Below are 56,473 nucleotides of genomic sequence, written 5' to 3'. Positions count from 1 at the left end.
TCGGCGGCTTGGCCTTGCGCAGCGCCGCCGAGCGGATGCTGCGCAGCCCTGAGACGCCGTGCATGACCGCGGCGTCGTAGTAGGCGAACTGCCCCAGCGCGCGCAGGCCGTCCGTGCCGGCCATGGTCACCGCGGGGTTGAAGTACATCCGGTCGCGCTCGTCCTCCTGGGTCTTCTGGAAGACCGGGTCGAGGGCGGCCTTGCGCCACGCGGCCGGGAAGCCCGGGTCCAGGCCCGCGTGCGAGTCCGACCCATCCACCGTACGCAGCGCCGGCAGGTACCGCGCCAGCACGTTCTTCGGCTTCCGGCGCGTGTACTCGGTGACCACCGCGAGCATGTCGGACGTCCCGGAACAGAAGCCGACGATCCCGGCCGTGTAGCCGCGCCCGTCCCCGATGTCCTCGATGTAGCCGAACTGGCGGCGCCAGGCGACGGTCGAGTTCTCGGCGCTGGAGACGAGCTTGAACGCCAGCTCCTTCTTCGCCGCCTGGGCGAGCCCCGCCGCGGCGGCCGGCACCGCGAGCGACGTCCCGATCGCGGACTCGGTGGCCGGGGCGACCGGCCCGGGCCCGTACGCCCGCAGGTCCCGCACCGCATAGCCGGTCTCGCCGGCGGACCGCTCCGTCGCCAGCACCCGCAGGTAGCGCCCGGTGCCGGAGAGCTTCTTCAAGTCGTCCGTGCCCCCGTCGCCGCCGCCGGTGCTGTAGAGACCGGTCCAGTTCGCCCCGTCGCCGGAGACCTGCACCGCGTACGAGCGGGCGAACTCCGGCCCCCAGCCGACGCGCACGCGGGTGATCCGCTGGTCGCGGCCGAGGTCGACGCGCAGCCACTGGCTGCCGGCCGGTGAGCCGCTGAGCCACGTCGTGGCCATGTCACCGTCCACGGCGAACCGTCCCGCCACGCCGGCGCCCTGCGTGCTGCTGGCCAGGACGGGCCGGTCGCGCGTGAGCAACAGATCAGGCGCGGCGTCCGCGGTCACCGAGATGACCAGCGGAACCATGCAGACTGCAGCGACGCCGACGACCAGCGCGACCGATTTTGCTCGGATTCCCACCTTATGAAAGGTAGGCGGCGGACCTCAGCGACGCTTGCGATTCCGGGAAATCAACACGAAGGCCAGGACGATCGCGGCCACCACCAGCAGGCAGCAGATGCCGCCGAAGATCGGGAAGAAGCCGAAGCCGCCACGCCGGCGACGGGACTTGGCCGCCTCGACGGCGACGGTGTCCAGGCCGGTGCTCGCGGCCCAGGCGTGCACCGGGATCACCAGCGTCAGCACCGCGCCCGTCACGGCCGCGGACAGTCGGGCCCACCATTTCGTCACGTCAGACATGTGTCCAGTCTGGCCGAGGACCGCAAGGTACGCCCGGCAGGGGCCCGCCGAGGCCGCCAGGTTCGTTCCGGTACAGGACGGGTAGTGCAGACTTTCGGGCAAACGGATCGTGGGGGATGGGAGTGCAGTGGACGCTCAGCTGACGGCGCTGGCCGAGGCGCACGGGGTGGCGACCTGGTACGAGGACTGGCACCGCGAGCGCAAGGACGTGTCGGCCGAGTCGGTGATCGGCGTGCTGGGCCTGCTCGGGGTCGACGCGAGCGACCCGGCGGCGATCGAGCGGGAGCTGGCCGCCATCGAGGAGGCCCGCAAGCACCACCAGCTGCCGGGCACGGTCGTCGTGCGCCAGGGCGACACGCGGGAGCTCGCCGAGCCGGGCGAGATCCTGCTCGAGGACGGCGCCACCCGCGAGGTCACCGGCGTCCCGGGCGACCTCCCGCTGGGCTGGCACCGGCTGCGCACCGGCGGCCAGGAGGTCACGCTGGTCGTGGTGCCCGTCGAGCTGCCCGAGCCGCCCGAGACGTGGGGCTGGATGCTACAGCTCTACAGCCTGCGCTCGGCCGCGTCGTGGGGCCTGGGCGACCTCGGCGACCTGCGCACCTTCGTGGAGCACAGCCACGGCGCCGGGCTGGTGCTGCTGAACCCGCTGCACGCGGTCACGCCCACGCTGCCCGTACCGGCCTCGCCCTACTCCCCGTCGAGCCGGCGCTTCGCCAACCCGCTCTACCTGCGGGTGGCCGACACCGAGGCGTACGCGCGGGCCGGCGACGAGCTGCGGGCGCGCGTCGACGCCCTCAAGCCGGCGCCCACCGCCGACGGGCTGATCGACTACAGCGCGGTCTGGGCGGCCAAGCGGGCGGCGCTGGAGCTGCTCTGGCCGCTGGCCGGCGAGGTCGACCTGGACGCCGACCCGGGCCTGACCGACTTCGCGACGTTCTGCGTCCTCGCCGAGCGGCACGGCGCCAACTGGCAGGAGTGGCCGGCCGAGCTGCGCCGCCCCGACACCCCCGAGGTCGCCGCCGCCCGCAAGGACGAGCGGGTGGGCTTCCACGTGTGGCTCCAGCAGTTGCTGAACCAGCAGCTCGACGCCGCCAACGACGCCGCCCGCGAGCAGGGCATGCCGGTCGGCATCGTGCACGACCTCGCCGTGGGCATCGACCCGTCCGGCGCCGACGGCTGGCTGCTGCAGGACGTGCTCGCCGCCGGGGTGCACGCGGGCGCGCCGCCGGACGCCTTCAACCAGCTCGGGCAGGACTGGGGGCTCGCCGCGTGGCGTCCCGACCAGCTGATCGAGACCGGCTACGCCGCCTACCGCGACATGCTGCGCCGCATCTTCCGGCACGCCGGCGGCCTGCGCGTCGACCACGTGGCGGGGCTCTGGCGACTGTGGTGGGTGCCGCCGGGCATGGGTCCGGCCGAGGGCACGTACGTCCACTACGACCCCGAGGCCATGCTCGGCATCCTGGCCCTGGAGGCCACCCGCGCCGGCGCCGTCGTGATCGGCGAGGACCTGGGCACCGTGCAGCCGGTGGTCACCAAGACGCTCGAGCGCATGAACATGCTGGGCTCGGCCGTGCTGTGGTTCACCCGCGACTACGAGAACGACCCCGACGAGAACTATCTGCCCGCGGCGGACTATCCCCGCAACGCCCTCGCGTCCATCTCCACTCACGACCTGCCGACCGCCGCCGGCTTCCTCGCCGGCGAGCAGGTGCGGGTGCGCGCCGAACTGGGCCAGCTGGCCGGGCCGGTGGAGGAGGAGCGGGCGTACGCGGAGAAGGACCGTGCCAAGCTCCTCGCCCGCCTCACCGAGGAAGGCCTGATCACCGCGGACAGCACCCCCGACGAGATCATCGTCGCGATGCACGCCTTCCTGGCCCGCACGCCCTCCCGGCTCGTCACCGCCGCGCTCTACGACGTCCTGGGCGAACTCGACCAGCCCAACCTGCCGGGGACGACCGACGAGTACCCGAACTGGCGGATGCCGCTGAAGACCCCGCTGGAACAGATCGTCGACGATCCGCGGATGCGTCGCGTGGCGCAGGTGCTCGGGGCACGCTCCTGAGGTTTTGCCTGCTCCCAGCCGGGAAGCTGAGAGGTGTCTGCTGAGAAGGTCACGAGAGAGGACGACGCCATGGGCTTCATGGACAAGGCCAAGGACTTCGCCGACAAGCACGACGAGCAGGTCGACCAGGGCATCGACAAGGCCGGCGACCAGGTCGACGACCGCACCGGCAACAAGTACTCGGACCAGATCGACAAGGGCGTCGACCAGGCGCAGGCCCGGACGGGCGCGGGCGACACCCAGGAGTGACCCGCCGCGGCTTCCGGCCCGGCTGCGACCCGTTCGCAGCCGGGCCGTTCCGTGTCCCCTACCGCTGGCCCCCGGAGGCGAGGAGGACGTCGCCGGTGATCCAGCGGGCGTCGTCCGAGGCGAGGAAGGCGGCCACCGGGCCGTAGTCGTCCGGGGTGCCCGTGCGGCCCAGCGGGGTGTTCGCGATCGAGGCCCGCTCCAGGTCCGTGCCGATCCAGCCCATCGCCCGTACGCCCTCCGTGTCGGTCGGGCTCGGCGCGATCGCGTTGACCCGGATCCCCCGCGGCCCCAGCTCCTTCGCCGCGACGACGGTGAGCGCCTCGAGCGCGCTCTTCGTGGCGGCGTAGACACCCGCGTAGGCAGGCAGCGAGAAGGTGCCCGCGGTCGACACGTTGATGATCGAGGCGCCGTCGATGTCCTCCTGGGCGGCGAGCGCCTGCATGGTCAGCAGCGGGCCGAGGACATTGGTGTCCACCTGGGCCCGGAGGGTCTCCGCGGTGGCCGCCGTGAGCGGCTCAAAGGTCGCGATGCCGGCGTTGTTCACCAGCACGGTCACGGGGCCGAAGGCGTCGCGGGCGCCGGCGAAGACCCGCTCGACGTCGGCGCTCTGCGACACGTCGCCCTGGACCGCGACCGCGCGGCCCCCCTTCTCGGTGATCTCCCGGACCACCCGGCCGGCGCCGGACGCGTCCTGGCGGTAGTTGACGACGACGGCGGCACCCTCGGACCCCAGCGCCTTGGCGATGGCGGCGCCGATGCCCTTCGCGGCTCCGGTGACGATGGCGGTGCGGGTGGAAAGCCTGCTCATGACGTCTCTCCCGATCGATGGTGACCTGTGCGATCACCGTAGGAGAGTCACTACCCTTCAGGTAGTACGCACTTTTTTGTAAGCTCGCGTCCATGGCGGAACCCGAGCAGCTCGCATCGGCCCTCCGGCTGCTGCAGGGCGACGGCTGTCCCCTCCGGGGCATCTTCGACGAGGCCACCAGCCGCTGGGCGACCCTCATCATGGCGGCCCTGATCACCGGCCCGCACCGCTTCGCCGAGCTGCGCGACAGGCTCGGCGGCATCAGCGAGAAGATGCTGGCCCAGAAGCTGAAGGCCATGGTCCGCGCCGGCCTGGTCGCCCGCGACGCCAAGCCGACGGTGCCGCCCCAGGTCACGTACAGCCTGACCGAGCTGGGGGCGAGCATGGCGGGGCCGCTGACCGGCCTCTTCCGCTGGTTCGGCAGCCACGGCGACGAGCTGACCCGCGCCCAGCGCGCCTACGACGCCGGCTGAGCCCCTTCGGCGGCGCGGGCAGCCCGCCCGGGATCAGGCGGCGCTGCGATCGGCCGGCGGGCGGCGGCGCAGGGCCGGGGTCGTCACGGACGGCGGCACGTAGGCCTGGTCGAGCCGGGTGACGTCGGTGCCGGGCGGGACGATCTCGTCGATCCGGTCGAGGACGTCGTCGGTCAGGCCGACGCCGACGCCCGCCAGCAGGTCGGCGAGCTGGTCCAGGGTGCGGGCGCCGAGCAGGGTGCTGGTCACGCCCGGATGCGCGACGGTGAAGGCCATGGCGAGGTGGGTCAGCGGCAGGCCCGCCTCGGCCGCCAGAGGCACCAGCTGCTCGACGACGTCGATGCGGCGCTCATCGGTCAGGTGCCGGAAGAACCGGGCGCGCCGCAGGTCGTTCGGCTCGCCCCGGCGGACGCGACCGGTGAGCATGCCCTGGCCGAGCGGCCCCCACACCAGCGTGCCGAGGCCGTAGCGCTGGGCGGCCGGCAGCACGTCGTTCTCCGCGCCGCGGTTGAGGATCGAGTAGGGCAGCTGCTCGGTGTGGAAGCGCTCCAGCCCGCGGCGCTCGGCGACCCACCGGGTGTCGGCGATGTCGACGGCCGGGGAGTTGGCGGAGCCGATCGCGCGCACCTTCCCGGCCCGGATCAGGTCGGTGAGCGCCGAGAGCGTCTCCTCGATGTCGGTGTCGGGGTCGAGCTGGTGCACCTGGTAGAGGTCGATGTGATCGGTACCGAGGCGGCGCAGCGAGCCCTCGACCGCGGTCATGATCCAGCGGCGGGACGTGCCGCGCCGGTTGGGGTCGGCGCCGGCCGGGCGGCCGAACTTGGTGGCGAGCACGACGGTGTCCCGGCGCCCCTGGAGGGCCCGGCCGACGACCTCCTCCGAGTCGCCGTAGGCGTCCGAGGTGTCGATGAGGTTGATGCCCGCGTCGAGCGCCTTATGGATCACCCGGATCGAGTCCGCGGGGTCCGGGTTGCCCACCTGGGTCGCGAACATGAGCGCGCCGAGCGCGTACGGACTGACCTTGATGCCGGTCCGGCCCAGGGTGCGGTACTGCATGGCGGTCTCCCCGCGATATCGTGGCTGAAGTGGAATGTCTTTCCGGAACTATACGGAAAGGCTTTCCGGAACAGCAAGGGGAGGCGATGTGCCGGACACCACGGCGGACCCGCGGCCACGGCGGATGCGCACCGACGCGCGACGCAACGTCGAGTCGCTGCTGGAGGCCGCGAAGACGGTCTTCGGCACCTCGGGCGTCGACGCGCCCGCGAAGGAGATCACGGACCTGGCCGGGGTGGGCGTCGGCACGCTCTACCGGCACTTCCCGCAGCGGGCCGACCTGATCAAGGCGGTGATCGAGCGGGAGATCGACGCCGTCGCCGACGCCGCCCCGGCGCTGGCCGCCGAGCACCCGCCGGGCATCGCGCTCGCCCACTGGGCGGACCGGCTCGCCGCGCTGATCGCGACGAAACGGGGGTTCGCCGCGGCGCTGCACTCCGGCGACCCGGCGTTCGCGGGGCTGCCCGGCTATCTGCTGGCCAAGCTGTCCCCGGCCGCGGAGTCCCTGCTCGACCGAGCGGCGGCGAGCGGGGAGATCCGCGCCACGATCACCCCGCGCGATCTGCTCTACGCGGTCGCGAAGCTGTGCGCGCCGCTGCCGGACGAGGAGCCCGGTTACGGCCGGCGGATGGTCGCCCTGCTGGTCGACGGCCTGCGCCGGGGCTGAGGGGCGGGCAGGCCCCGGGGTACGGACTCAGATGCCGTGCGGGCGCGGGTCCGGCTCGCGGTCGGGGCGGCGGACCGTCGCCTTGCCGCGGGCCGAGTTGGCGGCGAAGCGGGCGGTCGCCCGGCGCACGCGCTCGGCGCGGGCGGTGAGCTCCGGCCCCTGGTCCCCGGGCTCGTCGAGATCGTCGTCGTGCGCGTCGACGAGGTCGGCCAGGCGGGCGGCCACGTTGGCGGCGCGCGCCGCGAGGTCGGGGTGGGAGTCGTAGGTGGCGACCTCGCCGGCCGCGTCGCGCAGGGCGCGGGCCTGCTGGGCGGCGGAGGAGTAGGGGGCGCGGACGGCCGCCGTGCCCACGGCCGCGTCGGGCAGCGGGTCGAGGATCTCGCCCTCCAGCACCGGCGGCGCGGAGACCGGGCCGGGCTCAGGCTCCTCGGACTCGGCGGCCTGCGCCTGGCGGGGCACGGCGAGCGCTCCCAGCAGGGAGACGGTCTGGCCCTCGCCGCCGTCCGTGCCGGCGAACTCGGGGCCGATGAGGTTTTTGACCAGCTCGCGGGCGTCCTCGACCGAGATGCCGAGTTTGCTCGCGTTGTCGACGCGGTAGCGGGCGATGGCGTGGCGGACGACGTTGGCCAGTTTGTCGGCGTCGCTGGTCTCGGTCAGGTCGCCGCCCGCGAAGACCAGGGCCGGGAACGAGCCGTCCGACCCGCCGCAGACGAGCTGGAGCTGGGCCACGGCGGCGGTGCGGCCGTCCTCGGTGCGGGCCGGCTGGACCCGGATGTGCTGCGGGAAGACCCAGGACATCTCGCTGGAGCGCACCTCGAGGTCGTCGGAGGTGTGCGCATAGACGATGCGGTGGTTGGTGACGAGCACCTCGGTGGTCTCCGGCAGCGTCCACCGGGGCAGCGAGGCGGCCTGGTCGAACGCGTACTCCGCGACGGCCGACCGGCCGCGCCACAGCGACCGCTCACCCTCCGGCAGCGGACCGAAGACGTCGGGTGCGTGGGCACCGGCGGGTTCGTCCGCGGCAGTGGGGTAGGCCATCCTCTGATTGAATCCTGCACAGCGGGATCGGACAACCCACTGGGCGATCATTTCATGTGATTCGTGCTGGTCAGGCGCGTCCGCTGAAGAGGCCCTCGGGCGGTGCGGGCGACGGGACGGCGTCCGCGTCGTGGGCCGGCGGGCGCCCTCCGGCGAACCTGTCGAGGTCCGTCTCGACCCGTCCGGGGAACCAGTCGCCCGCGGCGCGCCGGCTCAGCTGGTCGACCGGCGGCGGCGTGCGGCCGGCGACCACGACGAGGTTGCCGAAGCGGCGCCCGCGCAGGACCGCGGCGTCGGCGACGAGGCAGGCCTGCGGGAGCGCGGTGCGGATGGTGGCGACCTGCGTGCGCGCGTACGTCAGCGGGGGCCCGTCGGCGACGTTGGCCACGAGCAGTCCCGCCGGGGCGAGCACCCGGGCCACCTGCGCCATGAACTCGGCCGACGCCAGGTGCGCCGGGGTCCGCGCGCCGGCGAAGACGTCGAGCACCACGAGGTCGTATCCGGCCTCGCGCATGCCCGAGACGGCCTCGCGCGCGTCGCCGACCCGGACCTTCAGCTTGGCCCGCGGGTCCCAGGGCAGGGCCGAGCGCACCAGCTCGACCAGCGGCCCGTCGATCTCGACGACGCGCTGCGGGGAGCCGGGCCGCGTCGCCGCGACATAGCGGGGCAGCGTCAGCGCGCCCCCGCCCAGGTGCAGGACCCGCAGCGGGGCTCCCGGCGGCGCGGCCAGGTCGATCACGGCGCTCATCCGCCGGACGTACTCGAACTCCAGGTACGTCGGATCGTCCAGGTCGACGTGCGACTGCGGGGCGCCGTCGAGCAGCAGCGTCCAGGCGCCGGGCCGGTCGCCGTCGGGCACGAGGTCGGCCACGCCGGAGGCGACGACCTGCGAGCGCCGTCCGGGGGAAGCACGCCGCGAGGAAGCCATGACGGACAAGTATGTCGGGTTGCGGTCGGGTAGCAGCGCCCGGGGAACCCGATGATCTTGGAGCGGCCCGCCGACAGGACAGGGCGTGACGGCCACCACCGACTTCCTGCCCGCCGACCCGCTGCTGCATCTGCTGCGCCGGGCCACGTACGGTCCGACCCCCGCAGCCGTCGCCGACATCCGCCGCCTCGGCGCCACCGCGTGGCTCGACCGGCAGCTCAAGCCCGCCACGATCCCCGATCCGGTCGCGGACGGCCTGGCGGCCCGGCTGCCCATGAGCGGGATGACCGTCGACGCGATCCGCACCCGGGTCCGCAAGGGCGCCCTGCAGGAGTACGCCTGGGACGCCATGTTCGAGACCGGCTACGCCACGGTGGCCCGCGCGGTGTGGAGCGAACGGCAGCTGTTCGAGGTCATGACCGAGTTCTGGTCGAACCACCTCAACGTCACGTGCCCCTCCGGCGACGTGTGGGACAGCCGCCCCGACTACGACAGGACGGTCGTCCGGGCGTACGCGCTGGGCCGCTTCGCCGACATGCTGAAGGCGAGCGCCCGGCATCCGGCCATGCTGACCTACCTCGACAACAGGTTCTCCACCCGCGCGGCGCCGAACGAGAACTACGGCCGCGAACTGCTGGAGCTGCACACCGTCGGCCTGGGCTACTCGGAGTCCGACGTGAAGAACGCCGCCCGGCTGCTCACCGGGCTGACCGTGCGCTGGGACACCGGCAAGTACCGCTACGACGCGGCGCAGCACGCCACGGGCGCCGTGCAGGTGCTCGGCTTCAAGCACGCGAACGCCACGGCGGCCGGGGGCGAGGCCGCCGCCCTGGCGCTGCTCGACTACCTGGCCGTGCACCCGGCCACGGCGAAGCGGATCGTCACCAAGCTGTGCGTCCGGTTCGTGGCCGACGAGCCGCCCGCGAGCCTGGTGACGAAGCTGACCAAGGTCTACCTGGACAACAAGTCGGCGATCGCCCCGGTGCTGCGGGCGCTGTTCACGTCGGCGGAGTTCGGGGCGTCCGCGGGGGCGAAGACGCGGACGCCGTACGAAGATGTCGTCGCGACCGTCCGTACGCTCGGCTTCGGCCCGGACAAGGCCGGGGTCAAGGGCCTGCAGGCGCTCTACTGGATCTGCGAGTCCGCGGGGCAGGCGCCGCTCGCGTGGGCGCCGCCGAACGGCTACCCCGACGTGGCGGCCGCCTGGGCCAGCCCGTCCGGCCAGGTCATCCGCTGGAACGCCCATCTCAACGTGGCCGCCGGCTGGTGGCCCACGACGCTCGTGCGGCCCGACGCGCCGATCAAGGAGTACGCCGGCAGCACGCTCCCAGCCACGTACGGCGCCCTCATCGACGCCGTCGCCACCCGGCTCGTCGGGCGGTCCCCCGCGCCCGCCCACCGGGAGGCCCTGGCCGCCTTCTACGGCAAGTCCCCGGCGAGCCCGCTCAAGGCGAGCGACGCGGCGGCCGGCTGGGCCTTCCCGTACCTGCCCGCCCTGCTCCTCAACAGCCCCTACTTCAGCCTGAGGTGACCGTGACCAAGTTGACGGACGTGTGCGGCTGCCCGGTCAGCCGGCGCAAGGTGCTCGCGGCGGGCGCGGCCGGGGCGTTCGCCGGGCTCGTGGGCGACCAGCTCGCCACGCAGCTCGCCTACGCGTCGCCCGGCTACACCGGCGACGTGTTCGTGCTGCTGTCGCTGCGCGGCGGCTTCGACGGGCTGTCCGCGATCGTGCCGGCCGGCGACCCCGCGTACTACTCGGCGCGCCCGGACATCGCCGTGCCGAAGGCGAAGCTGCTCGGCGGGGACGGGTTCTTCGGGCTCCACCCGGGGCTCGCGCCGCTGCTGCCGTACTGGCGATCGGGGGTGCTGGGCGCCGTGCAGGCCGCCGGGCAGCCCGCGCCGAACCGGTCGCACTTCTCCGCCATGGAGGAGCTCGAGCGGGCCGCGCCCGGGACCAGCGTGCGCACCGGCTGGCTGGACCGGATGATGGGCTCGCTCGGCGCGACGGACCCCTTCGGCGCGGTCTCGGTGGGCAGCGCCATGCCCGCCCGCGTCCTCGCCGGCCCCGCCCCCGATCTGGGCCTGACCGCCGTCGACGACTTCACGCTCTCCGGCGAGGATCCCGCCCGCCCGATGGCGAAGACCATGGCTTCCCTGTACGCCGACGCGCCGGCCGCCCTCGCGACGACGACCCGCATGACCACCGCCGCCCTCGCCACCACGGCCACGCTGAAGGCGGCCGGATACCGGCCCGCCAACGGCGCCGCCTACCCCGACACCGAGCTGGGCCGGGCCCTGCGCGACGTGGCGCGGCTGGTCAAGGCCGACGTGGGCCTGATGAGCGCCTGCGTCGACTCCGGCGACTGGGACATGCACGAGAACCTCGGCGCCGCCGCCCCCGGCCAGAAGATGTTCGACCACCTGACCGATCTCGCCACGGCCCTCGCCGCGTTCGCCACCGACCTCGGCCCGGCCGGGCTGGGCCGGGTCACGCTGGTCACGATCAGCGAGTTCGGGCGGCGCGTGGGGCAGAACGGCTCGGGCGGCCTGGACCACGGCTACGGCAACGCGATGCTCGTGCTGGGCGGTGGCGTGCGCGGCGGCAAGGTCCACGGCCGCTGGCCCGGCCTCGCCCCGGCGAACCTCGTCGACGGCGACCTCGCGGTGACCACCGACTATCGCGCGGTGATCGGCGAGATCCTGCGGGCCCGATGCGGCGTGGGCGACCTGGGCGGCGTCTTCCCGGGCGTCAGCCCGAGCACGCTGGGTGTCGTTCGCGCCCGGTGACCCGTGCGGGGCTCGCGGCCGCCCGCAGCATGCCGAAGCGGGCACTCGTCACCTCGCCCTCCCGCCGCAGGGTCAGGCCGTCGCAGAGCTGGTGCACGAGCCAGAGGCCCATGCCGCCCGAGACGCCCGGCACCGGCGGCAGATAGCCGGCGAACGGGTCGGGTGCCGTGCCGCCGGTGTCGGTGACCTCGCACACCACCGCGTCGGGCAGCACCCAGATCGTGAGCTCCCGCTCGGCGCCGCCGTGCCGGACACTGTTCGTGGCGAGCTCGCAGACGGCCAGCACCAGGTAGTCGACCCGGCCGGGTGGCAGCCAGCCGCCGAGCGCCGCCCGCTCGCGCACGGTGGCGCGCAGCCCGGCCACGCTGTCCGGCACGGGAGCGACCAGCGCCGGCTCGCCCGACACCGGCCACGGCTGGTCCGGCACCTCGGTCAGCACCCGTGCGGGCTCGTAGCGGGTGCTCTCGTGCCAGCCGCCGTGGTGCACGCGCGGGTGGGTGCGGTCCGCGACGTCGAGCAGGTGCGGGGGCAGGGCGCGCCGGTCGTACGGGCACAGCAGGGTGCCGTCGTAGCGGGACAGCGCGCGGTTGAGCGCCGCCTCGTAACGCGTCCACGCCGCGGTGGCGCCCGTCCACGGTGTCTCGCCGATCAGCCGCGTGGTGCGGCCGCGAACCTGCCCCGAGCGCAGCAGCTTGACCCAGCCGGCGATCGTGCGGACGGGTTGCGCGTACCAGTCGTCGGCGGGCAGGAACCGCACCGACCGCGCGTCGCCGCCGAGCGCCTCCCGCACCAGCCCGAGCTGCCCTGGCGCGGCCGCCATCGCGACGAACTGCTCCCGGGCGAGCCCCTCGCGCGCGAACAGGGCCAGCGCCGAGGCGTAGGCCGCGTCGCTGTCGTAGAGGAACGCCGAGTGGGCGAAGACCACCGAGCCACCTCCCAGTGCCGCCGATCGACCACGGTAACACCGCGTTCCACCAGCACCGCAGCCCGTACGCGAGGGTTGCACCACTGCGGGTGAATACGTGCCCCGGAATCCGCGAACGACCGGTCCTCGCCGGGCCGTCCGGTTCAGACTTGATCTCGGATTTTCCACGGCGTGAACGGGAGGGGCGCAGATGCCGGGCACCGGAACCAGCATGCTGGCCGAGATCATCGGCCAGATCCCGAGACGGCCGGCCGGCCCGCCGTCCGCCGGGGAGATGCCCGCCATCCTGGCGGCCGCCCGCGACAAGGCGGGACCGCCCCTGCGCATCCGCCGCCACGAGTCCGACGAGGGCCCCGCCTACTGGCGCTGGGACTGCACGACCTGCGGCGAGTACGGCGGCGGCCGCCACCACGAGGACGCGGTGAACCGCGCGATGCGGCACTGCGGCGAGCACCCGGAGCACGGCTCGTCGCTGCTCCCCCCGGCGCGCTGCCGGGAACGCGACCACCGCCTCGCCGTCCACCCCATGCTCTTCGCCATCGACGACGACCCGCCCCCGGAGCCCCTCGCCGGCTGAGGGGACGTTCGCGCCGATCTCGCGGACATCGGTGCACAGGCCGGCCGATTCCGGACGAACGTCATTAACGTCGCCGGATGTGAGACTTCTTCTCCATGCGGCGGCCGCCGCCGTGGTGACGCTGGCGGTCGGCCTGCCCGCGGCGCCCGCGTCCGCGGCGGTCACCCCCGAGTGCCCCGCCCGGCTCGCCTGCGACTTCGTCCCCGCCGCCTACGCGTCGAACAATCCCGCCGACGCCAACGCGTACGGCAACTACGACCCGGCGGACCGGCCGTCGAAGCAACTGCCGATCAAGTACATCGTCCTGCACGACACCGAGGGCAGCTACGACGGCACGCTGGCCTGGTTCCAGGACCCGGCCGCCTACACCTCCGCGCACTACGTGATCCGCTCCGCCGACGGCCACGTCACCCAGATGGTGCGCACCAGCGACGTCGCCTGGCACGCCGGCAACTCGCTGATCAACGCGCAGTCCATCGGCATCGAGCAGGAGGGCTACGCCGCCGAGGGCACCGCCTGGTTCACCGACGCGCTGTACGAGAACACGGCCGCCCTGGTCCGCTACCTGGCCGCGCGCTACCGCATCCCGCTCGACCGCGAGCACATCCTGGGCCACGACGACGTCGCCAACCAGAAGCGCTTCGAGGAATCCCACACGGACCCGGGCCCGTACTGGGACTGGGACCGCTTCATGCGGCTGCTGCACGCGCCGGCCGCCGAGCCCGGCCGCGCCCTGGTCACCATCGCTCCCGGCTTCGCCACCAACCAGCCCGCCCTCACCTCCTGCACCGCCTCGGGCTGCCAGGACCTGCCTCGCCGCCCGTCGAGCACCGTGCTGCTGCGCACCGAGCCGCGCGACGACGCGCCCCTGCTGACCGACCCGGTCCTCGGCGGCGGGACGACCGACATCGCGGACTGGTCCGACAAGGCCGCGGCCGGGCGCACGTACGCGGTGGCCGAGCGCCGGGGAGGGTGGACGGCGATCTGGTTCGGCGGTCAGAAGGGCTGGCTGCCCACCAAGGTGCTCCGCCCGGCGGCCGGTGTGACCGTCAGACCCCGCTCCGGCACGATCCCCGTCTTCCCCGCCAACCTCCCCGAGCCGGGCGAGTGGCCCGCGGGCGCGCCGGCGGGCAACCCCGCGACCCCGCCCGCTCCGACCGCGTTGTACGCGATCCCCGCCGGCCAGCGGTACCAGCTCGCCGATCGGGACCGCGCCAAGATCTACTACGCCCGCTTCGACGGCGCCGGCGTCCCCTACAACCACACCGTCATTGCGGGCGCCGAGACCTACTACCGCATCTCCTTCCACCACCGCTTCATGTACGTCCGGGCCCGCGACGTCACCCTCGACCCCTGACAGCCGGGCTGCGCCGCCGGTCGCCCTTCCCGGCCGAGGCGTTCCGGCGGCTCAGCCGTGAATCCTCGTGACCCGCTCCCCTGTTGCGGCGGCGCGGGCGACGGCGGCCGTCAGCTCGCTGTTGTGCACCGCGAGGGCGAAGTCCGGGCCCGCGAGGCCGGGCCGGAGCAGGGTCGCGTACGCCTCGGCGACGTTCAGGGCGGGCCCCGCCGCCATGCCCTTCGCCGCCGGCGCGTCCGGCGCCTCGAAGGCGGCGCTCGACGTGAGGGTGAGGTCGCCGGCCTGCACGCCGTAGAGCGAGCCCCCGGTGAGCGAGAGCCACCCCTCGGTGCCGCGCAGCTCGAACCGGAAGGTCGCCTCCTCGGGCGCCACGCCGCCGAGAACGCTCGCGGCCAGGACGGTCCCGTCCGCGGTCGTGCCCAGCACGTCCAGGTGATCGGGCACCTCGCGGACGGCCGTCCCGCCGGTGTCGGCCAGGACCGGCCGGGGCCACATGGTCGCGGCCCGCGCGTCGACCTCGGCGAGGTCCCCGAGCACGGCCTCCGCGATGTCCAGCGTGTGCCCGGCCGTGATGGTGACCAGGTTGGCGCCGGCGTCCGCCCGCTCGAAATAGTCGTAGGCCGAGGCTGTCACGGGCCCGAACCCGGAGGACGTCGACACGATGCGGGCGTGCAACGGCCGGCCGATGCCGCCGTCGGCGATCACCTGCGCGGCCCGGCGTACGGCGGGGTTGAGACGCCCCTGCAGGCCGATGAGGTGGCGCCCCGGGCCGGCTGCCGCCGCGAGGGCCCGGGTCTGCTCGGGCGACACTCCGAGGGGCGCCTCGCAGTAGACGGTCTTCCCGGCCTCGAGGGCGGCGAGGACCAGGTCGTGGTGGGCGGGGACCCGGACGGCGATCGTGACGATGTCGATCGAGTCGTCGCGGATGAGGGCGGCCGGGTCGGCGTACCAGGTGCGGGCGCCGAAGGCCGCGGCGGCCTCGCGGGCGCTCTCCTCCCGTCGGGTGGCGACCGCTGCCAGCGCGAAGCCGTCGAGGGCTCGGACGGCCGGCACGTGCGACACCTGGGACCAGCTTGCCCGGGTGTCCGCGCCGATGATGCCGACCTGAAGTGGTTCGTTGCTCATGACCTGCATCCAAGGTCCGTCCCGGCGCCGCAGCCAGAGCGACCGGAGCCTGGTCACGCCATGACCAGGCTCCCGTGCCGGGGAATGCCTAGGCTGGCCGGGTGCCGAATCCACCCAATGCGGCGCTGGGGTCGTTCCTGCGTTCCCGGCGCGACCGGCTGACCCCGGCGGAGGCGGGGATCACCGCGTTTCCGGGGGTTCGCCGGGTGCCGGGGCTGCGCAAGGACGAGCTGGCCGTGCTCGCCGGGATCAGCCCGGACCATTACAGCCGGCTCGAACAGGGGCGGCAGAGCACCCTGAGCGACGACATCTGCGATGCGCTCGCCCGCGCCCTGCGCCTCGACGAGCACGAGCGCCGGCACCTCCGCGCCCTGGCCGGCCCCGCCCCCCGCCGCGCCGCCACGGACCGCCCGCAGCGGCCGGAGCCTGGGTTGCTGCGGGTCATGACCGCTCTTGACCACGTCCCGGGTTTGCTGCTGGGGCGCCGGTCGGAGGTGCTGGCCCGGAACGCTCTGCTCGACGCGGTTCTCGGGGTGTCGTTCTTGCCGGGGCGCATCTTCGTCCGGTGGCTGCTGCTGGAGCCCGTCGCCCGGGAGCGCATTGTCAATTGGGAGGACTTCGCCCGGGCCGCGGTCGGTGGCCTGCGCTACGAGACCGGCCGCCACCCGCACGACCGGAAGCTCGCCACCCTCATCGAGGATCTGCGTGCCGGGTCCGCCCAGGTCTCGCAATGGTGGACCGATCAGACCGTCACCGACCGGAGTTCGGTCGTCAAGCACCTGGTTCATCCGGCAGCCGGCCTCCTCGAGTTCGCCATTGAGGCTGTCGCCCTTCCCCATGCCCCCGATCAACGGCTGATCGTCTATACCTGCGAGCCGGACTCCTCCACCGCGCGCGTGCTGCCGTTTGTGCGGAGTTGGGGTTCGGAGCGGGTGCCTCGTTGACGCGCGGCAGGGAGGGGGTCAAGAGCAGCCTCCGGCGGGGCCTTCAAACCTCGGGGATGGGGAAACCCGGTATCCCCTCGGTCGTCGGCCACTCTCAGCCGAGCAGACTGCCGGGGGTGCCGCCAGCCTTGGTCGGCTCGCCGCCGGCTTGCTGCTCAGTGGCGGCACCCCCGGCAGCCCGCTATTCGCCTTCGCGGCCGACGACCGAGGGGATACCGGGTTCAGCGCCCTGACCACCGACCGCGGAGCGAAGCGAACGCGCCCCCTCACCAGTGGCCACCGCACCGTGGGGGTCTGCCTCCGAGCCCACAGACGAGGGCACCGGTACGGTCAACGATCCGACAACCCGGTGCCACGCGACATATCGGAACCAGCACCGAATGCCTTCAACGGCCGGATCCGTCGGTAGCCGGGGACTCAGTACAGGCTGGTGTCGGCCAGTCGGCCGCCGGGCAGGGCGGCCAGTGCGCGTAGCGCGACAGGACGGTCTTGCTCACGAGCCTGGGCGAGGAGTCGTTCGTCGTCGTCGAGGTCGGCGAGGAACCTGAAATGGGTGTAAAGGGCCTCCGACAACTCGGCCGCGGTGGGGGTGGGGACGGCGAGCGCTCCGATGTCCTGTTCGTCGAACTCGCCCACGCCACGGTCGCGGAGCCACTTCGTCGGGTTGAAGGCGGGGCCTTCGTGGCCTGGCTTCCAGTAGGTGTCGCCGGCGTGGAGACCGTTGGCGTCGACCCAGATTTTGAGGATGGCGAGACGGCGAATGAGGGCGTGGTCCAGTTTGCCGGTGATGGGGGTGTTGATCATGACCCAGCGCAGGTCATACATGTCGCGGGCGGGGGTGGCGCGATTCAGACGGGCGATCTTCTCGGCGATGTTCTCCTCTAGGCGGATCACCTGAAGCTGAGGTAGAGCAGGTAGCCCGTACCGGGTGTGAATGGGCAGGGGTTGCCATCCGCGCAGTACCGGCGGCAGCCAGGGCGGCGGATTCAGGTCCAGTTTGCTTTGCAGGGCACCAGTGTCGCCGCCGAAGCTGTGATCGTAGGTGAGCGTCCACTTGCCGCGCCGTTCGATGACGCCATAGCTGAAGGGGAGCAGTGTCAAATCTGTACGCCAAGTAACTACCCTTGTTACTTGCCCCGCCAAGCTGACACCACAGGCGTCAGTAGCTTCCGGAGGCCGTTTCCAAGCTCGCCACCAAGCCACGCACGTGGACCTTCTCCGCGGCCCAGATCACCTAGCTCCGCCACCGCCGACCTCCTGCGCGAGGTCTTCTCGCACCGCCGGCAACCGGACGGAACGACACACGCCGCCCAGGCTGCTCAGTGGCGGCACCCCCGGCAGCCCGCTATTCGCCTTCGCGGCCGACGACCGAGGGGATACCGGGTTTCAGCGCCTGACTACCGACCGCGGAGCGCAGCGAACGCGCCCCCCACCAACCCAGCGCAACCATCCCCCTCACAGTGGCCACCGCACCGTGGGGGTCTGGGGGGCTCGGCCCCCCAGGGCAAATGCGAAGTAGGCCCTGTCCGCAGCGAAGTGTGCTGCGGACAGGGCCTACCACCTACGTAGCGGGGACAGGATTTGAACCTGCGACCTCTGGGTTATGAGCCCAGCGAGCTACCGAGCTGCTCCACCCCGCGTCGGCTCAGTAAAGCTAGCACGGGGTGGGTGTTGGGTCCCAATCCGGGGGTCAGCAGTACGTGGTGCCGGAGCCCTTGCCCCACTTGCATGTGTCGATCGTTTTGCCGGTCGCGGCGAGCAGGGTCGCCGTGTCGCCGGCGTTGTTCCAGACTGCGGCGGGGCGGTTCCAGTAGCGGTGCTTGACGTCGGGCTTGCCGTTGGTGCCCTTGCCGGTGTGGACGTACATGTATTTGCCGGCGCCGAGCTTGTAGCTGGTGGTGAACGTGTAGGTGGTCCGGGCGGCGTCGCGGATCTTCCAGCCCTTGAGGTCGATCGTTGCCTTGGTCTTGTTGGTGATGCGGACCCACTCGTCCTTCGCGGCGTACTGGATCTTTGTGAACTGCACCGAGCCGGCGGCCGGCGCGGCGGGGGCCGGGGGCGCCGCGGATCCGACGGTCACCGTCGGGGAGGTGCCGCGGAGGAGGTTGTTGTCGGTGTCCGCGTCGATGACCGCGCGGTAGGAACCCGATGCGGCGACCGGGGCCGAGAAGGTGGCGGCCGGGTCGGAGGTTTCGCCCGTGGCCACGTCGGTCCAGGTGGTGCCGGACAGCCGCTGGACGTGGACGCGGAGGCCGGGCTGGGCGGGGTCGGCGGCCACGGTGGCGACGGAGTTGCGGACGGTCAGGGTGGGGACGATGCCCATGGCCAGCGGCTTCTGTACGGAGTCGACGCCGTCGACCTTGACGTAGAAGTAGAAGCCCGAGTCGACGATCCGGGTGAGCGTGTAGCGGCCGGCGCTCGTGGCGGTGGTGGTGATGTAGCCGCCGTTGTCGTAGTCCGGCGCCGGGTAGAAGTCGCGGAATTTGTAGGCCGATTCGTAGAGGTGCACGGTTGCTCCCGGGGTGGCCGTTCCCGTGATGGTGATCGGTCCGTATCCCTGACGGCTGGCCGGCACGGTGATGGTGGGCACGTCGGCTGCCGCGGCGGGGGCCGTCGGCGCGAGGGCGGAGAGACTACCAAGGGTTATGGCGAGCGCGGTGGCGCGAGCAGCCGGCAACGAGATCATTGCTGCAGCGTATGAGGCATATCGGCGGAGATGCCTCAGCCGGACGGTCGACCTCGTTACGCACTTAGAGTCACCGACGGTACGGTTGGCGGATGATGGAGCTACGCGCCGACTGCGGCAGGTGCGCCGGGCTGTGCTGCGTGGCGCCGGCGTTCGCTCGGTCGTCGGACTTCGCGATCGACAAGCCCGCCGGGCGGGCCTGCCCCCACCTGGGCGACGACTTCCGGTGCGGCATTCATGAGCGGCTGGACGAGCGGGGCTTTCACGGGTGCGTGGTCTTCGACTGCTTCGGGGCCGGGCAGCAGGTCACGCAGGTCACGTTCGGCGGGCGCAGCTGGCGGGAGGAGCCGGGGCTGGCCGGCTCGATGTTCGCGACCCTGCCAATCATGCGGCAACTGCACGAGCTGCTCTGGTACGTCTCCGAGGCGCTCGGCCTGCCCGCCGCGCACCGGGTCCACGACCGGCTGCGGGCCGCGCGCGCCGAGACGGAGGCCCTGACCGGGGGCACGCCCGAAGCCCTCGGCGCGCTCGACCTGGACGCCCATCGCCGGAAGGTCAACCCGCTGCTCGTGCGCGCGAGTGAGCTGGCCCGGGCCGGCACCCGGAAGCCGGACCACCGCGGCGCGAACCTCATCGGGCGCCGGATGCGCGGGGCCGACCTGCGTGGCGCGAGTTTCCGGGGCGCCGTCCTCATCGGAGCCGATCTGCGCGACGCCGATCTGCGGCTGGCCGACTTCACGGGTGCCGACCTGCGCGGGGCGGATCTGCGCGGGGCCGACCTGGAGGACGCGCTCTTCCTGACGGAGAGTCAGCTCAGGTCGGCCGTCAGGACAGTTGCTCCCACGTCCGGTCCCCGACCGCGGCGCACCGCTGGATGACCGCGCCGACCCCGGCGGCCACCCGGCCTGAGCGGGCGTCGACGCAGTTGCCGTTGAGGCCGCTGATCAGCTTGCCGTTCTCGAAGCGGAAGAGCTGCGCCGCGTTGCCGTTGCACTCCGCCAGCTGAATGATCGTGCCGAGCTTGGTCTCGGCGCCGGCGACGTCCATGCAGCGGGTGCCGAGGCGGATCGTGCCGTCGCCGGCCGGCTCCCACTGCTGGACCGCGGTCGCCTGGCAGGTGCGCAGGGTCACCGGCGCGCCGTCGCCCGAGTACTCCGCCGCGAGGCAGAGGCCGGACCGGCCGGCCGTGATGCGGGAGCCGGGCGGGGGCGGCGACGCGGACGGCGTACTCGCCGCAGTTGCCGTGGGTTTGTCGTCCGCCGTGCGCAGCATCAGCGTCGCGCCGGCCGCGAGGGCGATGACCGCGACCACCGCCATCGCGCCGAGCACGAGCAGGGGACGCCGGTCCTCCTCCGGGGTGAGGCCGCGTTCGGGCAGGTCCTCGGCGTAGTAGTAGCGGTCCGTCTCGGTCCACAGCTGGGCCGGCGATTTGGTCGGCTCCGGCGCCCGCCGCTTGAACCAGACGGCCACCACGGCACAGGCGATGACGAGCAGCACACCGAGCGAGAGAAGGATCCAGGCGAGCACGCCGCGAGCCTACGGTCGGCCCTGCCCGGCTGCAGTGTTTCTTCCCTCGCGCACCAGGGAAACTGGCCCGGACACACCACCTACACTGATGCCGATCACGCCGATCGATCGAGACCGGGGAGCGTCCTTTCATGCAGGTGTCCGGGCTCGTCTGGGTCTTGACCGTGGTGGCCATCCTCGGCCTGGTCGCCTTCGACTTCTATTTCCACGTCCGCAAGGCGCACATCCCGACGCTGCGCGAGGCGGCGATCTGGTCCTCGGTCTACGTCGGCATCGCGCTGCTCTTCGGCCTCGGCACGCTGATCTTCGGCGGCACCGACATGGGCGCCGAGTACTTCGCGGGCTACGTGACGGAGAAGGCGCTGTCGGTCGACAACCTCTTCGTCTTCCTGGTGGTGCTGGGCAGCTTCAAGGTGCCGCGCGCCGACCAGCAGAAGGTGCTGCTCTTCGGCATCGTCTTCTCGCTGATCGCCCGCACCGGCTTCATCTTCCTGGGCGCCGCGCTGATCAACTCGTTCGCCTGGGTCTTCTACCTCTTCGGCCTGATCCTGCTGATCACCGCCGGCAACCTGCTCAAGGGCGAGGACGACGACGAGCGGTCCGCCGACAACATCGTGATCCGCATCGCCCGGCGGTTCCTGCGCACCTCCGACGAGTACGACGGCGACAAGCTCTTCACCCACCAGGACGGCAAGCGGGTCATGACGCCGATGCTGCTGGTCATGGTGGCCATCGGCGGCACGGACATCCTCTTCGCCCTCGACTCGATCCCGGCCATCTTCGGGCTCACCCAGAACGTCTACGTCGTCTTCACCGCGACCGCGTTCTCGCTGCTCGGCCTGCGCCAGCTCTACTTCCTGCTGGACGGCCTGCTGGACCGGCTGGTCTTCCTGTCCTACGGGCTCGCCGCGATCCTGGCCTTCATCGGCGTGAAGCTGATCCTGCACGCCCTCCACGAGAACAACGTGCCGTTCATCAACGGCGGCGAGCACATCGACGTGATCGAGATCAGCACCGGCATGTCGCTCGGCTTCATCATCGGTGTGCTGGTCATCACGGTCATCGCGTCGCTGCTCAGCCCGAAGGGGCGGGCCAGGACCTACGTCTCCGAGGCGCGCCGCCACGCCCGCGAGTTCCTCGACATCGACCAGGACCCGCACTACTGCGACGACGTCTACCACAAGCTGGTCAACGAGGAGGCGAACATCCGCCAGCTCCCGGAGAAGTACCGGGCCCGGATCCGCCAGGAGGACGAGCTGATGAACCTGCTCGAGCGCGCCCACCGGGTGCACGACGAGCGCGTCGCCGCGGGCACCTGCTTCAGGCCCTGACCGGACCCGCCCGGCGGGCCACGTGCCGGCCGCCGCGACGCCGGTCGACGCTGTCCAGCACCGCGTGCGGCATGAGCCGGTCGAGCCACCGCGGCAGCTCCCAGACGCGCGCCCCGAGCATCGTCATGGCGGCGGGCACGAGGATCAACCGCACGGCAAACACATCGACGAGTACGCCCACCGCGAGCCCGAAGCCGATCGCGCGGACCGTCGGATCCTCGATCAGCACGAAGCCGGAGAACACGCCCGCCATCACCAGCCCCGCCACGGCCACCGTCCCGGCACCGCGCCCGACGCCGGCAACCGTGGCCGTCACCGGGTCCTCGCCGCGCAGCACCAGCTCCCGCACCCGGGACTGCAGGGACACCTCGTAGGTCATCGCCAGCCCGAAGAGCACGCCCACCAGCACGGTCGGCAGGAAACTGGTCAGCGGCCCGGGCCCGTGCAACCAAGTGGTCAGCCCGAGCGTCGCCCCCATCGTCAGCAGGAACCCCAGCGCGGCGGCGACCGGCACCAGCAGCGACCGGAAGGCCAGGAGCAGCAGCAGGACCGACACCCCCAGCACCAGCAGCAGATACTCGGGCAGGGCCGCCGTCATCCGCCGCGACACGTCCACGCCGACGGCCGTCGTCCCGGTGACGGCCACGCTCCCGGTGCCCTCGGCCAGCGGCTCGGCAACCGCCCGCACGCGTCCGACCAGCTGAACCGTCTCCGCGGTCCCGGGCCCGGTCACCGGCGTGACAGTCACCACGCGGGTGGTTCCGCCCGCGGCAGCCGGCCCCGCCTCGACCGCGCTCACGTTGTGCACCTTGCGCACGGCGGCCACCACCCTGCCGGTCAGCGCCGAGACGACGTCGCCCCGCGGCCCGCGCACCACGACCAGCAGCGGACCGTTGGCGCCGGGCCCGAAGGCGGCCGCGATCTGGTCGTACGCCATCCGCTGGTGCGACCCGGCCGGCGCGCTGCCGTTGTCCGGGAGCGCCAGCCGCAGACCCCTTGCCGGTACGGTCAGCGCGCTCATGCCCAGCACCAGCCCGACCAGCAGCGGCACCCGGAAGCGCAGCACCGCCCGGACCCACCGCGCCCCCGCCTCGCCGTCGTCACCCGGCCGCGCGTGTCCTCCCCGCCGCGGCAGTACGCGCGGCCCGGCCATGCTCAGCAGGGCCGGCAACAGCGTCAGCGCGGCCGCGGCACCGAGCCCCACAGCCCCGGCGGCGACGAGCCCGAGGACCGTGAGGAACGGCACGCCTACGACCGCCAGCCCGCCGAGCGACACCACCACGATGGCCCCGCCCACGAGCACCGGCGGCCCCGCCGTCCCGGTGGCGCGCGCCACCGACTCCCCCACCGCCGGCGCCGTCTCCCCGGGCCGCGCCCGCAGCCCGGTGGTCAGCAGCCTTCGCTGCCGGGCGGCGACGAACACGGCGAACGCCAGCCCGGTGCCCAGCCCGAGCATCACCACCAGCGCCGGGCCCACCGACGACACGTCCACGACCTTGGCCGCCAGCAAGACGCCGCCGGCCCCGAGCGCCACCCCGGCGCACGCGGCCACCAGCGTCGCCCCGGCCGCCACCAGCGACCCGAGAACGACGAGGAGCACCACGGCGACCCCGAGACCCGCCAGCTCCCGTACGCCCACCCGCGGCGCGCCCACGGGCAGCCCGCCGGGTACGACCTCGACCCCGTCGTCCGCCAGCCCGTCGAAGGCCTGCCTCTCGGCGCGGGTGAGCTCGTAGAGGGCGTGCGCGTACCGGACCTCGATCACGCCGACGGCACGCGTGCGATCGATGCGCCCGCTCTCGTACGGATCAGCGACCGTCACCACCCCGGGCAGAGCCGCCGCCTCCGCCGTCACCCGCGCGACGGCCGCCTTGACGCCGTCGCTGTCGAGCGACTGGCCGGCGGGGGCGCGTACCACGAGGGTGAGCGCGGCCCCGGCCGCCTCCGGCAGGTCCCGGCGCAGCTCCCCGAGCGCCCGCTGCGACTCCGTCCCCGGGATCGAGAAGCTGTCCACCCCGTGCCCGCCGCCGGCCACCGCCGCCCCGGTGACCAGCAGCACCAGCCCGGCCCAGACGCCCACCACCCGGCCCCGCCGCCGGTGACACCACCACCCGAGCCGGTACAGCAGCGCAGCCATCCCACGGTGTCCGATCTGGTCGGGTTTGACCAGGCCAGCGTAGCCGAATCGCCGGGCGCTACTGTGGCGCTTCGCCGCCTCGACCACAGACAGGACGAACGATGACCGTCAACGAGTCCGACCGGCGCGCCCGCCTGCTGGCCGCCGCCGGCGACCGGGCCCTGGCGGTGCTCGCATCGGACACCATCGACGTCGCCGCCGTCGCGATCGGCCGGCTGGGCAAGACCGAGATCCCGGAGGAGCACCTCGACGCCCTGCGAGCCGCGGCCGGCGCCGGAGACCCGATGGCGGAGCTTCCGGCGGCCCGCGAGCTGCTCGCCATGATCGCGCCCCACCTGCCGGAGGACGAGCCGGACCTGGACCCCGACGACCGCACGATCGTGCTCGAGTTCGCCGCCGCGACGATCGAGGACGCCCTCCACGCCCCGGCCGGGGAAGCCGCCTGGGTCCTCGCCGACCTGCACGCCCATCTGGACGACGAGCTCGGCGACTTCTGCATGCGCCGTCAGAACGAGCTGCTGGAGCTGCTGGCCGCTGGCACCGGCCCGGCCGATCCGGCGATCCGCGCCTCCACCGCCCTGGGCAGGAGCCGCTTGCAGGCAGCCCTCTCAGCCCTCGGCTGACACCGTGCAGACGCCGCCGATGACCCGGGCGTTGCGCAGCAGCTCCTCCAGCACCGCCGAGCGCCTGCGGCTCTCGACCACCAGGCACACCTGCGCCTCCCCGGCGCCGGCGGCGAGCGACGCCAGGACGACCTGTCGCGGCTCGGCATAGAGGTCGACGACCGTCAGCCCCGCGTCGTCGAAGGGGCGCACCGCGATGCTGGCGTCGAAGCGGCCCTCCCGCAGCCCGGAGATCTGATCGGCCGGCGACGTCGGCACGGTGTCCACCCGGATGCCCGGAAACACCTTCTCCAGGTGCCGCACCAGCGGGGCGAGCAGGGTGCCGGGCAGGAAGCCGATCGTGACGCCGAGCCCCGCCCGGTCCGCCATCAGCAGCCGCCGGTGCAGCGTCTCCGAGCTGTCCAGCAGCGCACGGGCCTCGTCGCGCAGCAGCTCACCGGCCGGGGTCAGCGTCGTGCCCGCCCGCGACCGGTCGAAGAGCCGCACGCCGAGCTCGCGCTCGAAGGCGGCGATCGAGCGGCTCAGGGCCGGCTGGGCGAGGTGCAGGCTCTCGGCGGCGCGGCCGTAGTTGAGCGTCTCCGCGAGCGCCACGAACTGCCGCAGCCGGCGCAGGTCGACGTCAGCCATGTCCCGATCCTGCCACCACTGATGTCGATGCGGCATGAGACCGCCACGGAATCGGTCTTGGACGCCGCCGGCCGCCCGGCCCGAGACTTCGCTCATGCGAATTGGCGTGGGACTCCCCAACCAGGTCCACGAGATGGACCCGGCCGTGATCCCGGACTGGGCCCGCCGGGCCGAGGCCGCCGGCTTCAGCTCGGTGGGCACGCTCGGCCGGATCTCGTACCCCGGCCTGATGGACACCGTGGCCCTCGCCGCCGCGGCCGCCGCGACCCGGACGGTGGAGCTCTTCAGCACGATCATGATCACCCCGGTCTGGCCGCCCGTCCTACTGGCCAAGGAACTGGCCGGCATCGACGCGCTCTCCGGCGGCCGCCTCACCGTGGGCGTCGGCCTGGGCGGCCGCCCGGACGACTACGTCGCCGACGGCTACCCGCCCCACGGCCTGGGCCGCCGCCTCGACGCCGACCTCGACACCTACCACCGCGTCTGGCGCGGCGAACCCACCCCCGGCAGCACCCACCCGGCGGTCCCCACCGCCACCCGCCCGGTCCCCCTGCTCTTCGGCGGCACGGTCCCCGCCACCTTCACCAGAATGGCCCACTGGGGCACCGGCTACACCACCGGCGGCGTCCCCGCCCCCATGCTGGCCCAAGCCTTCGAAACAGCCCGCACAACCTGGCGAACCGCCGGCCGCGAAGGCACCCCCCGCCTGGTCGCCATGGCCTACTTCGCCCTGGGCAACCCCGCCGAGAGCCGCCGCAACGTCACGACCTACTACGGCTCCTACACCCCGGACCCCATGCTGAAGCTGATCCTCGACACCATCTCCACAAGCCCGGCCGACCTCCGCGAAACCATCAAGTCCTTCGCCGCCATAGGCACCGACGACCTGATCCTCCACCCCACCACGGCCGACCCCACCGAACTCACCCGCCTGGCGGAGGTCGTCCTGTCCTGAGCAGGGAATCGCGTCCGTGCCTGGACTGCCCCGACACTGACCAGCACGACCCGGCTCGTGCCGATGCCGTGCAGCGGAACGGTGGTGAGATCGGGCTACGGAGCGGCCGCCGGCTCGAAGCGTGGCCCGACGGCCACAGCCTGTCCCTCGGAGAAAGCTCGTGCTGCTGGCACTGCGGATGATCAACGGCGGCGGTCACGAGGGCTTCTCCCCAAATAGACCCTGACCGCGGTCAGGGCACTCGCTCCCACCACCCCAGCCGCGCCGTAGGCGGCTGCCGGCGCATCGGCAAGTGCTAGTCCGGCGATAGTCACAACGGTCGCTGCGCCGGTTCCGGCCGCAACGGCAACTATCCGGTCCCGGGCAGTCCACCCCGCAACGGGCCGGCGCTGTGAAGACGACGTCGCGCGTCTTCCTTCTTCGTTCTGCATCGTGCTCTCCCCGTCGGGCCGCGTCTTGTACGCAACGTGTCCGAGAAGGACAGCACGAAGGGAATCCCTGCGGCAGGGTTCACGGACAGAGCCGAAGCAACCGGTGCCCCCCTGCCCCGGATGAGAAAACATGGGACAGAATGGGATGGCGTCGGTCATCATCGGACCATGTCGGATGCCGCATCGCTCTTCGACCAGGATGCATTCCGCCAGCCCGAACCCACGTCGGTGCGATCGTTGGAAGACCTGGCCCAGCAGCTGACCCTACTTCGGATGAACGCAAAGGGCTCCCGTCCGGGCCGCGCGCCCACGCTGCGGGAACTTTCTGTCCTCAGCGGAGTGCCTCACAGCACCATCGGCAACGCGGAGTCGGGCCGGATCTTGCCTAGCGGAGAGGTGGTCTACCTCCTCGCGAAGGCCTGCGGAGTTCCGAGCCATCAGCTGGTGGAATGGACTCGGGCACGACACCGGGTGTGGCAGCTCCGCCGCCGGCCGCCCGTCCTGACCGTGGAGCCACCGCCGACTTCCGCCGACGCCATCCCCTCATCGAATCGAGCGGCGAGAAGCCTGCTGGCTCTGGCACCGCAGGCCGCGGCGGAAGCTTTGCTGAGGATGCCGCTAGCTCAGCGGGCGCGGGCCCTCGGCACACTGGATCCGCAACGTGCCGTGCCTGTCTTGCTGCAGACCGACCGGGCGCGCGCGGCTGAGATCCTCACGACGGTGGAAGATCCCGCGTGGGTGGCGGCAGCCCTGAACCCGATGACGCCGGAACAGGCGGCGTTGCTCATCGCCGAGATGGACGTCACCCGGGCAGTCCCAGCGCTCGCCGAGATGGATGCCCAGCGAGCTGCCACACTGCTGGCCACCGCAGACCTCGAAGCCGCGGCGGACTTGCTGAACGCCATGCACGCAGACATTCTGTGCAGGCTGCTGCCCAGAGTGCCCCTCGACCGTGCTGCTGAGATGATCGCTGTCATTCACTCGACACAACTCGCAGCTGTCCTGTCTAACGCCGACGACGGCTGGTCGGCCGACGTTCTGCGACAAGTCAAGGACACGAGCTGGATCGCCGACGGGCTCAGCGCAATTGAGCGGCCCAGAGCGGCGGCGTTGCTGGCTTGCCTGGCCCAGGACAGGGCGGCGACCGCGCTGAGTGCTATGCAGGCACATGTCGCCGCTGACCATCTGGCCGCCCTGGACTCCGGTGTAGCCTCTGGCGTGTTGTCCGCCATGAAGCCGGACCGTCTCGCCGCGATCCTGACGTCGACCGCCCCCAAGCGAGCCGGCTCCCTACTCGCCCTGGTGAAGTCATCGAGAACAGCGTTGCTGACGCTGGAACTGATGGAGCTTCCGCAGGCGCGGAGGACGCTCGCCGCGTTTCCGTCGGACGACGCGCTCGCGACGCTGCTGGCCGCGATGGAGCCGAATCGTATGACGGAACTGCTGGCTGGGCTGCCGCAGCGCGTGACCGGTCTGATGAAGGTGATGGGCCCGGACCTGACCGACGAATTCCTCGCCGCTCTGGAGCCCGATGTCACAGCCGAATTGGTGGCCGGGATGAACGACGCACAGGAAGCAGCCGAGCTGTTGCGGGCGATCGGACCGCATGAGATCGGTGCTGTTCTGGCCCGGCTGCCGGTGCCGCGTGCGGCGGCGTTGTTGGAGAAAATGTCTTCCGACGAAGCGAACACCGCGTTGAACCGCGTCCCCATAACTTCGGCCCTGGCCATTCTGGCCGCGGTAGCACCGCGGCCTCTGGCCGCCATGCTCACAACACAGCCCGCGCATCAGGCGGCTTTCAGACTAGCGGGAGCAAGCCGCGAGAAGGCGGAAGCAGTGTTCGAACTGCTTAGTCCCGAGATGGCGGCAACAGCGCGGGCGCAGATGGACTCGGGCACAGCGTTGCGCGCGCGCGTGGCCATGGAGGCCGGCCAACCGGTCGACGTACGAACGCTCTATCCTTCCCATTTCGCGTCGGCCTGACAGATCACGTGACCGCCGAGACCCCCACCCGCGGAGCGAAGCGAACGCGCCCCCACCCACCCAGCGCAACCATCCCCCTCACAGTGGCCACCGCACCGTGGGGGTCTGGGGGGCTCGGCCCCCCAGGGCAAATGCGAAGTAGGCCCTGTCCGCAGCGGTGTGTGCTGCGGACAGGGCCTACCACCTACGTAGCGGGGACAGGATTTGAACCTGCGACCTCTGGGTTATGAGCCCAGCGAGCTACCGAGCTGCTCCACCCCGCGTCGGTAGGTAAACCCTACCTCGCGGGGCTCGTCGGCTGCAAAACGGGCCCCCGTAACGTGGCCCACATGCGTCGGCAACCTGTCGAGCAGCAGGTCAGGATGCGGAAGCGGCCCGCCGGGGTTCCGACGGGCCGCTTCGCGTACTCGAGGAGGGTGCTCAGCCTCCGCTGGCCGCCGGCGTGGGTGCCGAGGCCGCGGGCGACGCCGGCGTGGAGGCCGGGGCCGACGGCTGGGCGGACGGTCCCGCCGAGGGCGTGGCCTGGGTGCCGGCCGCGTTCCGGGCGTTCTGGAAGTTGTTGATCGCCGTGTCGAGGGCGGCCATCGCCTGGCCCCACCGGGTCCAGTCACCCGCCTGCTGTGCCGACTTCACGTCCGCGATGGCCTTGTCGAGCGCCGTCGCCGCGTCGGCCAGGGCACCGGTCAGCTGCGGGTTGGTGCCCGTCGCCGGGGGTGTGGTGCCCGTCTGGCCGGGATTGTTGGTCGCGGGCGCCTGGCTCTTGCCCTGGGCGACGAGTTGCTCGAGACCCTCGGCCAGGGTGTCGGCCAGGACGACGTACTTGCCGCCGTCGCCGTACGACATCAGGACCTTCTGCAGCAGGGGCGCCGCGTTGGCGTTCTGACCGCTCTTCACGTAGACGGGCTCGACGTAGAGCATGCCGTCGCCGACCGGGAGCGAGATCAGGTTGCCGTACAGGACCTGGGCCTGGTTGTTGGTCTGCAGCAGGTTGAGCTCGGGTCTGACCGTGGCGTTGTTGGTCATCCGCTGATGGACCTGGGCGGGTCCGGGGATGGCCGTCTCGTCCGGTAGCTCGAAGATCTCCAGCTGCGGCTTCCCGTCCACGTACGAGCCGGAGATGAGCGCCGCGAGGTTGTCCCGGTTGTTCGGGGTGACCGCGGACGTCAGCTGGAACCGGGTGCTGTCCTGCTTGGGCAGCTGCACGTTGAGGTAGAACGGTGGCTGTTTGCTCTGTTCCGACCCGTCGGGCGTGTTCGGCACCGCCCAGAAGTCGTTGCCGGAGTAGAAGTCACCGGGCTGCGTCACGTGGAAGCGCGTGAGCAGGTTGCGCTGCACCTTGAACATGTCGGCCGGGTAGCGGAAGTGCGCCTCGAGCGACGCGGGGATCTCCGCCTTGGGCTTGATCAGGTCGCCGCCGAAGGCCTTGTTCCACGCCTTGAGCACCGGGTCCTGGTCGTCGAACTCGTAGAGGGTGACCGTGCCGTCGTACGCGTCGACGGTCGCCTTCACCGAGTTGCGCATGTAGTTGATGTTGTCGCGGGCCAGGGCGAAGGTGCCCGTGCCCGTGAGCTCGTCGGTGGTCTCTTCCTGCAGGTTGATCCGCTGCGAGTACGGGTAGCTCGCCGACGTCGTATAGCCGTCGAGGATCCACGTGATGCGCCCGTCCACCACGGCCGGGTAGGGGTCGCCGTCGATGGTGAGGAACGGCGCGACCTTCTCGACGCGCGAGCGCGGATCCCGTACGTACATCAGCCGCGAGTTGTCGTTCACGGCGTCCGACAGCACGAAGTTGCTCTCGGTGTTCTTGATCGCGAAGACGAGCCGGCGGAAGAACGAGCCGATCGGCACGCCGCCCTTGCCGTCGTAGGTGTAGCGCTGCTCGGCGTTCGCGTCGTTGGGCTGCGGACGGTCGAACTCGACCTTCTTGTTCTCGTCGGTCTGGCCCACGATCGCGTACTCGGTGGACTGCTCGCCGTAGTAGATGCGCGGCTGGTCCACCTTGATCTGGTCGGTCGACGAGGAGGCGCAGTTGGTGGCCGTGCCCGTGGAGCCGAGCGAGCCCGAGACGAAGACCGGCAGACCACCGCAGCTGGTGTTGGCGGGGGCCGCCACGAGCCCGTACCCGTGGGTGTAGGTGGTGTGGCGGTTGAGCCAGTTCTGCTGCTGCTCGGTGAGCGCCTGGTCGTTGATCTCGCGGACACCGACCACGTAGTCCTGCGTCTTGCCCGCGATGGTGTAGCGGTCGACGTCGAGCTTCGGGCCGAAGTCGTAGAAGCCACGGACCTGCTGGCTCTGCGTGAACGCCTCGGAGACCAGCTGCGGGTCGATCACGCGCACGTTCTGCGCGCTGCTGTTGGCCGCGAGGTTCGACGGCGGCGTGACGACGTCGGCGTTGTACGCCGTGGTCTTGGTGTCCGCCAGCCCGAAGGCGGCCCGGGTCGCCGCGATGGACCGCTCGATGTACGGCGCCTCCTTGTCCGCCTGGCTCGGCTTGACCTGGAAGTTCTGCACCGCGAGCGGGTAGATGCCGCCGATCGCGACCGCGGAGACCGCGAGCAGCGCCAGCGAGACACCGGGCCACACCAGATTGCGCATGACCGCGTTGGAGAAGACGATGATCGCGATCGCGACGACGATCGAGATGTACGCCAGGATCTCCTTGGCCGGCAGCAGCGCGTTGACGTCGGTGTAGCCGGCGCCGTAGAGGTTGGGCGCGACGTGCTGCTCGAGCAGCAGGGCCCGCCGGTCGAGGATGTAGGCGACCGCCTTGAGCAGCACGAAGACCGCGACCAGCGTGGTCAGGTGGGCCCGGGCCGCCGCGGTCATCCGGTCGCCGACGCCCTGCAGGCGCACGCCGCCGAAGACGTAGTGCACGGCGAGCGCCCCGATGACGGAGAGCACGATCGCGGTGAAGGCGACGCCGAGCAGGTAGCGCAGCATCGGGTACTCGAAGACGTAGAAGCCCACGTCCACCTTGAACTGCGGGTCCTCGACGCCGAAGGGCTGGGAGTTCTGGAAGAGCATCCAGTCCTTCCAGCGGTTCTGCGCGGAGAGGCCGGAGAAGAAGCCGATGACGATGCCGACGACGGCGATCCAGGTGCCGAAGCGCGGCTGGATCACCATCCGGTAGCGCTCGAGGGTGGCCTGCTCGGCGGAGTGCGGGCGCAGCAGGGGACGCAGCCTGTACGCGAGGTACAGGTTCGCCACGATCACCAGCGCCACGGCGAGGCCGACCGCCAGGAACAGCAGCAGCCGCGTCACCAGCACACCCGTGAAGACGGAGGTCTTGTCGACCTCCTCGAACCACAGGTAGTCGGTGTACTTGTCGATGCCCCAGCCGAGCAGCGTGAATAAGAGGAATACCCCTACGAGGACGCCGACGGTCACGCGACCGCGCCGGCTCATCCTCGGCAGAGGACTGTTACGCATGACCAACGTGAACCCCACAAAATCAGGACCGGTGTATCACTCTAGGGTGTTGCGACCGCTTCAGGAGGCCGTGCACGGTTTCGGGGTGCCTCCGGACGTGAAGGTGCTCAGCGCGGTCAGGGCGTCGTCCACCGTCGCCACCCGCGCCATCGGCAGGCCGTCGACGGAGTTCTTGAGAGCCTCGGCACAGTTGTCGGCGGGCACGAGGAAGATCTGGGCGCCGGCCTGCTTGGCCCCGACCAGCTTCTGGGGGATGCCGCCGATCGGGCCGACGTTGCCCTCGTCGTCGATGGTGCCCGTACCCGCGATGATCTTGCCGCCCGTGAGGTCCTCGGGCTTGAGCTTGTCGATGATGCCCAGCGTGAACATGAGCCCGGCGCTCGGGCCGCCGATCTCGTCGAGGTCGATCGCGACGGTGAAGGGGTGCGGCTGCTTCTTGTCGATCGAGACGCCGATCCGCGGGGTCTTGCCGTCCTCGGCCGCCTTGGTCGTGATCTTCGCGGTCGCGGACTTGCCGCCACGCGCATAGGTGACGGTCAGCGCGGTGCCCGCGGGTTTGGCCTGGACCAGCTCGGTGAGCTTCTCGGGGCTGGTGACCTCGGTGCCGTCGACGGCGGTGATGACGTCGTCCTTCTGCAGGACCCCGGTCGCCGCGCCGTCGGCTGCGACCTCCGTCACGTACGTCTGGATGGGGTAACCGAGCTCGCGCAGCGCGACCGTCTCGGCACTGGTCTGCGAGGACTTGAACTCCTCGGCGTTCTGCTGCTCGGTCTGCTGCTCGCTCTGGTCCGGCGGATAGATGAGGTCGCGCGGCACGACCGCCTGCTCGTCGCTGAACCAGCCCCGGATCGCCCACACCAGCTCGACGCTCGGCTGCACCCCGACGGTGGTCAGCCGCAGCTGCCCCGCGCTGGTGGAGGTCTGCGCCTTCGTCACCTGGATGACCTCTTTGCCGTTGTCCGAACCGAGCGTGTTGACGGTCGGACCGGGCTTGAGCACGACGTAGGGCAGGGGGAAGGCCATGACTCCGACTGCCAGCAGTGCGGTGATCAGGGCGCCGAGGATGACGGTGACACCGCGACGTCTCATGCGCGTGACCGTACCAACCGTCCCTGAGTTCTCTCTGAGCTGACACCGGCATGGCGCATTTGCGGGCTTGACGCGCGTACGGTTGAGGACGTGCCTGATATCCCGTTCGGCTTCAGCCTGCCGGGCGCCCAGCCGCCCGATCCCTCCGACCCGCAGCAGATGCAGCAGTTCATGAATCAGCTGCAGCAGATGTTCGCCGCGCCCGGAAGTGGCCCGGTCAACTGGGATCTGGCCCGCCAGGTGGCGGCCAGCCAGCTGAGCGCGACCGGCGACCCCGCGGTGAGCATGTATGAGCACAGCGCCGTCACCGAGGCCCTGCGCCTCGCCGACCTGTGGCTCGACCCGGCGTCCGCGATGCCCTCCGGCATCCGCGACGCGACAGCGTGGAACCGCAACGAGTGGGTCTACAACACGCTCGACGTGTGGAAAAAGCTCTGCGACCCGATCGCCGGCCGCATGGTCGGCGCGATGGGCGACCTCGTGCCCGAGGAGGCCCGCGCGCAGCTCGGCCCGATGCAGTCGATGGTCGCCACGCTCGGCGGCGCGCTCTTCGGCGGCCAGCTCGGCCAGGCGCTGGGCCAGCTCGCCGCGGAGGTCCTCTCGGCGGGCGACATCGGTCTCCCGCTCGGCCCGGCCGGCACCGCCGCGCTGATCCCGGCCAACATCAAGACCTACGGCGACGGCCTCGAGATCCCCGAGGACCAGGTCCGGCTCTACGTCGCCCTGCGCGAGGCCGCCCACCAGCGCCTCTTCCAGCACGTGCCCTGGCTCCGGGCGCACGTGCTCAACGCGGTGGAGACCTATGCGAGCGGCATCACGGTCAACCGCGAGGCGATCGAGGAGGCGATGAGCCGCGTCGACCCGAGCGATCCCGAGTCGATGCAGGCCATGGCGCTCGAGGGCATCTTCACGCCCGAGGACACGCCGCAGCAGAAGGCGTCGCTCGCCCGCCTCGAGACCGTGCTCGCGCTGGTCGAGGGCTGGGTCGGCCACGTCGTCGACCTGGCCGCGGGCGACCGCCTGCCGTCGGTGGTCCAGCTGGGCGAGGCGTTCCGCCGGCGCCGGGCCGCGGGTGGGCCCGCCGAGCAGACGTTCGCCGCGCTGGTCGGCCTGGAGCTGCGCCCGCGCCGCCTGCGCGAGGCGGGCGCGCTGTGGGTGGCGGTCACCGAGGCCCGCGGCGTGCAGGGGCGCGACGCGCTCTGGGAGCACCCCGACCTGCTGCCGACGGACGAGGACTTCGCCGACCCGCAGAAGTTCGCCACGGCCACGAACGACTGGGACATCTCCGAGCTGGAGGGGCTGGACGGCGACGGCGACGGCAACGACGCCAAGTAGGGCCGGCCGGTCAGCCGCCCAGCAGGGTGCGGGTGTTCTCCCAGCCTTCGAGGGCCATGTCGAGGGTGGCGAGGTCGGCCGGGCCGCGCAGGCGCCGCCACTCGGGGGTCGACTCGATGAGGCTGGGCTGGGGTGCGCCCCGCCGGGCCGTCATCGGGGTGGCCGTGTCGAGGTCGAGGTCGGCCAGCCAGGCCGGGGCGGGCAGGTTCGCGGCGACCGCGAGCAGGCCGCCGTCCCGGCCGGCGGGGGCCACGGCGACGGGCTTGCTGCCCAGCGGCCGGAGCAGCTTGCCCAGGATCATCCCGGGCAGGTCGGCGGCGTCGGCGGCGAGCACGGCGCCCTGGTCGAAACCCTCCTCGGCCGCCCGGCGCAGCACCGGCAGCACGGTGGCCGTCGGGACCTCGTAGATCGGCGTGCCCGGCCAGGCGATCTCCTCCGCCAGCGCGAGATCGTCCCGCACGGCCGCGATGGCCGGCTGCGCCTCCGCGAGCCGGGCCAGCAGGTCGACGACGTCCTCGGCCAGGGCGGCACGCCACTTCGCCAGGTCGACGCCCGGCGGACTCCAGGTCACCGGCGTCAGGAGGGCCACCACGACTCGTCTGGTCACCCCAGCAGGCTAGCTCCGTCCGCCCGGTCAGTCGTCGGCGAGGACCAGGCCGGTGGCCGCCGAGATGCCCTCGAGGTAGCCGCGGGCGCGTTCCGCCTTCGGATAGCGGCTGACGAGCTCCCAGAAGGCGGCGCTGTGGCTCGGGACGACCAGGTGGGCCAGCTCGTGCAGGAGCACGTAGTCGATGACCCAGTCCGGCATCTCCTGGATCCGGTGCGAGATCCGGATGGTCGCGTCGTCCGGGGTGCACGACCCCCAGCGGCCGTTCTGGTTGGTGACCCATCGCACGCTGGCCGGGTGCACACGGCTCTCGTGATCGGGCAGATAGCGGGTGATCAGCCTGCGGGCCCGGATCAGCAACTCGCTGTCCGTGCGCTGCACGCGCTCCTCACGGGCGGCCAGGCGAGCGAGCATCCGCGCGACCCACTCGGACTCCTCGGCGCGCGAGAAGCGGTCGGGGATGAGGACGACGACCCGCTCGCCCTCCCGGTACGCGGACACCGTGCGACGGCGACGCTGACTGCGCCGCACTTCGACGACAGGCTTGCGCGTCCTGGCCATTACCGGCTCGCGCAGCCCAGACTCGGCTTCACATTGCGACGTTAATCGGTCGGGCCCAGGTCGCCGCAAGGGTACGGCAAATGACACGCGCCCTAAATGTGAGCAACGTCCCGTAAAATCCGAAAATATTTTCCACGAGCGCAACACAGGGCCGGTCGGACCCAGGCTAACCCGTCATAGGCGATACCCCCAACCGCCCCAGGACAACCAAGATCCTCTTTTGCCCCGGGCGCCTCTCCATGATCTTTTTCGCGTGAATCGCCTTCGCCATTCGCCGATCATGACCCTCGAAGGTCACGCCTCGCGCTCCTTGCCTCCCCCCGCCGGCCCGACCAGCCCGGCTGCGGAAATCCGGCAAAAGCCACCATGAGATACGCCACATCGAGTCACGCCGCCCGGAGAAGCACGTCTGGCGCCCAAGTCGCCGCAGAACGCCCGAAATTCGCCCTGCGCGGTGTCCCGGAAGTCCCTTTCCTGCCGTTCTGAAGTAATTCGTCGGCGTGTCCACCCCAATCTGCCCGATATGGGTCATCCGGGCGGGCAAACTCACGACGTCGACGACACCGCCGACGCCGCGCTGACATGGAAAGGGCCGGACGTGGGTAGTGTCCGCCCCTGGCGGGGTGGCCATATCCGCTGGTCGCGGAGCGGTCCAGCGCCGAACACAGAATCGCGGCTGCCGCCGCGAACACGCCTGGAAGCGGTCGAGGTCGCCGATCCGATCGCAACCGAGGCACCGGGCCGACCCGGCCGACAACATGACGAGGAGGAACCGTGGCCGACAACACGTACAACGGCTACTGCGTGAAGTGCAAGGAGAAGCGCGACTTCCAGGGCACTGTCGAGGTCTCGAAGACCGGCATGAACATGGCCAAGGGCAAGTGCCCGGTCTGCGGCACGACGGTCAACCGCATCCTGGGCAAGGCCAAGGCCTGATCGCTGCTCCCCAGCTTGCGGGGAACCGCCGACGGCGGGAACGGTCATCGATCGCTCCCGCCGTCGCCACGCCGGCATTGAAGTAGCCGAATCACAACTCCCTGTAGTTATCCACCGCACTCCGCAGCCTGTGGATAACTCGGGACATCCTGTGGATAACAGAGGACGAGCCCGTGCAGCCCTGTGGACAACGAAAGCAGCGCGCACGGCGGACGTGACAACGTGTCACGCATGACGCGCCCCTCCCTGCACCGACCCACCCTGCTGCCGGGGCTCCCGCGCATCTGGCGCGGCGTGCACACCTTGCAGCTGGGGCTCGATCCCGCCTATGCCGTCCTCGTCGATCTCCCCGACCCTGTCGTGGCCCACCTGCTCGACCTCCTCGACGGCACCCGCCCCGAGCGGGCGATCGTGCAGGCCGCGGCCGACATGGGCATCTCCCTGACCGAGGCCACGACGCTCCTCGACGTCCTGCACGAGGCCGGCCTCGTCGTCCCGGCCCAGCGGCTCCTTCCGCCCACCCTCGACGTGGCCGGCCGGCGCCTCCTGTCGGGGGAGGCCACCGCCCTGGCCCTGCGCCCGCCCCGGCTGAGCCGCCGCCCGCCCTCCCGCGGCCTGACCGCCAGCCCCGCCTCCCTGCTGCGCAAGCGCCACCAGGCCAAGGTCGTCGTCGCCGGCCGCAGCCGCCTCGCCGCCGGCGTCGCGGTCGCCCTCGCCCAGGCGGGCGTCGGCCACGTCCACGCCGACCTCTCGGGCACGGTCACCGACGAGGATCGCATCACCGCTCCCCTTCCCGCGGCCGCCGTGGGCACGCCCCGCGTCACGGCCGTCCCCGAGGCCGTCGAGGCGGCCGCACCCGGCACCGACATCCGGGCGATCCGCGGCGGCAACGCCTCCCTGATCGTCCAGTTCGCCCCCGACAAGCCCGTCGCCCTGCTGGCCCTGGCCCACCTCCAGCGCCGCCGGCCCTACCTCCCGGTCGCCGTCCGCGAGGCCATCACCGTGATCGGGCCGCTGGTCCCCGCCACCGGCCGTCCCTGCCTCAACTGCCTGGTCCTGCATCGCAACCAGCGCACGAGCGAAGCCCTCCGCCTCCTCCCGCCCTTCTCGACGGCCCGTCCCGTCCCCGCACCGAGCCGCTCCGATCCGGATGCGATGCCACCCCCGGGCGCCTCTGCGTCACCTGTCCCCGCTTCCGCCCGGTTCTCCGACGAGCCGCCGCCACCGATCCCGATGCAGGACCGGCCCGTCGACAGCCCGCCGGACGCTCGCGGGCCGGCTCAGGTCGTCGGGAGCCCGCCGCCGCCCGCCGTGTGGCCGAACGGGCACACGGCCATGGACGACCCCTACGCCGTGCCCAACCAGCGCCCCGGGCAGGAGCCGCTCAGCGTGGCCGGCGCCTGGGCCGCGGTCGGCCATGTGGTCGCCGAGGCCCTGATGTTCCTCGACGGCGGCGAGCCCGAGTCGCTCGGCGCCGAGATCGAGATCTGGTCCCCGGGCCGCGTCCGCCGCCGCAGCTGGGCAGCCCACCCCCACTGCGCGTGCGCCGCACCCCGCCGCCGGCTGTGACGGAGAAGACTCCAGCGCCTCGCATCGCGCCGCCGGTCGCACCCGCTGCCGGCGGTGGGCATGAGCAAAAACGACAGAGGAGGTGCAATGCGGGGATACCGGGCGAGCGATCGGGCAGTGCCCGCAGTCGAGGAGGTCGATCGCCGTCATGTCGGTCACAATGATCTGGTGAGCGATATACCGCGTCGTGCGGCGTCCCGGACAGCCAAGCTCGCTGCGCTGCCGCTCGGCTTCGCCGGGCGCACCGTGCTCGGGCTGGGCAAGCGGGTCACCGGCATCGCGACCGACGTCATCTCCGCCGACATCCAGCAGCGCACCGCCGAGCAGCTGTTCAGCGTGCTCGGGCAGCTCAAGGGCGGGGCGATGAAGTTCGGCCAGGCCCTGAGCGTGTTCGAGGCGGCCATGCCCGAGGAGATGGCCGGCCCCTACCGCCAGGCGCTCACCAAGCTTCAGGAGGCCGCCCCGCCGATGCCCACGGCGAGCGTGCACAAGGCGCTGGCCGAGCAGCTGGGTCCGGACTGGCGCGACAAGTTCGCCGAGTTCGACGACATCCCCGCCGCGGCCGCCAGCATCGGCCAGGTGCACCGGGCCGTGTGGAAGCTCCCGCCGTCCCGCAAGGGGGCGAAGCCGAAGACGCTGCCCGTCGCGGTCAAGATCCAGTATCCGGGCGCCGGGGAGGCGCTGATCGCGGATCTCAAGCAGCTCGGGCGGCTCGCCGGGATGTTCAAGGTGATCCAGCCCGGCATGGACATGAAGCCGCTGCTCACCGAGCTGCGGGAGCGGGTGACCGAGGAGCTCGACTACGCGATGGAGGCGGAGACCCAGAAGGCCTTCGCCGCCGCGTTCGCCGGTGATCCCGAGATCTTCGTCCCGCGCGTGGTGGCGTCCGCGCCCAAGGTGCTGGTCTCGGAGTGGGTCGAGGGCCGGCCGCTGGCCGGCGTGATCAGCGACGGCACCGAGGCGGAGCGCGACGAGGCCGGCCGGCTCATGGCTGTCCTGCACTTCTCCGCGCCCGCGCGGGCCGGGCTGCTGCACGCCGACCCGCACCCCGGCAACTTCCGGATCCTGCCCGACGGCCGGCTCGGGGTCATCGACTTCGGCGCCGTGGCCCGCCTGCCCGACGGGCATCCCGAGCCCATCGGCCGCCTGGTCCGGCTGGCCCTCGAGGGCGACGCCGCCGGGGTCGCGGACGGGCTGCGCGAGGAGGGCTTCATCCGCCAGGACGACGACCTCGACGCCCAGGGCGTGCTCGACTTCCTGCTCCCCATGCTCGCGCCGGTCGCCGCCGACGAGTTCCGCTTCACGCGCAGCTGGATCCGCGCCGAGGCCACGCGCCTGTCGAGCCCGCGCTCCCCCGGCTTCCAGCTGAGCCGCAAGCTCAACCTGCCCCCGTCCTACCTGCTCATCCACCGGGTCACCCTCGGCTCGATCGGCGTTCTCTGCCAGCTCGAGGCCAAGGCGCCCTACCGCGCGATCCTGGAGAAGTGGCTGCCCGGCTTCGCGCCCGTCGCCTGAGCGGAGGCGACCGCGCCGACGGAAGCAGCGGCGGCAAGAGGGCGGACCGGCCGTACGTGTCGCGTGACCACTCCGCCAGGTCCAGGGGGTGGGGGTCGGCGGAGCGGCGTGCAGCAGCGCGAGCCGGCAGGCCGTGGGACGTGAGGGCGCCGGGAGAGGTCAGACGGCGGAGACCCCGCCCGCGGCGGGCGCCACGGACGGGGTCTCTCGACAGGGGGTAAGGATCAGTAGCGTCCGCCCAGTTCGCGCGCGGCCCGGTGACGGGCCTCCATGGCTACCTGGCGAGCGGGACGGTGTGCCTCAGGAGTGTGGTCGGCCTGAGGCCGACGCATTCGGGCACGGGCCAGCGCTTCTTGGATGAGTTTCACCTTCGGGGCTCCGTTCAGCGACATCTCGGTTTCCGGCTTCTTCACTAGGGACTGGGGAACGGTGGTCATGTCAGGCCGCCAGGCGGACCGAGTTGCGGGACTCGAGGCCGGTGGCCGCGAGCCGCTCCTCCACCTCGACCGCGAGCTCGGCGTCGCGCGCGACGTCGACCTTGCGCGGGCGGCCGCGGGGCCGCTTGCGGGGCACGACGGCTCCGCGCTCGAAGATCTCGCCGCCCCAGACTCCCCAGGGCTCGGCCCGCTCGACCGCGCCGGCGAGGCACTCGACGCGCAGCGGGCAGTCCCCGCAGAGCGACTTGGCCAGCTCCAGCTGGGCCGGGGAGTCCGAGAACCACAGGTCCGGGTCGAACTTCCGACAGGGCAGGTTCGCCTCGATCTCGACGGTCACGTCGAGCGAAGCCAGCGCCAGACTCATAAAGCCCGGTCACCTCTCTCTTGAATCGATCTGGTGGATCGTTTTCCGTGCCGGCGGGTAGGCCGGCAAAAAATTAAGGCCGCGGATCCCGGTTACGGGTTCCGCGGCCTCGAGGTGAGCCGGAGGTCTGAGTCGATCAGACCGGCCTTCCTCGAGGCGGGACACCGCGGGCATCTCCCGTGCGACGCTTCATCGCGAGGTCGAAGCCATTGCTGCCCTTGAACCCGGTGGTGCCATTGGTGCCCGTGGTGCTGATGCCGCCGCCGTAGGAGCCGCCGCCGACGATCGCCAGTTCCTGACCCAGCTCGGCCTGGACCGGGGCCTGGTAGACGTCGGAGACCTGGTGCGCCCCTGCAACGAGAGCCCGCTCCGCGGCCACGATCTCCACGGAGGAGACCGGAGCCCGCTCGGCGGCCAGGATCTCCACGGAGGAGACCTGGGCCCGCTCGACCACCGGAAGCGCCACGGGGGCGGCAGCCGGCAGCACGGCGACCGGGGAGACCGGCAGCCACGACGCGGACGGAGCGCACGCGGAGAACGGCAGCGACGCCGACGGACGCTCGATCGTGGTGATGAGCCTCATCGTGTTCACTTCCCTTCTCCGTGTTGGTGGTGCACTCGATCGTTGTCCCTGGTGAGCAGGCCGCTCGACCAGGTGTGAACTGAGGCTATGCGCTCCGCCGGGGCGAGGCAAACGAATTAACGGCCCAGTTTTCAAACTTTTCCGGATCCCGCAACGCGCCTCTCGAAGAGCCGGGCGACGCGCCCCCACAGGGTCTCACGAAGCGGGCCGCCGCGGTGCCCCGTCAGGCGCCGCCCACAGCCCCTTCCACGAGGGCGAAGACCGCCTCGCCGTACTGGCCCAGCTTCCGGGGCCCGATCCCCGCGATGGCCAGCAGCTCCGGCGGCGTGGTGGGGCGCCGTTCGGCGATGGCCACGATCGTCGCGTCGGTGAAGACGACGTACGCAGGGACTTTCTGCTCCGCCGCGGTCCGCGCGCGCCACGCGGTCAGCCGCTCGAACAGCTCCTCGTCCAGGTCGGACGGGCAGGTGGCGCAGCGGCCCAGCTTGCGGTCGGTGCCGTTGAGCAGCGTGGTGCCGCACACCCGGCACGACACGATGACCACGCGCCGGTTGACGGGTTTCTGACTGCCGGCCGCGCCCGCCTTCTCGAAGGTGCGGTGCCGCGTGTCGGTGAGCTGGGGCAGGAACCGGCACGGCCGCCTGGTCCGGCCGCCGTTGCCCCGCAGCTGCCCGTACGACAGCCAGAGCCACTCCCTCGCCCGGGTGACGCCGACATAGAGCAGGCGGCGCTCCTCCTCGAGCTGCTCGGGGGTCTTCGCGTACGCGGTCGGGAGCGTGCCGTCAGCGAGCCCGACCAGGAACACGGCGTCCCACTCCAGCCCCTTGGCGGAGTGCAACGAGGCGAGCGTCACGCCCTCCACGGTCGGCGCGTGCTGCTGCTCGGCCCGGCGCGCCAGCTCCTCGGTGAAGGCGGCGAGTGTCACGTCCCGCTGCACCGCGCCCGCCTGGCCTATCGGCTCCACGACGGGGCTCCGGGCGTACTCCTCGGCAAGCGTGACCAGGGCGGCGAGTGCCTCCCACTGCTCACGCTGCGCACCGCCCGGCGGGGGCTGCGAGCGGGACCACCCGGTCGCCGCGAGGGCGTCGACCACCGCTTCCACCAGGGGGGTCTCGCCGGGCGTCGACCGTACGGCCGCCCGCAGCGCCACCATCGCCTGCCGCACCTCGGTCCGCTCGAAGAACCGCTCGGCGCCCCGCACGACATAGGGCACCTGGGCCTCGGCCAGAGCCTCCTCGTACGCCTCCGACTGCGCGTTCACCCGGAACAGAATCGCGATCTCACTCGCCGGGGTCCCCGCCGCGAGCAGTTCCTTGCACCGGCGCGCCACGGCAGCGGCCTCGGCCGGCTCGTCCGGGAAGATCTTGAGATCCGGCTCGGGTCCGGGCTTGCGCTGGCCGACCAGCTCGAGGCGCAGTTTCGCCTCGGTGCCGCGGGCCTGCTTGATGACGGCGTTGGCGAGCCCGACCACCTGCGGCGTGGAGCGGTAGTCCCGGGTGAGCCGCACCACGACGGCCTCGCGGCGCTGCCGGGGGAAGTCGATCAGGTACGACGACGTGGCCCCGGTGAACGAGTAGATCGTCTGCGACGCGTCGCCCACCACGGTCAGGTCGTCGCGCCCGCCGAGCCACGCGTCGAGCAGCCGCTGCTGCAGCGGGTTGACGTCCTGGTACTCGTCGACGACGAAGTGCCTGTACTGGGAGCGGACCTGCTCGCCGACGTCCGGGTGCTCCTCGATGCCCCAGACCGCGGCCCGCAGCAGGTCCTCGAAGTCGATGACGCCCTGCTGCCGCTTCAGCTCCTCGTAGGCGGCGAAGATCTCGGCGACCTTCGCCACGTCCGCCGGGGGCTCGCGGAGCGCCTTGGTGGCCGCCACGGCGTACTCCCCGGGCTCGACCAGGGACGACTTGGCCCACTCGAGCTCGCCGGCCAGGTCCCGGGCGACGGTGCGGTCGGCGCGCAGACCGGCGCGGGTCGCCGCGAGGGCGACCAGCCGGGCCTTGCTCTCCACGAGCTCGGGCATCGCGCGGCCCTGCAGCAACCGGGGCGCGAAGTAGCGCACCTGGCGCAGCGCGGCGGCATGGAACGTGCGCGCCTGCACCCGCCCGGCGCCCAGCTCGGTGAGCCGGGCGCGCATCTCGGCGGCGGCCCGTGCGGTGAAGGTCACCGCGAGGACGTGCCGGGGACTGATCTCGCCCGAAAGAGTGCGATAGGCGATCCGGTGGGTAATAGCCCGTGTCTTACCTGTTCCGGCCCCGGCCAGGATGCAGACCGGCCCCGCGGGCGCGGTCACCGCCTTACGCTGGTCGGGGTCGAGCCCGGCAAGAACACGTTCCGCTGTCACAACCGGGAATCATGACACCGTCGCCGGTCGTTTCACGGGATGGCACAGTGCCATGTGACTTCTTCGAAGGGACCAGACCGATGCTGACCATGTACTCGACGCCCTGGTGTGGTTACTGCCACCGGCTCAAGTCGCAGCTCGACCGGGAAGGCATCGCGTACGACGTCATCGACATCGAGCAGGACCCGGCCGCCGCCACCTTCGTCATGAGCGTCAACGGCGGCAACCAGACCGTCCCCACGATGAAGTTCGACGACGGCACCACGATGACCAACCCGTCGATCGTGCAGGTCAAGGAGCACCTGGCCGCGGCCAGCGCCTGAAGACCCGGCTCGGGCGCTGGCTGCGGCCAGCGCCTGAGGACCCGGCCCGGACGCCCGCGCGCCGGGCCGGGGCTCAGGACCTCAGCCAGGTCTCGATCAGGTAGAGCGCGATCGAGGACCGCATCGGCAACCCGACGCCCGGGAGACCGCCGTCGATCATGGCGGCGATCTCCGTGCGGGTGAACCACCGCGCTTCGTCGATCTCGGCCGGGTCCAGCACGAACGGCTGCTCCGCGTCCGCCGACGCGGTGAAGCCCAGCATCAGCGAGCCCGGGTAGGGCCACGACTGGCTGCCCTCGTAGCGCAGGGCGCGCAGCCGGATGCCGACCTCTTCGCGCACCTCCCGCACCACCGCGGCCTCGGCCGACTCGCCCGGCTCCACGAACCCGGCGAGGCACGAGAAGCGCCGCACCCCGCCGACGGCCGGCCAGTTGGCGTTGTGGCCGAGCAGGCAGCGCCCCTCCGGCCCGGCCACCCCGTCGTGGACCAGCACGATCATCGCCGGATCGGTGCGCGGCCACATCTGCCGCCCGTCCGGGTCGACCCGCACCCAGCCGCCGTCGGTGACGGTCGTCGGCTGCCCGCTGCGCGGCGAGAACCGGTGCGACGCGTGCCAGTTGCCCAGCGCCGCCGCGGTCGTCAAGATCCCGGCGTCGCGCGGGTCGAGCCGGTCGCCGATGTCCCGCAGGGTGCGTGCCTCGGCCCCCTCCGGGGCCTGCGGCAAGGGCGACGACACCGCGAAGACGGGTACGCCGAGAGCGTCGACGCCCAGGAAGAGCCGCTCCCCCTCGGGCGCGGCATCGGCCCCCACGAGCACCAGCGACGGCTTGTCCGTCACGAGCACCTTGCCGCCGTCCGCGATGTCGATGACGAGGACGAGCCCGGTGCGCCAGGCGTCGTCCAGCCAGGCCTGGTCCGTACGGCGCTCGGCCGCCCTGTCCAGGGTCGTGCGCGCGAGCGGCGGGCCGTCGAGGCCGGGCTGCTCGGCGATGTCGGGCTGCTCCGCGGTGCTCACTCGGCGGTGCGCTCCACGCTCGTGAGGGCGCTCAGCGGTCCCTCAACCAGCTCCGCGTCGCCGAGCACCACGGTGACGGCCCGGGCGGGCGCCAGGTATTTCGCGGCCGCCTCGGCGACCTGCTCGCGGGTGACGGCCGCCAGCGCCGCCGAGTGCGCGGTGAGATAGTCCAGGCGCAGCCCGAAGCTGGCGTAGATGCTGGCCAGCCCGGCGAGCCCGGCCTGGGTGGACATGCTCAGGCGCAGGGTGCCGAGGGCGTACCTGCGGGCCTGCTCGAGCTCCTCCTCACCCGGCGGCAGGCTGGCGATCCTGCCCAGCTCGTAGATCGTCTCCAGCAGCGCGGGGCCGGTGACCTCGGTCGCCACCTCGGCCGCGACGACCAGCGTCGAGCCGGCGATGAAGTGCTCGATCGAGGTGTGCGGGCCGTAGGTGTAGCCCTTGTCCTCGCGGATGTTCTCCACCCAGCGCGACGAGAAGTAGCCGCCGAAGACCATGTTGGCGAGCTGCAGCGCCGGATGGTCGGGGTCGGTGCGCGGCACGGCCGGCAGGGCCATGCGCAGCGACGACTGCACCGAGCCGGGCCGGTCGACGAGCAGCAGCGGGCCGGGCTCCAGCGGCGGGGCGGGCGGGACGGTGCTGTCCTTGCCGGTGCCCTTCCAGCCGCTCAGCGCCCGCTCGGCGGCGTCGATCGCCTTCTCCGGGTTGATGTCGCCGACCAGCACCAGCACGGCGCCCTCGGGGCGGACCCGGTCGGCGTGCAGCGCCCGGAGCTGGGCCGGGCGGACGCCCTTGACCTGCTCGGGCGTGGGCGTCTGCACCGCGTACGGGTGGCGGCCGAACACGCGCTCCAGCAGCGCCGTGCGGGCCAGGTGCGCCGGCTGGCTCTGCGCGACCTGGATGTGGTCCACGAGCCGGTCGCGCTCGGTGCCGACCTCGTCCGCCGGGTACGCCGGCTCGGTGAGCACCTCGGCGAGGATGTCCAGCATCCGGTCGAGCCCGGAGACCAGCGAGTTGCCGGTGACGAGCAGCCGGTCGGGGTCGAGCCCGGCCGAGAGCCCGCCGCCGACGGTCTGCAGCTCGGCAGCGATGTCGATGCTCGACATGGACGTCGTGCCGGTGAACAGGGCCTGGGAGAGCAGCGTGGCGCGGGCCAGCGGCGCCCGGCCGAAGGGCACCCGCAGCCGCAGCTCGACCAGGGGAACGCTGGGCCGGCGTACGGCGATGACGGTCAGGCCGGTGCCGAGGGTGCGCTCGGCCTGCTTGGGCAGTCTGATCTTCGAGTCCGGCACGAGGTCCGGCAGAGTGTGCTTGGTCACTGGTTCGCTCCTGCAACGACCTCGACGGTGGCGCGGCTCTCGGGCCGCAGGGCGGCGGCGGCCGCGACGATCTGCTCCTCGGTGACCTCGCCGACCAGCCGGGGCAGCTCGTTGAGCAGCTCGGGGCGGCCGCGCTGCAGCTCCAGCACGGCCATCGGCAGGGCCCGCCCGAGCACCGCGTCGGTGTCGCGCAGCAGGTGCGTCGCCATGCGGGCCTGGGTGCGGGCCAGCTCGCCGGGCGCGAGCCCGCCGGTCGCCAGCCGGTCGAGCTCCTCGTCGACCACGCGCAGCACCTTGTCCGCGTCGCCGCCCGGGGGCATGTGCGCCTGCAGCAGCAGCGCGGTGGGGTTGCGCACCTGGTACTCGTCGCCCATGAAGCCGATGTAGCCCCCGATGCTGGTCACGATGCGGTCCCGCTGGACCAGCCGCTCGACCAGCCGGGACGCGTCGCCGTCGGTGAGGACCTCGGCCAGCACGACGTACGGCAGATAGTCGCCGAAGGCGTTGACCGGGTCGGGCACCCGCCAGCCGGACGCGACCGCGGGCAGGGGGGCGAGCTTGTCGACATAGCTCTCCCGGCGCTCGGCGGTCAGCCCCGGCTCGTCGAAGCCGGGCAGCTCGGGCCGGGGCCGGGCCGGGACGTCGCCGAAGTGGCGCTGGATCAGCTCGGTCGCCGTGGCCACGTCGAAGTCGCCGGCGACGGCCAGGGTCGCGTTGCCCGACGCGTAGTACTTCCGGAAGAACTCCGCGGCGTCGTCGACCGTGGCGCTCTCCAGGTCGGTGAAGGAGCCGTAGCCGTCGTGGGCGTTGGGGAACGTCTCGAACATCACCGCCGGCAGCTTGAGCCAGGGGAACCCGCCGTAGGGCCGGTTGAGGACGTTGACCCGGATCTCCTCCTTGACCACGTCCACCTGGTTGCGCAGGTTCTCCTCGGTGAGGCGGGGGCCGCGCATCCGGTCGGCCTCGAGGAAGAGCGCCCGCTCGAGGGCGCCGGAGGGCAGCACCTCGAAATAGTCGGTGTAGTCGAGGTGGGTCGAGCCGTTGAAGCTGCCGCCGGCGCCCTGCACGTGCCGGAAGTGCGCGAGCTTCTCCAGATTTTCCGAGCCCTGGAACATGAGGTGCTCGAAGAGGTGGGCGAAGCCCGTGCGCCCCTCCGGCTCGGAGCGGATGCCGACGTCGTAGACCACGGCGACGCCGACCACGGGGGCACTGCGGTCGGGCGTGAGGACCACCCGCAAGCCGTTGTCGAGGGTGAGCCGTTCGACCGGATACTTCGTCGCGGGAATCTTCACTTTGCGCGCCACTGGTCGAATCTATCCCGCCGTCCTGCCGGCGGCTCGCCTGTCACGGCGTGGTGCGCCTCGCAACCGGGTGACTTTGCGTACCCCAGCGCTCTCAGGATGCGGTCAGGGGTTGACGCGCCATCCCCACCTCGTCCACTATTCCCATCCAACAGATAGAGAAAGCCGACTTTGCGCTCCGCCGGACCGGGAGGACATGCCACATGTACGTCTCGGCACGCACCGATTACGCCGTCCGGGCCATGCTGACCATCGCGTCCGAGCAGCCCGGCCTGGTCAAGGCCGCCACGCTGGCCGCGGCCCAGGACATCCCGCTGAGCTTCCTGCAGGGCATCCTGCTGGACCTGCGCCGCGCCGGGCTGCTGCACAGCCACCGGGGCGTCGACGGCGGCTACGCCCTGGCCCGGCCGGCCGAGCACATCACCGTCGGTGACGTGGTCCGGGCGGTCGGCGGAGCACTCACCACCGTTCGCGGCCTGCCCACCGCCACGACGACGTACCACGGGGTCGCGACCGGCCTCCGCGACGTCTGGGTGGCGGTGGAGGAGGCCATCGAAGGCGTCGTCGATCACCGCACCCTTGCGCAACTTTTTCAGAAAGAGAGTTCCGGATGCGCTCCCGTACCCTCCGTGCGCTAGCCGTCGCAGCATCTGCCCTCGTGGCCGCGGCCACGCTCACCGCCTGCGGCGGCGACGACGAGGGCGCCTCGGCCAGTGGCGAGGCGGGCACCATCCGCCTCGGCTACTTCCCGAACATCACCCACGCGCCTGCCCTGGTCGGCGTCAAGAACGGCCTCTTCCAGCAGTCGCTCGGCAGCACCAAGCTGGAGACGAAGACCTTCAACGCCGGCCCGGCCGCGATCGAGGCGCTGTTCTCCGGCGCGATCGACGCCACCTACATCGGGCCCAACCCGGCCATCAACGGCTGGGCCACCTCCAAGGGCACCGCGCTGAAGATCATCGCGGGCAGCACCTCCGGCGGCGCCGGCCTGGTCGTCAAGGAGGGCATCAACAGCCCCGCCGACCTCAAGGGCAAGAAGATCGCGACGCCGCAGCTGGGCAACACCCAGGACGTCGCGCTGCGCGCCTGGCTCAAGGAGAACGGACTCAACGCCGACCAGCAGGGCGGCGGCGACGTCTCCGTGCTGCCGCAGGACAACGCGACCGCCGTGCAGGCCTTCGCCCAGGGCGCGATCGACGGCGCCTGGGTGCCCGAGCCCAACCTGAGCCGGATGGTCCAGGAGTCCAAGGGCAAGATCCTGGTCAACGAGAAGGACCTGTGGCCGAACGGCCAGTTCGTCACCACGCACCTGATCGTCAGCCAGGAGTTCCTGAAGAAGTACCCGGCGACGGTCAAGAAGCTGCTGCAGGGCCACGTCGCGGCGGTCAAGTACATCAAGACCGACAACGCCGGCGCCCAGAAGGCCGCCAACGAGCAGATCGCGGCGCTCTCGGGCAAGCCGCTCAAGGACGAGATCCTGGCCGCGGCGTTCAAGAACCTCGAGTTCACGAACGACCCGATCGCGTCGTCGCTCTTCACCAGCGCCAAGCACGCCGAGGACGTCGGGCTGCTCAAGCCGGTCGACCTCAAGGGCATCTACGACCTGGGCCCGCTGAACGAGGTGCTGACCGCCGCGGGCGAGCCCGCCGTCAGCGACTCCTGACCGGTTGAGGGGCAGAAGCTCATGACCATGCTCTCCGTACGCAGCGACCAGGCTGTCGTCAGCCTCGACAGCGTCTCCAAGCAGTACGGCAGCGGCAGCAACGCCCTGCTCGCACTGGACAAAGTGTCGCTGACCGTGAACAAGGGCGAGTTCGTCTGCCTGCTGGGCGCGTCCGGCTGCGGCAAGAGCACGCTCCTGTCCCTCGTCGCGGGTCTCGACACCATCAGCGGCGGCACCCTGGACATCGGCGGGCGGCACGTCTCGCTGATGTTCCAGGAGGCCGCCCTCTTCCCCTGGCTCTCGGTCGCCGGCAACGTCGAGCTGCCCATGCGGCTGCGCGGCGTCGGCAAGGCGGAGCGCAAGCAGCGCGCCGAGGAGCTGCTGGAGATCGTGCGGCTCAAGGGCTTCGGCGCCAAGCGGCCGCACGAGCTCTCCGGCGGCATGCGCCAGCGCGTGGCCCTGGCCCGCGCGCTGGCCCAGGAGGCCGACATCCTGCTCATGGACGAGCCGTTCGGCGCGCTCGACGCCATGACGCGCGACATCCTGCACGACGAACTCGAGCGCATCTGGCGCGAGCAGCAGCTGACGGTGCTGTTCGTCACGCACAACGTGCGCGAGGCCGTCCGGCTCGGCGACCGGGTCATCCTGCTGAGCAGCCGGCCCGGCCGCGTCATCGAGGACTTCCCCGTCACCCACGAGCGGCCCCGCCGCATCGACTCCCCCGAGGTGGCCGGGCAGGCCGCCGAGATCACCGACCGGCTCCGCGCGGAGGTCGCCCGTCATGCAGGCTGAGGTTCCCACGCAGACCCCCGATCACCGCACCGGCTCCGACCGGGCCGGGGACGCCGCCGCGAACCGGGTGGCCGGCCTCGACGCGCTCGAGCGCTCCGGGCGTACGGACAAGGGGTCTGCCGGTAAGCGCATCTGGCGCAGCGCCTGGCCCAAGCTCCTGGCCATCGCGATCGTGCTGCTCGCGTGGCAGTCGGTCGTGTGGGCCGAGTGGAAGCCGGTCTACGTGCTGCCCGGCCCGGTCACCGTCTTCGAGGACCTGGGCGACCTGATCCGGACCGGCGACTTCTGGAGCGGCGTCGGGCTGACCATGACCCGCGCGGCGACCGGCTTCGCGCTGGCCGTGCTGATCGGCACCATCGTGGGCGCGGCGGTCTCCCGCTTCGCCCCGCTGCGCGCCGCCATCGGCTCGCTGATCACCGGCCTGCAGACCATGCCGTCGATCATGTGGTTCCCGCTGGCCATCCTGCTCTTCCAGCTCAGCGAGAGCGCCATCCTCTTCGTCGTGGTGATCGGCGCCGCGCCCTCGGTCGCCAACGGCCTGATCAGCGGCATCGACTACGTGCCCCGGACCTGGCTGCGGGTCGGGCAGGTGCTCGGCATGTCGGGCTTCGCCAAGTACAGGCACCTGATCCTGCCCGCATCGCTCCCGTCGTTCATCTCCGGGCTCAAGCAGGGCTGGGCGTTCTCCTGGCGCAGCCTGATGGCCGGCGAGCTGCTGGTCATCGTGCCGGGGGCGCTGTCGATCGGCGTACGCATGCAGCAGGCGCGCGACCTCAGCGAGACCTCGCTGGTCATCAGCTTCATCATCGTGGTGCTGGTGATCGGCATCCTGATCGACGTGCTCTTCAACGCCGCCGACAACGCGCTGCGCAAGCGCTGGGGTCTCACCGGCTCCTAGAGCGGCCGGACGCTCGCGAGAACCTGGGCGATGACCGGCTCGAACTGGGCGTGCGTGTTCGGGATCGAGATGTAGAGGACCGCGGCGGTGGGCTTGCCGACGTCGATGACGGCGACGGCCGAGCGCTCCGCCGTGGCCCGCAGCCCCGGCGACTGGAAGTGCAGCCGGAACTCGCTCAGATAGGCCGGGCGCCCGCCCAGCGTCGTCAGCTCGTCGCGCAACTGCTCGATCGTGTTCGGCTGCGGGTAGTACTCGGCGCGCACATCGGCGGCCACCTGCCGGCCCACGCACTCGAGGTTGAGGGTCACCGCGTCGTTCTCCGCCGCCGGCACCGCGGCGGACAGGATCGACGCATGGTACGTGCCGCCGCTGTACTGCTCGGTGACGAAGTGCTGACCCACCTTGTACGGCACCTCGAGCGTCCCGGCCCGCCAGACCGTGGTCCACGTCTCCCAGGGGGCGCCGAACTTCTCGTACGAGATCCCGGCCTCCTCGTCGGCCGTCCGCTCCCCCGCCGCCGGAGGCGCCGGCTGCGCCGGGGCGGGCGACGGGTCCTCGGGGATCGTCGTGGGCGCCGGGCACATCTGGGCGAGCGGCGGGCGTACGTCGGTGGGGGCCGACGCCTTGCCCGAGAACGCGTCCCCGCCCGACGACAGCGCCACGATCAGGATGATCGTCAGACCGACGGCGACGATGGCGCCCGCTATCCCGCCGAAGAGCAGCATCTGCCGGCGGCGGCGCCGGGGCGCATCCTCGCCGGGCTGCTCAAGCGGGGTCTCGGGGGCCGGCGGCTCGATCGGCGGGACGCCGGTCACCGTGCCGGACGCCCACGGGCCGCCCGGCCGGGACCAGGCGGGCGGGGTCGGCTCGGACATCATCCCAGTGAACACCACCGCCGAGGGTCATGGGACATCCGCCTTGTCTCAACCGGCGGCCACGGCGGGGTCGGCCGGGGGCACGGTGTGGACGACGGCGGCACCGGCGTGACCGGCCGGCTCGTACCACGGGGTGAAGGCAACGGCCGAGACCAGGACGAGGCCGAGCACGGCCAGCGCGAGCACGATGGCGAGCTCGCGGCGTGCGGACACGGGCTTCATGCAGGGCCTCCCGGAAGTGCCGCCGCAGGGTTTCCCTCAGCGTGAACCCCCGGGCGCCTCGGCGCAGTCACCCTTAAGACGCATCAGCAGCCGATTTCGTTGCACCGGCTCACAGGAAAGATACAACCGCGGGGGCTACCGTAATGCGATGGAAATCGTGTACCCCCCGGTCATCGGTCTCGCGAAGACGATGTTCCGCGTGCTCGACCTGCGCATCCAGGTCGACGGCGCGCACCACGTGCCCACCAGCGGCGGGGCGGTGCTCGCGAGCAACCATGTCAGCTACCTCGACTTCATCTTCTGCGGCCTGGGCGCCCAGCCGGCCAAGCGGCTCGTCCGGTTCATGGCCAAGAAGTCGGTCTTCGACCACAAGTTCAGCGGCCCCCTCATGCGCGGCATGCGGCACATCCCGGTCGACCGCAAGGCCGGCACCGGCGCCTTCCGCGAGGCGGAGGAGGCCCTGCGCAACGGCGAGGTCGTCGGCGTCTTCCCCGAGGCCACGATCAGCGAGTCCTTCACCGTCAAGGCCCTCAAGTCGGGGGCGGCCCGCCTAGCCCACGCGGCCAAGGTGCCCCTGATCCCGATGGCCGTCTGGGGCCCCCACCGCCTCATGACCAAGGGCCACAAGAAGGAGCTCACCAAGCGTCACGTCCCGGTCCTCATCAAGATCGGCGAGCCCATCCCGACGCCGGCCGACGCCACCGCGGACGCCACGACGCTCGCGCTGCACCAGCGGCTGACCGCGCTGCTCGACGCGGCGCAGCGGGAGTATCCGGAGCAGCCGGCCGGGCCGGACGATCGGTGGTGGCTGCCGGCGCACATGGGCGGGACGGCTCCGCTGCCGGAGACCGCGGGCGGGACGGCACGCCTCCAGACCGGCGGAGCCTGACCACGCCGACACGCGACGCCTGACCACGCCGACGCGCGGCGGCCGACCGCGCCGGACACGCGGCGCCTGACAACGCCGGACGCGCTGGCCGACCGCGCCGGAGACGCGGCGCCTGACAACGCCGGACGCGCTGGCCGACCGCGCCGGACGATCGCAGACGGCGGACGCCGGGCGACCGCGCCGGACGGGGGGCAGACGACCGCGCTGGACGGGCGCCGGACGGGCGGCGATGCATCGTGGGCCTTCGCGGCTCTCGGCTGCGGGCGGCGACGTGACGTTCAGACGGACCGGGACGGCGCGACGGCGGCGCGGGGACAGCGCGCGGGCGACGGCGCCGGCGCGGCACACCGGGCGACGGCGGCACGGCACACGGGCGATGGCGGAGCGGACGGCGGCGGGGCGACGGCGGCTGGGCGCGCGGGCGGCACGGCACACGGGCGACGGCGGCGGGGCGACGGCGGCTCGGCAGCGGCACGGCGCGCGGGCGACGGCGGCACGGCGCGCGGGCGACGGCGACGGCGGCTCGGCGCGCGGGCGACGGCGACGGCGGCTCGGCGCGCGGGCGACGGCGACGGCGGCTCGGCGCGCGGGCGACGGCGGCACGGCGCTCGGCCGGGCGAGTGCGGCGACGTGGCACTCGACCGGCCGGGCGACGGGGTGATCCTCCTCGGCCGGGCGGCGGGCGCGCGGCGGGGAGGATCGAAAGCGGCGACGCCGGCACCCCGCTCTCGGGTGCCGGCGTCGGGCGTCAGCGCAGGGGCTGGACTCAGACGGCGCGGATGTTCGCGGCCTGCGGGCCCTTCTGGCCCTGGGTGACCTCGAACTCCACGCGCTGGTTCTCGTCCAGGCTGCGGTAGCCGGACATCTGGATCGCGGAGAAGTGGGCGAAGACGTCGGCACCGCCGTCGTCAGGGGTGATGAACCCGAAGCCCTTGTCCGCGTTGAACCACTTCACAACGCCGGTAACCATGCTCGTCTCCTCGACGGTCGATCGCTCCTGGCCATTATGGACGGGAGCGAGGTGGTAAGACCCGCTTTCTGTGGGTCTCGTGTCGCCGTACTGATCGCCCGTACCGGAGAAACCCGGGTTACGACAAAGAGCGCCTCGGGCAGACTTCCCCACAGGCGCTCCTGAGTACTTGGGAACCAAACTGACAACGCTTGGGAGCCTAGCACGGAAAGGGGGGTTCGCCCGTGATCAGCATGCAATTGGCCCGGCAGCTCAGGGAGGCCGGGCTGGAGTGGAAACCGGGCCCCGGGGACCGGTTCGCGATCCCGGATCGGGACCTCGACGAGGACGTGTTCGTGCTGAGCAACATGACGATCGAGGTGCACACGCTGCCCGAGGGCCGGGTGATCGGCTTCAACGGCACGACCGAGTGGGCGCTCGACGACGTGGAGCTGGACGAGGCCCTGTGGCTGCCGCGGGAGGACCAGCTGCGGGAGCTGCTCGGCGCGACGTTGCAGGCCCTGCGGCGGACCGGCGCGGGGTGGGAGGCGGACATCACTCTGCTGGGTGAGGACCGTGCGTTCGCCGCGGCCACGGTGGAGGAGGCGTACGCGGCGGCTCTCCTGCACCTGCTGGCCGCAGCGGGCCTCTGAGGACGGACTTTCGCACCGATCGCGGCGCGTGGCGGCGGCCTTGGAAAGGTCAGCGAAGCGACGCAGCCGCGGAAGGATCCCTAGATCAGCGGGAGGTCGGTGATCAGAGCGGCCAGGCCGTCGGCGTCGAGGAGGTCGGCCGGGCGCACGGTGACCCCCTCCCGGACGTAGTGGAAGCCCGCCCGCACCCGGCTGACCGGCACCCCGGCGAGGGTCGCCCACGCCATCCTGTACGCGGCCAGCTGCACCGTGGCAGCCGCCGCGTCCGCCGTGGCGGGGCGCCGGCCGGTCTTCCAGTCGATCACGTCGTAGCGGCCGCCCGGCTCGGCGAACACGGCGTCGATGCGGCCCCGGAGGACCACGCCCGCCACGGTGGTGGCGAAGGGCACTTCGACTTCGAGAGGGGTACGGCCGGCCCACTCGCCCGCCAGGAACGCCTCCTGCAGCGCGGCCAGCTCCTCGTCGGCGGCCCCGTCGTCGTCGGCCGCGCCGGGGAGCTCGTCGAGGTCGAGCAGGCGCACGGCGCCGTAGCGCTGTTCGAGCCAGGCGTGGAAGGCCGTGCCGCGCCGGGCCTGCGGGGCCGGGCGGTGCGGCAGGGGCCGCCGGAGCGTACGGGCCAGGAGTTGCGGGTCCCGCCGCAGCACCACGAGCTGCGACACGGACAGGTGCGACGGGATCGCGACGTCGAGGGGGCCCTCGCGGCGGGCGCGTTCCTCCCGCTCGGCGAGTAGGAGGGCGGCCTCGCGGCGCCAGCGTTCGATATCGGGGTCCGGCGGCTCGGCGCCCCCGGCCGCGGCGTCCCCGGCCGCGGCGTCCCCGGCCGCGGCGTCCCCGGGGCCGGCGGGATCGGCGCCCGACGGGGGCAGTCCGACCAGGTCAGCGGCCAGCCCGGCGCGCGCGGCGACCTCGGGATCGGACGCCGCCAGCGCGACGAACTCCGCCGCCGCGGCGGCGGAATCAGCGGCGGCGGAATCAGCGGCGGCGGAATCAGCGGCGGCGGAATCAGCGGCCGCGGCGGTTTCGGAGGCCGCGGCGGCAGCGGTTTCGGCGGCCGCAGCCGCGGCGGTGATCACCGAGGGACTAGCGGGGTCCGGGGCGGCGATCATGCGGCGGATCAGGTCGGCGGCCGCCGCCATGGCCGGGCGGCGGCCGCCGAGCGGGTCCGACGGCCACTCCGCCGAGGCGACCTGCTCGGCGCTCGGGTTGACGGCGTCCGCGGCAGGCTCGGGCGCCCAGTGCTCCACGAGACCCGCCCCTTCCAGGCACGACGCCCGGATCTCGGACAGGAACACCGACGGTCCGCGCGGCCGCTTCACCCCGTCGCCCCACCAGTAGCCGGAGGCGAGCAGGAGCCGGCGGGGCCGGGTCACCGCCACGTACGCGAGCCGGCGCTCCTCCCGCTCGTCGTGCTCCCGCCACGCGCGCCCGAAGGCGGTGAGCGCCGCGTTCACGTCCTTCTGGTCGACGGCCCCGGAGAGGTCGAGCTCCGGCAGGCCGCCGGCGTCCCCGCGCAGGGGGAACGGCAGCACGCCGATGCCGCCCAGGTAGTTGTCCGAGCCCCGGGTCATACCCGGCCACACGTTCCTGGTCAGGCCGGCGACGGAGACGACGTCCCACTCGAGGCCCTTCGCCGCGTGGGCGGTCAGGATCTGCACCGCGCCCTCGACCACGTCGACCTGCCCCGGGGTGAGCCCGCGCTCCTCCTCCTCGGCCGCGTCCAGGAACGCGAGGAAGCCGGCCAGCGTGCCCCCGTCGGTGTCCCCGGCATAGCGGGCGGCCACGTCGCCGAGCGCGTCGAGGTGCCCGCGGGCCAGGCCGGCGTCGCCCGCCGCCCAGCCGCGCACGGCGACCTCGACGTCGAGGCCGATGGTGCGTTCGATGTCGGCGACCAGGTCGGGGAGGGGCTGGTCCAGGCGCTGCCGCAGCTCGGCCAGCTCCCTGCTGTACGCCCGCAGCCGCGCGAAGCCCTCCTGCGAGTACTGCTGCGGCGCCCCGAGGTCGGCCATCGCCTCCACGAGCGTCGCGTCGTCGAGATGGTCGCCCACGATGTCGTCGGGCGGCGGAGGCACGGCGGCGGAAGCGCTCCCAGCGGCGAGCCCGGCAACCGGACCAGCGGCGGGCGCGGCAGCCGGACCAGCGGCGGGCGCGGCAGCCGGACCAGCGGCGGGCGCGGCAG

52 protein-coding genes and 2 tRNA genes (1 of these 54 cut by a window edge) are annotated in these 56,473 nt (G+C 72.2%); 25 read left to right on the top strand and 29 right to left on the bottom strand.

The features are described 5' to 3' along the window. On the bottom strand, positions 1-1,054 hold the 5' portion of the coding sequence (locus RBH18_RS07995; RefSeq protein ID WP_306205315.1) for a chitosanase. It extends 191 nt beyond the left edge of the window; the window shows 1,054 of its 1,245 coding nt (coding positions 1-1,054); it begins with the start codon at positions 1,052-1,054; its stop codon lies off the left edge, out of view. Positions 1,055-1,078: 24 nt separating this feature from the next. Then, positions 1,079-1,333: a hypothetical protein gene (locus RBH18_RS07990; protein WP_306205314.1), complete on the bottom strand. Its 255-nt coding sequence runs from the start codon at positions 1,331-1,333 to the stop codon at positions 1,079-1,081. A gap of 127 nt (positions 1,334-1,460) precedes the next feature. Here RBH18_RS07990 and malQ point away from each other — a divergent pair, with 127 nt between their 5' ends. Further along, positions 1,461-3,398, top strand: coding sequence for a 4-alpha-glucanotransferase (gene malQ / locus RBH18_RS07985; RefSeq protein WP_306205313.1), 1,938 nt, complete (start codon positions 1,461-1,463; stop codon positions 3,396-3,398). 69 nt (positions 3,399-3,467) lie between these two features. Further along, positions 3,468-3,647 carry an antitoxin gene (locus RBH18_RS07980; protein ID WP_306205349.1) on the top strand — a complete coding sequence of 60 codons (180 nt, stop codon included), beginning with the start codon at positions 3,468-3,470 and terminating at the stop codon, positions 3,645-3,647. A gap of 58 nt (positions 3,648-3,705) precedes the next feature. Here RBH18_RS07980 and RBH18_RS07975 read toward each other — a convergent pair whose 3' ends face one another. After that, complete coding sequence (locus RBH18_RS07975; protein ID WP_306205312.1) at positions 3,706-4,455, bottom strand: SDR family NAD(P)-dependent oxidoreductase; 750 nt, start codon at positions 4,453-4,455, stop codon at positions 3,706-3,708. A 92-nt stretch (positions 4,456-4,547) separates the two neighbouring features. Between RBH18_RS07975 and RBH18_RS07970 the strand changes: the two genes are divergently transcribed. Further along, complete coding sequence (locus tag RBH18_RS07970) at positions 4,548-4,928, top strand: winged helix-turn-helix transcriptional regulator (protein ID WP_306205311.1); 381 nt, start codon at positions 4,548-4,550, stop codon at positions 4,926-4,928. A gap of 33 nt (positions 4,929-4,961) precedes the next feature. On the opposite strand, the gene RBH18_RS07965 is transcribed toward RBH18_RS07970, so the two are convergent. After that, positions 4,962-5,984 carry an aldo/keto reductase gene (locus RBH18_RS07965; protein ID WP_306205310.1) on the bottom strand — a complete coding sequence of 341 codons (1,023 nt, stop codon included), beginning with the start codon at positions 5,982-5,984 and terminating at the stop codon, positions 4,962-4,964. Positions 5,985-6,072: 88 nt separating this feature from the next. Here RBH18_RS07965 and RBH18_RS07960 point away from each other — a divergent pair, with 88 nt between their 5' ends. Beyond that, complete coding sequence (locus RBH18_RS07960) at positions 6,073-6,651, top strand: TetR/AcrR family transcriptional regulator (RefSeq protein WP_306205309.1); 579 nt, start codon at positions 6,073-6,075, stop codon at positions 6,649-6,651. Positions 6,652-6,678: 27 nt separating this feature from the next. On the opposite strand, the gene RBH18_RS07955 is transcribed toward RBH18_RS07960, so the two are convergent. Both RBH18_RS07955 and RBH18_RS07950 read right to left on the bottom strand, forming a co-directional pair. Continuing rightward, on the bottom strand, positions 6,679-7,689 hold the full coding sequence (locus tag RBH18_RS07955; protein WP_306205308.1) for a translation initiation factor 2: 1,011 nt from the start codon (positions 7,687-7,689) through the stop codon (positions 6,679-6,681). A gap of 70 nt (positions 7,690-7,759) precedes the next feature. Then, positions 7,760-8,617, bottom strand: a complete 858-nt coding sequence (locus RBH18_RS07950) for a spermidine synthase (RefSeq protein ID WP_306205307.1) — start codon at positions 8,615-8,617, stop codon at positions 7,760-7,762. Between the two features lie 85 nt (positions 8,618-8,702). Between RBH18_RS07950 and RBH18_RS07945 the strand changes: the two genes are divergently transcribed. Continuing rightward, on the top strand, positions 8,703-10,148 hold the full coding sequence (locus RBH18_RS07945) for a DUF1800 domain-containing protein (protein ID WP_306205306.1): 1,446 nt from the start codon (positions 8,703-8,705) through the stop codon (positions 10,146-10,148). Positions 10,149-10,150: 2 nt separating this feature from the next. Continuing rightward, complete coding sequence (locus tag RBH18_RS07940; RefSeq protein WP_306205305.1) at positions 10,151-11,404, top strand: DUF1501 domain-containing protein; 1,254 nt, start codon at positions 10,151-10,153, stop codon at positions 11,402-11,404. Here the strand turns inward: RBH18_RS07940 and RBH18_RS07935 are convergent. After that, positions 11,367-12,329, bottom strand: a complete 963-nt coding sequence (locus RBH18_RS07935) for a sensor histidine kinase (RefSeq protein ID WP_306205304.1) — start codon at positions 12,327-12,329, stop codon at positions 11,367-11,369. The two genes, RBH18_RS07940 and RBH18_RS07935, sit on opposite strands and share 38 nt — an antisense overlap. Before the next feature lie 190 nt (positions 12,330-12,519). Here RBH18_RS07935 and RBH18_RS07930 point away from each other — a divergent pair, with 190 nt between their 5' ends. Together RBH18_RS07930 and RBH18_RS07925 are read left to right on the top strand one after the other, a co-directional pair. Beyond that, positions 12,520-12,906, top strand: a complete 387-nt coding sequence (locus tag RBH18_RS07930; protein WP_306205303.1) for a hypothetical protein — start codon at positions 12,520-12,522, stop codon at positions 12,904-12,906. A 79-nt stretch (positions 12,907-12,985) separates the two neighbouring features. Then, positions 12,986-14,263 (top strand): N-acetylmuramoyl-L-alanine amidase, encoded by a 1,278-nt coding sequence (locus RBH18_RS07925; protein ID WP_306205302.1) that lies wholly within the window; start codon positions 12,986-12,988, stop codon positions 14,261-14,263. A 51-nt stretch (positions 14,264-14,314) separates the two neighbouring features. On the opposite strand, the gene RBH18_RS07920 is transcribed toward RBH18_RS07925, so the two are convergent. Beyond that, positions 14,315-15,388, bottom strand: coding sequence for a Gfo/Idh/MocA family protein (locus tag RBH18_RS07920; RefSeq protein ID WP_306205301.1), 1,074 nt, complete (start codon positions 15,386-15,388; stop codon positions 14,315-14,317). 101 nt (positions 15,389-15,489) lie between these two features. Between RBH18_RS07920 and RBH18_RS07915 the strand changes: the two genes are divergently transcribed. Beyond that, positions 15,490-16,332 (top strand): helix-turn-helix transcriptional regulator, encoded by an 843-nt coding sequence (locus tag RBH18_RS07915; protein WP_306205300.1) that lies wholly within the window; start codon positions 15,490-15,492, stop codon positions 16,330-16,332. Positions 16,333-16,749: 417 nt separating this feature from the next. On the opposite strand, the gene RBH18_RS07910 is transcribed toward RBH18_RS07915, so the two are convergent. The 3 genes from RBH18_RS07910 to RBH18_RS07900 all read right to left on the bottom strand — a co-directional run bounded on the left by RBH18_RS07910 (position 16,750) and on the right by RBH18_RS07900 (position 19,018). After that, positions 16,750-17,433 carry a nucleotidyl transferase AbiEii/AbiGii toxin family protein gene (locus RBH18_RS07910; protein ID WP_306205299.1) on the bottom strand — a complete coding sequence of 228 codons (684 nt, stop codon included), beginning with the start codon at positions 17,431-17,433 and terminating at the stop codon, positions 16,750-16,752. Positions 17,434-17,898: 465 nt separating this feature from the next. Next, positions 17,899-17,972: transfer RNA gene (locus tag RBH18_RS07905), tRNA-Met, on the bottom strand. A 50-nt stretch (positions 17,973-18,022) separates the two neighbouring features. Then, positions 18,023-19,018: a lamin tail domain-containing protein gene (locus RBH18_RS07900; protein WP_306205298.1), complete on the bottom strand. Its 996-nt coding sequence runs from the start codon at positions 19,016-19,018 to the stop codon at positions 18,023-18,025. A 92-nt stretch (positions 19,019-19,110) separates the two neighbouring features. On the opposite strand from RBH18_RS07900, the gene RBH18_RS07895 reads away from it, so the two are divergent. Then, a complete protein-coding gene (locus RBH18_RS07895) occupies positions 19,111-19,896 on the top strand; it encodes a pentapeptide repeat-containing protein (RefSeq protein WP_306205297.1) in 786 nt (261 codons plus the stop codon). Here RBH18_RS07895 and RBH18_RS07890 read toward each other — a convergent pair. Further along, complete coding sequence (locus tag RBH18_RS07890) at positions 19,844-20,545, bottom strand: RICIN domain-containing protein (RefSeq protein ID WP_306205296.1); 702 nt, start codon at positions 20,543-20,545, stop codon at positions 19,844-19,846. The genes RBH18_RS07895 and RBH18_RS07890 overlap by 53 nt on opposite strands. 131 nt (positions 20,546-20,676) lie before the next feature. Here RBH18_RS07890 and RBH18_RS07885 point away from each other — a divergent pair, with 131 nt between their 5' ends. After that, positions 20,677-21,876, top strand: coding sequence for a TerC family protein (locus RBH18_RS07885; RefSeq protein ID WP_372338885.1), 1,200 nt, complete (start codon positions 20,677-20,679; stop codon positions 21,874-21,876). On the opposite strand, the gene RBH18_RS07880 is transcribed toward RBH18_RS07885, so the two are convergent. After that, positions 21,866-24,013, bottom strand: coding sequence for an MMPL family transporter (locus tag RBH18_RS07880; RefSeq protein ID WP_306205295.1), 2,148 nt, complete (start codon positions 24,011-24,013; stop codon positions 21,866-21,868). The two genes, RBH18_RS07885 and RBH18_RS07880, sit on opposite strands and share 11 nt — an antisense overlap. A 101-nt stretch (positions 24,014-24,114) precedes the next feature. Between RBH18_RS07880 and RBH18_RS07875 the strand changes: the two genes are divergently transcribed. Continuing rightward, positions 24,115-24,636 (top strand): hypothetical protein, encoded by a 522-nt coding sequence (locus tag RBH18_RS07875; protein WP_306205294.1) that lies wholly within the window; start codon positions 24,115-24,117, stop codon positions 24,634-24,636. Here RBH18_RS07875 and RBH18_RS07870 read toward each other — a convergent pair. Then, positions 24,622-25,263 carry a LysR family transcriptional regulator gene (locus RBH18_RS07870; RefSeq protein WP_306205293.1) on the bottom strand — a complete coding sequence of 214 codons (642 nt, stop codon included), beginning with the start codon at positions 25,261-25,263 and terminating at the stop codon, positions 24,622-24,624. The genes RBH18_RS07875 and RBH18_RS07870 overlap by 15 nt on opposite strands. Positions 25,264-25,357: 94 nt before the next feature. On the opposite strand from RBH18_RS07870, the gene RBH18_RS07865 reads away from it, so the two are divergent. After that, positions 25,358-26,218, top strand: coding sequence for an LLM class flavin-dependent oxidoreductase (locus RBH18_RS07865; protein WP_306205292.1), 861 nt, complete (start codon positions 25,358-25,360; stop codon positions 26,216-26,218). 599 nt (positions 26,219-26,817) lie between these two features. After that, entirely contained in the window at positions 26,818-28,632 is a 1,815-nt protein-coding gene (locus RBH18_RS07860) for a magnesium transporter MgtE N-terminal domain-containing protein (RefSeq protein WP_306205291.1), read from the top strand. A gap of 189 nt (positions 28,633-28,821) precedes the next feature. Here the strand turns inward: RBH18_RS07860 and RBH18_RS07855 are convergent. The 3 genes from RBH18_RS07855 to RBH18_RS07845 all read right to left on the bottom strand — a co-directional run bounded on the left by RBH18_RS07855 (position 28,822) and on the right by RBH18_RS07845 (position 33,150). Continuing rightward, positions 28,822-28,895, bottom strand: a tRNA-Met gene (locus RBH18_RS07855). A gap of 157 nt (positions 28,896-29,052) precedes the next feature. Then, positions 29,053-32,067 carry a UPF0182 family membrane protein gene (locus tag RBH18_RS07850; protein ID WP_306205348.1) on the bottom strand — a complete coding sequence of 1,005 codons (3,015 nt, stop codon included), beginning with the start codon at positions 32,065-32,067 and terminating at the stop codon, positions 29,053-29,055. A gap of 54 nt (positions 32,068-32,121) precedes the next feature. Then, complete coding sequence (locus RBH18_RS07845; RefSeq protein ID WP_306205290.1) at positions 32,122-33,150, bottom strand: YlbL family protein; 1,029 nt, start codon at positions 33,148-33,150, stop codon at positions 32,122-32,124. A gap of 90 nt (positions 33,151-33,240) precedes the next feature. Here RBH18_RS07845 and RBH18_RS07840 point away from each other — a divergent pair, with 90 nt between their 5' ends. Beyond that, on the top strand, positions 33,241-34,485 hold the full coding sequence (locus tag RBH18_RS07840; protein WP_306205289.1) for a zinc-dependent metalloprotease: 1,245 nt from the start codon (positions 33,241-33,243) through the stop codon (positions 34,483-34,485). Positions 34,486-34,495: 10 nt separating this feature from the next. Here RBH18_RS07840 and RBH18_RS07835 read toward each other — a convergent pair whose 3' ends face one another. Continuing rightward, positions 34,496-35,092, bottom strand: a complete 597-nt coding sequence (locus RBH18_RS07835; protein WP_306205288.1) for a hypothetical protein — start codon at positions 35,090-35,092, stop codon at positions 34,496-34,498. Positions 35,093-35,119: 27 nt separating this feature from the next. After that, complete coding sequence (locus RBH18_RS07830) at positions 35,120-35,653, bottom strand: M48 metallopeptidase family protein (protein WP_306205287.1); 534 nt, start codon at positions 35,651-35,653, stop codon at positions 35,120-35,122. 774 nt (positions 35,654-36,427) lie between these two features. On the opposite strand from RBH18_RS07830, the gene RBH18_RS07825 reads away from it, so the two are divergent. The 3 genes from RBH18_RS07825 (at position 36,428) to RBH18_RS07815 (ending at position 39,673) form a co-directional block, all read left to right on the top strand. Further along, positions 36,428-36,589: a DUF5679 domain-containing protein gene (locus RBH18_RS07825; protein ID WP_015625326.1), complete on the top strand. Its 162-nt coding sequence runs from the start codon at positions 36,428-36,430 to the stop codon at positions 36,587-36,589. A 231-nt stretch (positions 36,590-36,820) separates the two neighbouring features. Continuing rightward, positions 36,821-38,158 carry a hypothetical protein gene (locus tag RBH18_RS07820; protein ID WP_306205286.1) on the top strand — a complete coding sequence of 446 codons (1,338 nt, stop codon included), beginning with the start codon at positions 36,821-36,823 and terminating at the stop codon, positions 38,156-38,158. Between the two features lie 168 nt (positions 38,159-38,326). Beyond that, complete coding sequence (locus RBH18_RS07815; protein ID WP_306205285.1) at positions 38,327-39,673, top strand: ABC1 kinase family protein; 1,347 nt, start codon at positions 38,327-38,329, stop codon at positions 39,671-39,673. 438 nt (positions 39,674-40,111) lie between these two features. Here the strand turns inward: RBH18_RS07815 and RBH18_RS07810 are convergent, their stop codons facing one another. From RBH18_RS07810 to RBH18_RS07800, 3 genes are all read right to left on the bottom strand, one after another. Then, positions 40,112-40,474: a WhiB family transcriptional regulator gene (locus RBH18_RS07810; protein ID WP_306205284.1), complete on the bottom strand. Its 363-nt coding sequence runs from the start codon at positions 40,472-40,474 to the stop codon at positions 40,112-40,114. Positions 40,475-40,610: 136 nt separating this feature from the next. Then, positions 40,611-41,057: a hypothetical protein gene (locus tag RBH18_RS07805; protein WP_372338884.1), complete on the bottom strand. Its 447-nt coding sequence runs from the start codon at positions 41,055-41,057 to the stop codon at positions 40,611-40,613. A gap of 223 nt (positions 41,058-41,280) precedes the next feature. Then, the gene (locus RBH18_RS07800; protein WP_306205283.1) at positions 41,281-43,401 is read right to left on the bottom strand and encodes an ATP-dependent DNA helicase UvrD2; all 2,121 of its coding nucleotides are present in this window, start codon (positions 43,399-43,401) and stop codon (positions 41,281-41,283) included. A gap of 80 nt (positions 43,402-43,481) precedes the next feature. On the opposite strand from RBH18_RS07800, the gene RBH18_RS07795 reads away from it, so the two are divergent. Then, complete coding sequence (locus RBH18_RS07795) at positions 43,482-43,724, top strand: mycoredoxin (RefSeq protein ID WP_306205282.1); 243 nt, start codon at positions 43,482-43,484, stop codon at positions 43,722-43,724. 73 nt (positions 43,725-43,797) lie between these two features. On the opposite strand, the gene nudC is transcribed toward RBH18_RS07795, so the two are convergent. From nudC to RBH18_RS07780, 3 genes are read right to left on the bottom strand one after another with little or no spacing between them, the layout of a single operon-like run. After that, a complete protein-coding gene (gene nudC / locus RBH18_RS07790; protein WP_306205281.1) occupies positions 43,798-44,739 on the bottom strand; it encodes an NAD(+) diphosphatase in 942 nt (313 codons plus the stop codon). Beyond that, positions 44,736-46,055, bottom strand: coding sequence for a M16 family metallopeptidase (locus tag RBH18_RS07785; protein WP_306205280.1), 1,320 nt, complete (start codon positions 46,053-46,055; stop codon positions 44,736-44,738). The genes nudC and RBH18_RS07785 overlap by 4 nt, the downstream gene beginning before the upstream one ends. Further along, positions 46,052-47,359 (bottom strand): M16 family metallopeptidase, encoded by a 1,308-nt coding sequence (locus tag RBH18_RS07780; RefSeq protein WP_306205279.1) that lies wholly within the window; start codon positions 47,357-47,359, stop codon positions 46,052-46,054. Before RBH18_RS07780 ends, RBH18_RS07785 begins: the two co-directional genes overlap by 4 nt. A 200-nt stretch (positions 47,360-47,559) precedes the next feature. On the opposite strand from RBH18_RS07780, the gene RBH18_RS07775 reads away from it, so the two are divergent. From RBH18_RS07775 to RBH18_RS07760, 4 genes are read left to right on the top strand one after another with little or no spacing between them, the layout of a single operon-like run. Next, positions 47,560-47,994 carry an RrF2 family transcriptional regulator gene (locus RBH18_RS07775; RefSeq protein WP_306205278.1) on the top strand — a complete coding sequence of 145 codons (435 nt, stop codon included), beginning with the start codon at positions 47,560-47,562 and terminating at the stop codon, positions 47,992-47,994. Then, entirely contained in the window at positions 47,967-49,019 is a 1,053-nt protein-coding gene (locus RBH18_RS07770; protein ID WP_306205277.1) for an ABC transporter substrate-binding protein, read from the top strand. The genes RBH18_RS07775 and RBH18_RS07770 overlap by 28 nt, the downstream gene beginning before the upstream one ends. A gap of 21 nt (positions 49,020-49,040) precedes the next feature. Further along, positions 49,041-49,811 carry an ABC transporter ATP-binding protein gene (locus tag RBH18_RS07765; protein ID WP_306205276.1) on the top strand — a complete coding sequence of 257 codons (771 nt, stop codon included), beginning with the start codon at positions 49,041-49,043 and terminating at the stop codon, positions 49,809-49,811. Beyond that, entirely contained in the window at positions 49,801-50,709 is a 909-nt protein-coding gene (locus RBH18_RS07760) for an ABC transporter permease (protein ID WP_306205275.1), read from the top strand. Before RBH18_RS07765 ends, RBH18_RS07760 begins: the two co-directional genes overlap by 11 nt. Here the strand turns inward: RBH18_RS07760 and RBH18_RS07755 are convergent. Beyond that, positions 50,706-51,584, bottom strand: coding sequence for a hypothetical protein (locus RBH18_RS07755; protein WP_306205274.1), 879 nt, complete (start codon positions 51,582-51,584; stop codon positions 50,706-50,708). The two genes, RBH18_RS07760 and RBH18_RS07755, sit on opposite strands and share 4 nt — an antisense overlap. Before the next feature lie 48 nt (positions 51,585-51,632). Beyond that, the gene (locus RBH18_RS07750) at positions 51,633-51,806 is read right to left on the bottom strand and encodes a hypothetical protein (protein ID WP_306205273.1); all 174 of its coding nucleotides are present in this window, start codon (positions 51,804-51,806) and stop codon (positions 51,633-51,635) included. 148 nt (positions 51,807-51,954) lie between these two features. Here RBH18_RS07750 and RBH18_RS07745 point away from each other — a divergent pair, with 148 nt between their 5' ends. Then, entirely contained in the window at positions 51,955-52,695 is a 741-nt protein-coding gene (locus RBH18_RS07745; RefSeq protein WP_306205272.1) for a lysophospholipid acyltransferase family protein, read from the top strand. Between the two features lie 766 nt (positions 52,696-53,461). Here RBH18_RS07745 and cspE read toward each other — a convergent pair. Then, positions 53,462-53,665, bottom strand: a complete 204-nt coding sequence (gene cspE, locus RBH18_RS07740) for a transcription antiterminator/RNA stability regulator CspE (RefSeq protein ID WP_305785173.1) — start codon at positions 53,663-53,665, stop codon at positions 53,462-53,464. Between the two features lie 233 nt (positions 53,666-53,898). Here cspE and RBH18_RS07735 point away from each other — a divergent pair, with 233 nt between their 5' ends. Continuing rightward, the gene (locus RBH18_RS07735) at positions 53,899-54,297 is read left to right on the top strand and encodes a pilus assembly protein CpaE (protein WP_306205346.1); all 399 of its coding nucleotides are present in this window, start codon (positions 53,899-53,901) and stop codon (positions 54,295-54,297) included. An 80-nt stretch (positions 54,298-54,377) separates the two neighbouring features. Here RBH18_RS07735 and RBH18_RS07730 read toward each other — a convergent pair. After that, positions 54,378-56,473: PD-(D/E)XK nuclease family protein (locus RBH18_RS07730; RefSeq protein WP_306205271.1), on the bottom strand; the 2,096-nt coding region annotated here is incomplete at its 5' end.

It is taken from the genome of Actinoplanes oryzae (assembly GCF_030757795.1).
Lineage (GTDB): Bacteria > Actinomycetota > Actinomycetes > Mycobacteriales > Micromonosporaceae > Actinoplanes.
This window is presented reverse-complemented; position numbering and strand designations above follow the sequence as displayed.

Coding starts and splice junctions, on each gene's coding strand:
- RBH18_RS07990 (WP_306205314.1), bottom strand. CDS start 1,333: ATGTCTGACGTGACGAAATGGTGGGCCCGACTGTCCGCGGCCGTGACG.
- RBH18_RS07980 (WP_306205349.1), top strand. CDS start 3,468: ATGGGCTTCATGGACAAGGCCAAGGACTTCGCCGACAAGCACGACGAG.
- RBH18_RS07975 (WP_306205312.1), bottom strand. CDS start 4,455: ATGAGCAGGCTTTCCACCCGCACCGCCATCGTCACCGGAGCCGCGAAG.
- RBH18_RS07970 (WP_306205311.1), top strand. CDS start 4,548: ATGGCGGAACCCGAGCAGCTCGCATCGGCCCTCCGGCTGCTGCAGGGC.
- RBH18_RS07965 (WP_306205310.1), bottom strand. CDS start 5,984: ATGCAGTACCGCACCCTGGGCCGGACCGGCATCAAGGTCAGTCCGTAC.
- RBH18_RS07955 (WP_306205308.1), bottom strand. CDS start 7,689: ATGGCCTACCCCACTGCCGCGGACGAACCCGCCGGTGCCCACGCACCC.
- RBH18_RS07950 (WP_306205307.1), bottom strand. CDS start 8,617: ATGGCTTCCTCGCGGCGTGCTTCCCCCGGACGGCGCTCGCAGGTCGTC.
- RBH18_RS07930 (WP_306205303.1), top strand. CDS start 12,520: ATGCCGGGCACCGGAACCAGCATGCTGGCCGAGATCATCGGCCAGATC.
- RBH18_RS07920 (WP_306205301.1), bottom strand. CDS start 15,388: ATGAGCAACGAACCACTTCAGGTCGGCATCATCGGCGCGGACACCCGG.
- RBH18_RS07900 (WP_306205298.1), bottom strand. CDS start 19,018: ATGATCTCGTTGCCGGCTGCTCGCGCCACCGCGCTCGCCATAACCCTT.
- RBH18_RS07895 (WP_306205297.1), top strand. CDS start 19,111: ATGATGGAGCTACGCGCCGACTGCGGCAGGTGCGCCGGGCTGTGCTGC.
- RBH18_RS07885 (WP_372338885.1), top strand. CDS start 20,677: ATGCAGGTGTCCGGGCTCGTCTGGGTCTTGACCGTGGTGGCCATCCTC.
- RBH18_RS07880 (WP_306205295.1), bottom strand. CDS start 24,013: ATGGCTGCGCTGCTGTACCGGCTCGGGTGGTGGTGTCACCGGCGGCGG.
- RBH18_RS07875 (WP_306205294.1), top strand. CDS start 24,115: ATGACCGTCAACGAGTCCGACCGGCGCGCCCGCCTGCTGGCCGCCGCC.
- RBH18_RS07870 (WP_306205293.1), bottom strand. CDS start 25,263: ATGGCTGACGTCGACCTGCGCCGGCTGCGGCAGTTCGTGGCGCTCGCG.
- RBH18_RS07865 (WP_306205292.1), top strand. CDS start 25,358: ATGCGAATTGGCGTGGGACTCCCCAACCAGGTCCACGAGATGGACCCG.
- RBH18_RS07860 (WP_306205291.1), top strand. CDS start 26,818: ATGTCGGATGCCGCATCGCTCTTCGACCAGGATGCATTCCGCCAGCCC.
- RBH18_RS07845 (WP_306205290.1), bottom strand. CDS start 33,150: ATGAGACGTCGCGGTGTCACCGTCATCCTCGGCGCCCTGATCACCGCA.
- RBH18_RS07830 (WP_306205287.1), bottom strand. CDS start 35,653: ATGGCCAGGACGCGCAAGCCTGTCGTCGAAGTGCGGCGCAGTCAGCGT.
- RBH18_RS07820 (WP_306205286.1), top strand. CDS start 36,821: ATGACGCGCCCCTCCCTGCACCGACCCACCCTGCTGCCGGGGCTCCCG.
- RBH18_RS07810 (WP_306205284.1), bottom strand. CDS start 40,474: ATGAGTCTGGCGCTGGCTTCGCTCGACGTGACCGTCGAGATCGAGGCG.
- RBH18_RS07805 (WP_372338884.1), bottom strand. CDS start 41,057: ATGAGGCTCATCACCACGATCGAGCGTCCGTCGGCGTCGCTGCCGTTC.
- RBH18_RS07795 (WP_306205282.1), top strand. CDS start 43,482: ATGCTGACCATGTACTCGACGCCCTGGTGTGGTTACTGCCACCGGCTC.
- RBH18_RS07775 (WP_306205278.1), top strand. CDS start 47,560: ATGTACGTCTCGGCACGCACCGATTACGCCGTCCGGGCCATGCTGACC.
- RBH18_RS07770 (WP_306205277.1), top strand. CDS start 47,967: ATGCGCTCCCGTACCCTCCGTGCGCTAGCCGTCGCAGCATCTGCCCTC.
- RBH18_RS07765 (WP_306205276.1), top strand. CDS start 49,041: ATGACCATGCTCTCCGTACGCAGCGACCAGGCTGTCGTCAGCCTCGAC.
- RBH18_RS07760 (WP_306205275.1), top strand. CDS start 49,801: ATGCAGGCTGAGGTTCCCACGCAGACCCCCGATCACCGCACCGGCTCC.
- RBH18_RS07755 (WP_306205274.1), bottom strand. CDS start 51,584: ATGTCCGAGCCGACCCCGCCCGCCTGGTCCCGGCCGGGCGGCCCGTGG.
- RBH18_RS07750 (WP_306205273.1), bottom strand. CDS start 51,806: ATGAAGCCCGTGTCCGCACGCCGCGAGCTCGCCATCGTGCTCGCGCTG.
- RBH18_RS07745 (WP_306205272.1), top strand. CDS start 51,955: ATGGAAATCGTGTACCCCCCGGTCATCGGTCTCGCGAAGACGATGTTC.
- cspE (WP_305785173.1), bottom strand. CDS start 53,665: ATGGTTACCGGCGTTGTGAAGTGGTTCAACGCGGACAAGGGCTTCGGG.
- RBH18_RS07735 (WP_306205346.1), top strand. CDS start 53,899: ATGCAATTGGCCCGGCAGCTCAGGGAGGCCGGGCTGGAGTGGAAACCG.